This window comes from Streptomyces herbicida (genome assembly GCF_032656585.1).
In the GTDB taxonomy this organism is placed as follows: domain Bacteria; phylum Actinomycetota; class Actinomycetes; order Streptomycetales; family Streptomycetaceae; genus Streptomyces; species Streptomyces herbicida.
Map to the genome: position 1 here is coordinate 1 of NZ_JAUYWJ010000003.1, position 57332 is coordinate 57332.

Consider the following 57332-nt stretch of genomic DNA (forward strand, 5'->3'; position numbering starts at 1 on the left):
CCGAAGGACGCCGTCTCGGACGTGAACCGGTCACCGGTGAGCTGCATACCGTCACCCGAGTCCCCCGCGAACCGGATGATCACCCGATCGAGACGTCGGACGTCCTTCACGCCACGCGGTTTCCGCTGCTCTCCTACGACGGCTCCGTCGGCCTGTTCCGCTGTCCTGCTGACCTGGCTGGTCACTGAACTGGACCTCCTTCGAGGCGGCTGTCCGGGCTTGGTCGTCCCATGGACCTTCCCAGGATCAACCCTACGTCGGTTAGGGTCGCCTTCCCTCGGCCGTTCGCATGATGGACGGCACATTGAGACGACTCGTCGCCCTGACTTGTCATGATTTCTCGCCCCCCGGCGCTTTCTATGGAGACGCTCCCGTGCGTTGCTCGGTTCTCGTTCCGGGATTGCGCTGACACGGTGTCAGGTCTTCATGAGTTCAGATAGGTGAGAACGGCCAGAACACGCCGGTGGTCCCCGTCGCTGGGCGACAGCCCGAGCTTCAGGAAGATGTTGCTGACGTGCTTCTCCACGGCTCCGTCGCTGACCACCAGCTGCTTGGCGATCGCCGAGTTCGTCCGTCCCTCGGCCATCAGCCCCAGGACCTCCCGCTCCCGGGGGGTGAGCCCGGCGAGCACGTCCTGCTTGCGGCTGCGCCCGAGCAGCTGCGCGACCACCTCGGGGTCCAGTGCCGTACCGCCCTGGGCCACCCGTACGACCGCGTCCACGAACTCCCGCACCTCGGCGACCCGGTCCTTGAGCAGATAGCCGACGCCGCGGCTGGAACCGGCCAGCAGTTCGGTGGCGTAACGCTCCTCCACGTACTGTGACAGCACCAGCACACCGAGACCGGGATGCGCCTTGCGCAGCCGCACCGCGGCCCGTACCCCCTCGTCGGTGTGCGTCGGCGGCATCCGTACGTCCGCGACGACGACATCCGGCAGCGCGCCCTGCGCGTCCAGGTCGGCGATGGTCTTGATCAGCGCCTCGGCGTCCCCGACGCCGGCGACGACCTCGTGCCCGCGGTCGGTCAGCAACCGGGTCAGGCCCTCCCTGAGCAGCACCGAGTCCTCGGCGATGACCACCCGCACCCTGTCCTCCACGATCTTCCGGCCCCCGCAACCCGTCTTCGTTCCGTGCCCGCCTGACGAAAGTCCAGCATTCCAGCATTCGGACCTCGTCGCGCCCGGGCTACGGGATTAGGCGCGGGGCATGTCGGGTTCCGCTCCCCGGACGGCTTGTTGTGGTGTGCTGCGGGCGTGCCGCGGCAACCGGGGGCGGCAACGGGGGAGCCGACGCCTCCGGGGGCTCGGGGCCGGCGGTGAGGTCCGCCGGCCGAATGCGTCAGCGGCGCCAGGGCAGCTCCGCCGTGATCCGGGTGGGTCCGCCTGCCGGGGAATCCACGACCAGGATCCCGTCCACGGCGTCCAACCGCTCGGCCAGCCCCGCCAGCCCCGAGCCCCCTGAGACGTCGGCTCCCCCCACCCCGTCGTCCGCGACCTGCAGCATCAGCCGGTCGTCCGACCGCCACACGTCTACCGTGGCCTGACGGGCCCGGGAGTGCTTGCTGATGTTCTGCAGCAGCTCGGAGACGGTGAAGTAGGCGATCCCCTCGATGGCCGGAGCCGGCCGCTCCTCGAGGTCCACGTCGACCTGCACCGGCACCGTGCACCGTGAGGCGACCGCGGACAGCGCCGCGTCCAGACCCCGGTCCGTCAGCACCGCCGGATGGATCCCGCGGGCCAGGTCGCGCAGCTCCTGGAGCGCCGTCTTCACCTCGCCGTGCGCCTCCTCGACCATGTGCGCCGCCGCCTTCGGGTCCTCCGTCAGCTTCTCCTTCGCCAGCCCCAGATCCATGGCCAGCGCCACCAGCCGCGCCTGTGCCCCGTCGTGCAGGTCCCGCTCGATGCGCCGCAGGTCGGCGGCCGCCGTGTCGACCACGACCCCCCGGTCGGACTCCAGCTCCACCACCCGCGTCGCCAGCTGCGACGGTCCGAGCAGCCCCTGCACCATCAGCCGGTCCACCAGCGTCAGCGCCCGCACGATCCACGGCGTGGCCAGCGTGAAGAGCAGGCCCACCAGCGCGGTGACGGTGATCTCGAAGGGGTTGTCGAGGTAGATGCTGTGGGTCTCGTCGCCGTACAGCTGAAGGCCGCCCTGCCCGCCGTACATCGGGAACAGCCAGAACCACAGCGGGTACGTCAGCAGTGCCCAGCCGTACGCCCAGAAGTTCACCGCGACGACGAACGAGAACACCGCCCACGGGAAGTACAGCAGCGCGTACAGCAGGTTCCGCCACGACGTGCCGCTCTTCAGGACCGCGCCCATCCAGGCCATCGCGCCTGGCTTGCGCATGCGCAGCGGCTCAGGGCCGGCCACCTGGAGGCGGAGCAGCCCGCGGGCCCGCGCCCGCTCCAGCGCCCCGAAGCCGCGGCAGCCCGCCAGCGCCGCCGCCAGCACCGGAATCCCGAGGAACGTCACCAGCAGGCCCGCCCCGAGCGACACCATCGTCACGGCGAACACGAAGAGCAGGGTGCTGATCGGGAAGCCGAGCAGTACGTAGCCGAACTCACGCCAGCTGCGTGCCTCGAACGGAGCCCGCAGGGCGGCGGGCAGCCGCCGCTCCCTCTCGTCCGCGTCCCGGAATCCGGGCCCGCTGTGGTGCCCGTACCCCTGTCCGTACTCCGTGGCCATCGGCGTCGTCCGTTCTCCTCGTCCGGCGGCTGTGTTGCCGTACCCCCACCCTGGTCCGCCGCAGGTCCGCGGACCATGGAGGCCGTCGGCGTCTTGTCCGGGGGGTTTTCCCTACCCCTGGCGGGGGGCCTGGCTCCGGTCCCGCCAGGGCAGCTCGGCGGTGACCGTGGTCGGGCCGCCGGGCGGTGAATCGACGACGAAGAGGCCGTCGACGGCACCCAGCCGGTCCGCGAGACCGCGCATACCGCTGCCGCCGTCCAGGCGCGCGCCCCCGCGCCCGTCGTCCCACACCTGGATCAGCAGCCGGTCCTTCGCCCGCCACACGTCGACCGAGGCGGACCGCGCCCCGCTGTGCTTGCTGATGTTCTGCAGCAGCTCCGAGACCGTGAAGTAGGCGATGCCCTCGATCGCGGCGGCCGGTCTCGACTCCAGGTCGGCGGTCACCTTCACGGGCACGGTGCAGCGGGAGGCGACCGAGGACAGGGCCGCGTCCAGGCCACGGTCGGTCAGTACGGCGGGATGGATACCGCGGGCCAGATCGCGCAGCTCCTGGAGCGCCAGCTTCACCTCGCCGTGCGCCTCCGCGACCATCGCCGCGGCCGAATCGGGGTCCTCCAGGAGCTTCTCCTTGGCCAGGCCCAGTCCCATGGCCAGGTTGACCAGGCGCGCCTGCGCCCCGTCGTGCAGATCGCGCTCGATGCGCCGCAGATCGGCGGCCGCGGTGTCGACCACGACCCCGCGATCGGACTCCAGTTCGGCGATACGGCGTTCCAGCTCGTCGGAGGGCGAGAGCAGCCCGCGCACCATCACCCGGTCCACGTTCGACAGCCCCCGCACGATGTACGGCAGCACCGGCCACAGCACGAACAGCCCGGTCACCACCGTGACGAAGGTGAGGATGCCCCACGGCAGCCGGATGAGGTCGTACAACAGCGTGCGCCAGCCCACCGGGTCCTTCAACGCCATCCACAGCCCCTGCAGCCCGCCGCCCTTGCCGCGCGGCAGCCGACTCGGCTCCTCCACCCGCACCCCGAGCAGCCTGCGGGCCCGCGCCCGCTCCAGCTTCCCCAGCTGCCGCGCGCCCAGCAGCGCGGCCGCGAGCAACGGGAAGCCGACCACGGTGACCGTCAGGATGCCGCTCACGAACAGCGCGCTGACCGCGTAGGTGAAGCCGAACAGCGCCATCGGCAGGTTCACCAGGAGATGCGCGATCTCCTTCCAGGTGTGCGGGTCATAGGCGAAACGGACCGGTGGCAGATGTTCGTCGCCGTCGGCCCGCGCGATGCCGGCGGAGGAGGAGGGAGCGGTCATACCGGTTAGCGTGCCGTGCGCGGCACGATGGCGCCATGAAGTTCGCCGCCGGGGTCTCCTGGGGAAAACCCCACCCTTCTGTCTCACGCCGTGACAGGCTGCTTACGGTCTCTTTATCAGGGCCTAGACTCCCGTGCGTACAGATCGTCGAATCAAGAGTTAACTGAAGTCACCAGGTCAGGGAGCGAGGGACGGACGTTGCGGGAGACGTTGGGGGGCTCGACCACCGTCGCGGCGGGGTACTTCCAGTCCTATTCGGTCGTGGGACTGCTTGCTCTTGTGGGCGTGCTCTTCGTCGGAGTCGCCTTCGGTGCGGGACGGCTGCTGCGGCCGGTCGTCCCCACACCAGAAAAACTGCTGACATACGAGTGTGGCGTGGACCCTGTAGGTGAGGGCTGGGCACACACCCAGGTCCGCTACTACGTCTACGCCTTCCTGTACGTGATCTTCGCGGTCGACTCGATCTTCCTGTTCCCGTGGGCGACGGTCTTCGCCGCCCCCGGCTACGGCGCGACCACGCTCGTGGAGATGTTCATCTTCCTCGGCTTCCTCGCCGTGGGCCTGCTGTACGCATACAAGAAGGGAGTCCTGGCATGGACGTGACGAACGTGACGCCGGAAGCGACTCCTTCGACCACGCCTTCGACCAGTCCTTCGACCACTCCTTCGCTCTCCGAGCCGGTGCTGCTTCCGGAGCCGAAGCGGCTGGGCGCGCTCGCCCGCCTGGCTCCCGAGCCCATGAAAGTGGTCCTGAACTGGGGCCGCCGCTACTCGCTCTGGGTCTTCAACTTCGGCCTCGCCTGCTGCGCGATCGAGTTCATCGCCGCGTCGATGGCCCGGCACGACTTCATCCGCCTGGGCGTGATCCCCTTCGCGCCGGGTCCGCGCCAGGCCGACCTGATGGTCGTCTCCGGCACGGTCACGGACAAGATGGCTCCCGCGGTGAAGCGCCTGTACGAGCAGATGCCCGAACCGAAATACGTGATCTCCTTCGGCGCCTGCTCCAACTGCGGCGGCCCCTACTGGGACTCCTACTCCGTCACCAAGGGCGTCGACCAGATCATCCCGGTGGACGTCTACGTCCCCGGCTGCCCGCCGCGCCCCGAGGCGCTGCTCCAGGGGATTCTCAAGCTCCAGGAGAAGATCGCCAGGGAGTCCCTGGAGGAGCGGTACGGCGCCGCCGGTGTCCCGCGGCCTTCGGCGGCCGCGCTGCAGAGCCCCCTGGTGAAGGCGCCCGTTGCCGAGGGGGACGCGAGATGACCACGGTCGGCTGGCTGCCCGCCCCCGTCGAAGACCTCTTCGGCGCGGAGGCCACAGCCGAGGAGTCTTACGAGGTCCTGACGGTGGACGTCCCGCCGTCCTCCTGGCTCACCGCCCTGGAGACGGCCCGTACGACCCTGTCCTGCACCTACTTCGACTGGCTGAGTGCGGTCGACGAACCGGGCACGGGATTCCGCGTCTCGGCACACGTCGTCGCCCTGTTCCCGGTCCGCCGTCTGCTGCTGCGCACGACGGTCCCGCACGAGGCCCCGGTCCTCGCCTCCGCCGTCGGCATCTACGCGGGCGCGCGCTGGCACGAACGTGAGACGCACGAGATGTTCGGCGTTGGCTTCGAGGGCCATCCCGGCCTGGACCACCTCCTCCTCCCGGAGACCTTCGAGGGCCACCCCCTCCGCAAGGACTTCGTCCTCGCTTCACGCGTCGCCAAGGCCTGGCCCGGCGCGAAGGAACCGGGCGAGTCCGACCACGGCGGCCCCAAGCGCCGCCAGATGCTCCCGCCGGGCGTCCCCGACCCCAACGAGTGGGGCCCCCTGAAGGGCCAGCTCCCCCCCGCCCCGGCCCGCCCCGCCCGCGCCACCGCGGGCGAACGCCCCGCCCGCGCGGCGGGAGAGCGGCCGGTTCGCCGTGCCCGCACGGCGGCACAGGGCTCGGCCAGCCAGACTCCGACACCGGAGTCCGCGGCCGGCGAGACTGCTGCGACGGCCCCCGCTCCGGCCGCCGAGGGCGCCGCTCCGGCCGCTCCCGCACGCCGGGCACGCAGCGTGAGCGGGGGCTCCGCTTCCCAGAGGGGAGAGGAGACGACTTCGGCGCAGCAGCCTTCGCCGACCGGGCCGACCGGGCCGACCGGGCCGACCGGGCAGTCGGAGCCGACCGATCAGCCGGAGCCGACGGGAGCGCCGGAGTCTGCGTCTGCCGCGGGACCACGCCGGGCGCGGAGCGCCTCGGGAGGCTCGTCCTCGCAGCGCGCGGCGTCGGCAGAACCATCGGCACCGGGTGCCCCCACCCGGCCGTCCTCGCCTCCCACCGCCGCCCGCAGCTCGGACGCCCCCTGGCATCACGCCCGCCCGGCCTTCGACGAACCGGAGACCACGCCCGCGGGCACGTCGGCGAAGCCCACCGAGGCGCCCCCTTCCGAGGCGCCCCCTTCCGAGGAGTCGGCCTCCGAGGCGTCGGCGGCTGAGCCGCCCGCACCCGAGGGCCGGCCCACCGACGCACCCGCGCAAGAAGAGTCGCCCACTCCGGCCCCCGAGCCGGAAGAGCCGACCCCCAGGGAGCAGGCCCCCGCGGCCGATCCCGACCCCGAAGACCAGAACCGTGACGACCGCACCGGAGGCCCGCAGTGAACGACGCGCTCGACGTCACCCTGCGACTTCTGGCCGTCTTCGTCGTCTTCCTCACCTTCCCGCTGATCGTCGGCCAGACCGAGCACAAGGTGATGGCCCACATGCAGGGCCGTCTCGGCCCGATGTACGCCGGCGGCTTCCACGGCTGGGCCCAGCTCATCGCCGACGGCGTGAAGTTCGCGCAGAAGGAGGACGTCGTCCCGGCCGGCGCGGACCGCCGTATCTTCCAGCTCGCCCCGGCCGTGGCCCTCCTGCCGTATCTGCTCGTCCTGCTCGCCATCCCGATCGGCCCCGGCGAGGGCGCGGTCGGCCAGGTCCTCGACGCGGGCGTCTTCTTCGTGCTCGCGGTGATGGGCGTCGGCGTCCTCGGCTCGCTCATGGCCGGCTGGGCCAGCGCCAACAAGTTCTCCCTCCTCGGCGGCCTGCGCACCGCCGCCCAGCTCCTCGCCTACGAACTCCCGATGCTCCTCGCCGCCGCCTCGGTGGCGATGGCGGCCGGCACGGTCTCCCTCCCCGGCATCGTCAGCGCCTTCCACTGGTGGTGGCTGCCCTGGCAGATCACCGGCGCGCTCGTGTTCTTCGTGGCCGGCCTCGCGGAGCTGCAGCGGCCGCCCTTCGACATGCCCGTCGCCGACTCGGAGATCATCTTCGGCGCGTACACCGAGTACACCGGTCTCCGCTTCGCCCTGTTCCTGCTCGCCGAGTACGCGGGAATCATCGTCCTGTGCGGCCTGACCACCGTCCTCTTCCTGGGCGGCTGGCACGGCCCCTGGGGAGCCGAGGGCCTCGGCTGGCTCTGGACCCTCCTGAAGACCGCGATCCTCGCCTTCGTCGTCATCTGGCTCCGCGTCACCTACCCGCGCCTGCGCGAGGACCAGCTCCAGAAGCTCTCCTGGACCCTCCTCGTCCCTCTCTCCCTCGCCCAGATCGCCCTCACCGGCATCGTCAAGGTGGTGATCTCCTGATGTCCCCCATCCCCGGCTCCGGCCTTGCCAAGGGACTGGCCGTCACCCTGCGCACGATGACCAGGAAGACGGTCACCGAGCAGTACCCGGACGTCCAGCCCGACCTGCCGCCGCGCACCCGCGGTGTCATCGGCCTGTTCGAGGAGAACTGCACGGTCTGCATGCTGTGCGCCCGCGAGTGCCCCGACTGGTGCATCTACATCGACTCCCACAAGGAGACGGTCCCGGCGGCGGCCCCCGGCGGCCGCGAGCGCAGCCGCAACGTCCTCGACCGCTTCGCCATCGACTTCTCGCTGTGCATGTACTGCGGTATCTGCATCGAGGTCTGTCCTTTCGACGCCCTGTTCTGGTCCCCCGAGTTCGAGTACGCCGAGACCGACATCCGCGAACTCACCCACGAGCGCGACAAGCTCCGAGAGTGGATGTGGACCGTCCCGGCCCCGCCCGCCCTCGACCCGGGCGCGGAGGAGCCGAAGGAACTCTCCGCCGCCCGCAAGAGCGCGGAGAAGCTCGCGGCCGCGCAGGCCGAGCCTCAGGAGGGGGACGCGTGAGCCTCGCCGCCGCAACCCACGGCTTCCTCTCCCCGAACGGCGTCGAGATCGCCTTCCTCCTCGTCGGTCTCGTCACCTTCGGCGCCGCCCTGGTCACCGTCACCACCCGGCAGCTGGTGCACGCCGCCCTGTGGCTCGTCGTCACCCTCGGCGGCCTGGCCGTCGAGTACCTCCTGCTCACCGCCGAGTTCATCGCCTGGGTGCAGGTCCTCATCTACGTCGGTTCCGTCGTCGTGCTCCTCCTGTTCGGTCTGATGCTCACCAGGGCCCCCATCGGCCGCTCCCCGGACGCCGACTCCGGCAACCGCTGGGCCGCCCTCACCGTGGCCGTCGCCGCCGCGGCCGCCCTGGTCTGGGTGGTCGTCGACGCCTTCCGCACGACCTGGATCGACCTGAACGGCGCCGCCGCCGGCTCGACCAAGGTCACCGGCCAGAGCCTCTTCCAGAACTGGGTGCTCCCCTTCGAAGCGCTCTCCGTCCTCCTCCTCGCCGCCCTGGTCGGCGCGATCGTCCTGTCCCGCAAGGCGAAGGCGGAGGCGGCCACCCCGGCCGGCGGGCAGGTCCCCGGCAGCCGCAGCGGCCAGGCAGACAAGGAAGGTGTCCGCTGATGCACCTCGCCTATCCCGCCGTGCTCTCCGCCCTCCTCTTCTGCACCGGCCTGTACGGCGTCCTCGCCCGCCGCAACGCGATCCTGGTCCTGATGTCCGTCGAGCTGATGCTCAACGCCGTCAACCTCAACCTGGTCGCCTTCGACGTGTGGCTCAGCAAGGCGGCCCGGGAGACCCTGCACTCCGGCCAGGCCCTGACCCTGTTCACCATCGCCATCGCCGCCGCCGAGATCGGCATCGGCCTGGCGATCGTCCTCGCCGTCTACCGCAACCGCGGCACCTCGGACATCGACCGGCTCCGCGACACCGCGGAGGGCCACGAGGCCGACGGCCCCGACGCCCTCGCGGCCGAGAAGGCTGAGGCCACCGCGTGACCACGACCACCCTCGCCGTCCTCGTCCCCCTCCTGCCGTTCCTGGGCGCCGCCGCCGGCCTGCTGCTGGGCCGCACCGCCCCCGGATTCGTCCGCCCGCTCGCCGTCCTGCCGACCTTCGCCGCACTGGTGCTCGCCGTGCTGGTCGCCGTGCGCCAGGGCGGCGATGCGGCCATCACCGCCCACACCGAGCTCACGCCGACCGGCTCGATCCCGATCGAGCTGGCCCTGTACGTCGACGGCTTCGCCGCCCTCGTCGCCATCCTGGTCGGCGTCGTCGCCACCTGTGTGCAGGTCTACTCGACCGGCTACCTGCGGGACGACCCGCGCTACCCCTCCTACGCCGCCCTCGTCTCCCTGTTCACCTCCGCGATGTTCCTGGTCGTCTACTCCGGCGACCTGATCGTGCTGCTGGTCGGCTGGGAAGTCATGGGCATCTGCTCCTACTTCCTGGTCGGCCACTACTGGGAGACCCCGGAGGCCCGCGCCGCCTCCATCAAGGCCTTCCTCGTCACCAAGCTCGGTGACGTCCCCTTCCTGATCGGCCTGTTCGCGCTGGCCACCGACGCCGGTTCGTTCCAGATCACCAAGGTGCTCGGGACCGTCGCGAGCGGCGGGCTCGACCATCCGACCCTGATCGCCCTGCTGCTCCTGGCGGGCGTGGCGGGCAAGTCGGCGCAGTTCCCGCTGCACACCTGGCTTCCCGACGCGATGGCCGGTCCGACCCCTGTCTCCGCGCTCATCCACGCCGCGACGATGGTCGCCGCCGGTGTCTACTTCGTCGCCCGTCTCCTCCCGGTCTTCCAGGCCTCCGCGGCCGCGATGGTCGTACTCGCCGTCATGGCCGCCGTCACCATGGCCGGTTCGGGCCTGGCCGCACTGGCCCAGGACGACATCAAACGGGTCCTCGCCTACTCGACCATCGGCCAGCTCGGCTACATGACCGGCGCTCTGGCCGTCGGCGACCGCGGTGCCGCCGTCTTCCACCTCCTGTCGCACGGCGCCTTCAAGGCGCTGCTCTTCCTCGCGGCCGGCGTGATCATCCACGCCGCCGGCACCAACTCGCTGGCCGCCATGCACCGCATGAGCCACCTGCGCGACCGCGTCCCGGACGCCTTCTGGACGATGACCGTGGCGCTCCTCGCGCTCGCCGCGATCCCGCCGTTCAGCGGCTTCTTCTCCAAGGAGTCCGTCCTCGGCGCCGCCGAGCACGTCGCCACCGGCCACACCGAGCACGCTCCCGGCAGCGCCGGCTGGATCGTCCTCGTCGCCGGTCTGATCACGGCCCTGCTCACCGCCGCCTACGCGACCCGCCTGTGGCTGCTCGCCTTCCGCGGGCGGGGGGCCGAGGCCCCGGACCACGGCAAGCAGCCCCTGACGATGACCGTCGTGCTGTGGGTGCTCGCGGTCCCGTCGATCGCCATGGGCGGGCTCGCCTACCGGGTGCTGCCCGACTGGTTCGACGGGCGCGAACTGAACCCGACCCTGGTCACCACCATCCTCGGCACCGGCCTCGCCCTGGTCGGCGTCCTCGTCACCTACGGCGCCTGGCAGCGCACCTCGGCACTTGCCGCCAGAGTCCCGCTGGGCGCCGTCGCCGCCCATCCCGAGGGCGACGCCGGGCTCGTCGAGGCGGAGGCCATCGCCACCCACAAGCCCGCCTACGGCGACGTGGCCTACGCACCCGACCCGGCGGATCCCGGACGGCTGCTGCTCGGCCCGCTGTACCGGCACGCGGCCGTCGGCTTCCACCTGGACGCCGTGTACGCGGCGCTGTTCGTCCGCCCGGTCCGGGCCGGAGCGAGTCTCGTCCAGTTCCTCGACCGCGAGGTCGTCGAGACCTACGTACGCGGCGCGGCCGCGCTACCCCGCCTGCTCGGGGCCGCCGTACGGCGCGCCCAGACCGGCAATGTGCAGACCTATGTGAGCGCGCTGCTCGCCGGCACCGTCGTCCTGGCGGTCGCCGTCCTCCTCGTCGCCACGGGAGCGTGAGCAGGCGTGATCGATATCAACGAGTCCGTGATGCAGTTCCTTCTGGCATTCGTCGTCGTCGGCCCGCTCCTCGGCGCCGTCGCCGCTCTCCTGCCCGCGCCGCCCGGACTGAAGGGGAAGTCGCCCGAGCAGGCCGTGCTCCGGCACGGAGTGACCGTCACCGGCGCGATCCTCGTCGCCGCGATCGTCCTCGCGCTCGGCTTCGACCACGACCAGCCGTCGAAGATGCAGGCCACGACCGACATCAGCTGGATCCCCGCACTCGACGTGCGGATCCACCTCGGCATCGACGGCATCTCCCTCCCCCTTCTCGTCCTGACCGCGCTGCTGACCTTCCTCTGCGCGCTGTACTCCTACTTCAAGATGCCTGCGGGGCCGACCCCGAAGGCCTTCGTCGCACTGCTGCTCGTCCTCGAGTCCGGCACGCTCGCGACCTTCGCCGTCCTCGATCTGCTGCTGTTCTTCCTCGCGTTCGAGATGGTGCTCATCCCGATGTACTTCCTCATCGCCCGCTGGGGCGGTGCGGGCCGGACCCAGGCCGCCTGGAAGTTCATCCTGTTCACGCTGCTCGGGTCCGTCGTCATGCTGCTCGGCCTGCTCCTGATCGGAATCAAGGCGGGCACATTCGACATGGTGGCACTCGCCACTGACAACGGCCGGTCGCTGACCACATCCGTGCAGGTCATCGCCGTTTTGACGATCGGGATCGGGCTCGCGGTCAAGACGCCGATGTGGCCGCTGCACAGCTGGCTGCCGGACGCCCACACCTCCGCCCCGACCGTGGGTTCGGTCCTGCTGGCCGGTGTGCTGCTGAAGATGGGTACGTACGGGTTCGTCCGGATCCTGCTGCCGATCGCGCCGGACGGCTTCCACACCTTCGCGCCCTACCTCGCCGCCTTTGCCGTCGTCGGGATCATCTACGGATCCCTCGCCTGCCTCGCCCTGGCCAAGCAGGGCGCGAAGGGCGATCTGAAGCGGCTCATCGCCTACTCCTCCGTCGGTCACATGGGTTTCGTGCTGCTCGGCATCGCGACCATGACCCCGACCGGCGTGAACGGCGCGCTGTTCGCCAACATCGCCCACGGCCTCATCACCGGCCTCCTCTTCTTCCTGGTCGGCGCGCTGAAGGACCGCACGGGCACGACCGACCTCGACGCCCTTGCCGAGGAGACGGGCGCCGCGCTGTACGGCAAGGCCCCGCGCATGGGCGGCCTGCTGGCCTTCGCCGCGGTCGCCTCGCTCGGTCTGCCGGGCCTGGCCGGATTCTGGGGCGAGATGCTGGCCATGTTCGGCGCGTTCAACCCCTCGGCCGACCTCAGCCGGCCCGCGTTCCTCACGTTCATGTCCATCGCCGGGTTCGGCACGCTGCTGACCGCCGCGTACATGCTGATCGTGGTCCGCCGCGTCTGCATGGGCGCCGTACCGCAGGACATGCCGAAGCTCGCCGACGTACACACGTACGAGTTCGCGGCCTGGACCCCGCTCGTCGCCCTCACCGTCGTCGCCGGACTGTGGCCGAAGGTCCTTCTCGGCCTGACCAATCCGGCTGTGCAGCAGCTCCTCGCAGGAGGCACCCGATGAGCGCCCTGGCCCAGCCGCTGGCAGCGTCGGCTGTCCAGTCCGTCGACTGGCTCGCCATCGCCCCGCCCACCGCCGCGGCGGTCGTCGGACTCGCCGTCCTCGTCGCCGACCTGTTCGTGCCCGACGCGAAGAAGGCCGTCCTCGGCTGGGTCTCCGTCGCGGGACTCGCCGTCTCGGCGCTTCTGCTGCTGCCCCTTCTGGACGGCGACCGCAGCACGTTCTGCCTCACCGGCGACCCGAGCGCGTGCAGCTACACGGCCGACCGGTTCACCCTCGTCATCCAGTTCCTCGTCCTCGGCGGCGCCCTCCTCGCGGCCCTGCTGTCGGTCACCGCGCTGAAGGACGCCGGCAGGAACGTCCCCGAAGGCGAGTTCTGGTTCCTCCTGCTGTCCTCTGCGGCGGGCGCCGCCCTGCTGCCCGCCTCCCGCGACCTCGCCACGCTCATCGTGGCCCTGGAGGTCGCCTCCCTGCCCGCGTTCGCCCTCGTCGGCATCCGGCACGGCGACCGCAAGTCCTCCGAAGCGGCCCTGAAGTTCTTCCTGTCCTCGGTCACCGCCACCGCGGTCAGCCTGATGGGCATCAGCTTCGTGTACGCCTCCACGGGCACCCTCTACCTGACCCAGATCGCCGACCGCATCCAGCACGTCGACGGGCAACTCCACACACTCGCCCAGACCGGGGTCGTGCTCACCCTCGTCGGCTTCGCCTTCAAGACGGCCGCCGTCCCCTTCCACTTCTGGGTGCCCGACACCTATGTGGGAGCGCCGCTCCCCGTCGCGGCCTATCTGTCGGTCGTCGGCAAGGCGGTCGGCTTCTCCGGCCTGATCCTCGTCACCGTCGTCGCCCTCCCCTCGTACGGCGACGTGTGGGGACCGGCGGTCGCCCTGCTCGCCGCCCTCACCATGACCGTCGGCAACGTCGGCGCCCTGCGCCAGCAGGCCACGCGCGCCTACAGCGCCGTACGGCTGCTCGCCTGGTCCTCCGTCGGCCAGGCCGGCTACCTCCTGGTGCCGATCGCCGCCGCCGCGTACGTCAAGGACGGCCAGAAGGCGATCGGCTCCACTGTCGCCTACGCCCTCATGTACGGCGCGGTGAACCTCGGCGCCTTCGCGGTGGCCGCCCTGGTGGGCCGTACGAAGCCCCTCAACCGCATCTCGGACTACCGGGGCCTGTACGCGTCGAACCCCCTCGCCGCGCTGACCCTGGCCTTCTTCCTGCTGTGCCTCGCCGGACTGCCGCCGGGCATCATCGGCCTGTTCGCGAAGGTCACCGTCTTCTCGGCGGCCGTCGACGCGGGCCTGGGCTGGCTGGCCGTCGTCATGGCCGTCAACGTGGTGATCGCCCTCTTCTACTACCTCCAGTGGACGGCCCTGCTGTTCCGCGCCCCCGAGGGTGAGCCCGCGAAGCACCGAGTCCCCGCCCCGCTCACGGCCGCGATCACCGTCACCGCCGTCCTCGGCATCGCCCTGTCCGGAGCTCCCCAACTGGTGCTGCGCTTCGCGGCCACCGGCCTGTTCTGAGCCCTCCTCACGCGCGCGTGGGCAAGCCTTGCCCCCCACGCGCGCGTGCGGGCCGCGGCCGCCGTCACCCAAACGGCCCATGCGCGGCAACGCACGCACAAGGGAACTAGTGGCCGCCGCCTCGCGTTGACCAGTGCGGGAGGGTCCACTGGACGTGACACCACGGCACCAGTGGCTTCGGACACCAGCAAGCAGCTCAGCAAACAAAGGGTTCCCCTGCTGCACCACTTGGAGGGCGTACCGTGCACCGCCGGCACAACGGGCTCAGGACGGCAGTACTCCTCGGGGGACTGTCCGCGCTCATCATCGTCATCGGCAGCTTCTTCGGCCGCACTGGCCTGATCGTCGCCGTCCTGATCGCGCTCGGCACCAACGCGTACGCGTACTGGAACAGCGACAAACTGGCGCTGCGTGCGATGCGCGCCCGCCCGGTGAGCGAGTTCGAGGCCCCCGCCCTGTATCGCATGGTCCGAGAGCTCTCCAACCAGGCCCGGCAGCCGATGCCCCGCCTGTACATCTCCCCGACGGAGGCGCCGAACGCCTTCGCGACGGGCCGCAACCCGCGCAATGCCGCCGTGTGCTGCACCGAGGGCATCCTGCGCCTCCTGGACGTGCGCGAGCTGCGCGGCGTGATCGGCCACGAGCTCAGCCATGTCTACAACCGCGACATCCTCATCTCGTCGGTCGCGGGCGCCCTCGCCTCGGTGATCATGTTTTTGGTCAACTTCGCCTGGCTCATTCCGATCGGCCGCTCGGACGACGACGACGGCCCCGGCCTGCTCGGCCTGCTGCTGATCATGATCCTGGGCCCGCTCGCGGCCTCCCTCATCCAGCTGGCCATCAGCCGTTCCAGGGAGTACGAGGCGGATGCCTCGGGCGCCCAGCTCACCGGTGACCCGCTCGCCCTCGCCAGCGCCCTGCGCAAGCTGGACGCCGGCACCAAGCAGCTTCCGCTGCCCCCGGAGCCCCGGATCGAGACCGCGAGCCACATGATGATCGCGAACCCCTTCCGTCCTGGTCAGGGACTGACCAAGATGTTCTCCACGCACCCGCCGATGGCGGACCGGATCGCACGGCTAGAGAAGATGGCAGGTCGCAACCAGTGAAGACCATCCTGAACGTCATTTGGCTCGTCCTGAGCGGGTTCTGGCTGTTCCTGGGGTATCTGCTCGCGGGCGTGCTGCTGTGCATCACGATCATCGGCATCCCGTTCGGCATCGCGGCCTTCCGCATCGGCGTCTACGCCCTGTGGCCCTTCGGGTACACGACGGTCGAGCGCCGTGACGCCGGAGCCGGCTCCTGCATCGGCAACGTCCTGTGGCTGATCCTCGCCGGCTGGTGGCTGGCCATCGCCCACATCGTCACCGGTATCGCCCTGTGCATCACGATCATCGGGATCCCGTTCGGCATCGCCAACTTCAAGCTGATCCCCATATCGCTGCTGCCGCTGGGACGCGAGATCGTGCCCACGGACCAGCCGTTCGCGACGCGCTGACCACGCGCGGGGGACCCGGGGCCCTGAGGGGCGCGTCGGGAAGCCGCGTTCGCGCCCTTCCTCCGGAAAGCCGACTTCGCGCGCTTCCTGTCGGGCCCGGGCCGCCCTATCGGGTTCGGGCCGCCACCCACCGCCGTACGCCGAAGGCCCCTGCCCCCACCGCCAGTACGGCCGCCCCGACCACCACCGAGGCGGCCGGCAGCGCGAACGCCAGCGTCACGCACCCCAGCAGGCCCACCGCGGGTACCGTGCGCGACAGTGGAGCCGAGCTCAGCGTCCAGGCAGAGGCGTTGGCCACCGCGTAGTAGGCCAGCACACCGAACGACGAGAAGCCGATGGCGCCCCGCACGTCCACCGTCGCGGCCAGCACGGCGACGACCGCGCCCACGGCCAACTCGGCCCGGTACGGCACCTGGAAGCGCGGATGCACGGCGGCCAGGGCCCCGGGCAGATGACGGTCGCGGGCCATGGCCAGCGTCGTCCGGGACACGCCCAGGATCAGCGCGAGCAGCGACCCCAGCGCGGCCACCGCGGCCCCCACCCGCACCACGGGGACCAGCCCCGCGGCCCCGGCCGCCCGCACCGCGTCGGCCAGCGGCGCGCTCGCGTGCCCGAGACCGTCGGCGCCCAGCACGGAGAGGACGGCGACGGCCACGCACGCGTACACCGCGAGCGTGATGCCCAGGGCCAGCGGGATCGCGCGGGGAATGGTGTGAGCCGGGTCCCGTACCTCCTCGCCGAGGGTCGCGATCCGCGCATACCCGGCGAACGCGAAGAACAGCAGCCCCGCCGCCTGAAGGACCCCGCCCACGCCCTTCGACACCCCGACGTCCAGCCGTCCGGCGTCGGACTCTCCGGAGGCGAGGCACACCACCACGACAGCGGCGAGGACAGCCAGCACCACCGCCACGATCACCCGGGTCAGCCAGGCCGACTTCTGGATGCCGCCGTAGTTCACCGCGGTCAGCGCCACCACCGCCGAGACGGCCACCGCATGCGCCTGCCCCGGCCAGACGTATGCGCCGACGGTGAGCGCCATGGCGGCGCAGGACGCCGTCTTCCCGACGACGAAGGCCCAGCCCGCGAGGTACCCCCAGAAGTCCCCGAGCCGCTCCCGCCCGTACACGTAGGTGCCGCCCGACGCCGGATACCGGGCGGCCAGCCGCGCCGAGGACATGGCGTTGCAGTACGCCACCACGGCCGCGAGACCCAGCCCCACGAGCAGCCCCGATCCGGCCGCGCGTGCCGCGGGCCCCAGGGCGGAGAAGACGCCCGCCCCGATCATCGAGCCGAGCCCGACGACCACGGCGTCACGCACCCCCAGGGTGCGCCGGAGAGGGGATTCGGAGCCTGTCATGCGCCGCACCCTACTGATCGCTGCAACCGCCCGGTCTACCGGCGGCGTCCTCGCCATCGACAAGGCACGAACACGCGCGCGACGGACACCCCGGACCACCGCATGGCACGGACTGCGCAGCACGCCGGCCCGGACGCAGATCACAGGGCCGGGACAGTGCGGACACAGCGCGAGAGGGCAGGTTCACGGTATGGGCATCATCGGTTGGATCATCCTGGGACTGTTGGCCGGAGCTATCGCGAAATTCCTGCTGCCGGGCCGTGATCCCGGCGGCTTCATCGGCACGACGCTCATCGGCGTCGCGGGCGCGTTCATCGGGGGCTGGATTTCGGCCCGCTGGCTGGACCACCCGATCACCAAGAACTTCTACGACGGTGCCACCTGGGCCGCCGCGATCGGCGGCTCACTGGTCCTGCTGATCGTCTACCGCATCCTGTTCGGCAACTCGCGCGACTGAGCGCGTCCCGTGACCGCAGCCAGCAGGCGAGAAGGGTGGGCACCGCTTGGTGCCCACCCTTCCTCGTTCTCGCCGCCGGGGACTACCGGTAGTTCACGAACTGCAGTGCGAAGTCGAAGTCCTGGCCCTTCAGGAGCGCGATCACGGTCTGCAGATCGTCGCGGCTCTTGGAGCTGACGCGCAGCTCGTCACCCTGGACCTGGGCCTTCACACCCTTGGGGCCCTCGTCGCGGATGATCTTCGCCACCTTCTTCGCGTTCTCCTGGGAGATGCCCTCCTGGATCGACGCGAAGATCTTGTACTCCTTGCCGGAGAGCTGGGGCTCGCCCGCGTCCAGCGCCTTCAGCGAGATGCCGCGCTTGATCAGCTTGGACTGGAAGACGTCGAGGATCGCCTTGACCCGCTCCTCGGAGTTCGCCTGCATCAGGATCTTCTCGCCGGACCAGGCGATCGAGGCGTCCACACCCTTGAAGTCGTAGCGCTGCGAGACCTCCTTGGCGGCCTGGTTGAGGGCGTTGTCGACCTCCTGCCGCTCGACCTTCGAGACGATGTCGAAACTGGAGTCGGCCATGTCCTGTGGCTCCTTGTATCCGGGTGCGTATCGGGTGCGTGTCGGCGTGCGTGGGGGTGGCCGCCGAGCCCGGCACAGGGCCGGTCCGCATCCGCACCAGCCTAGCCACCCCGCGCCCCGAGAGTGCCGCTCAATCGAGTGGCGAAGCACCCCTCTGCATCGGGTATTGTTTACGTCGTTGCCAGGGAGCACCGCCGAAAAGCGATGCGACGCGGCAGCAAACCCCGGCGGTGTGCCCGAGCGGCCAAAGGGAGCAGACTGTAAATCTGCCGGTTCTACCTTCCCAGGTTCGAATCCTGGCGCCGCCACACTGGGGATGACCCCCTCCGATCTGCGGAAACGCGGAGTGGAGGGGGTCTCTTCGTGTTCGGGGGCGATTTTTCGAGTGGAATCGAAACTGGGTGACTTGTATCACACTGGTCAGCGCGGATCCCGGGGCTGATCGGGGTTTCCGGACCAGGCGCGGACCAAGGCGCGGAGCCACGATGCATCCAGCGCAGCTGGAGTGTGCTGGATGTGCGGGCTCTGCCGACGTTCACTCAGACGGCCGGGACCGAGGTAGGGCGGCCCACGACGAGACGGGGGCTTGGTCGGACCCCTGGTATCTGACTTAATGGCTTGGATATCCCGATGAGCCCCTGGAAGTCGGCATTGCGGCTTCTGCAGGTGGATGGCTTCGGCTGGGCGCAGGCCCGGGTAGTAGAGACAGCCGAAGAACGCCTCCAAGCGTTGTCCGCGCTCGCTCTGGGCCTGTACCGCGGCGAGCAGGCGGCGGACTTGGCGGGGATTGGCGACGGCCTCCGGGTCGAGCTCTTCCGCCGTGCGGGGCGCGGTCCACTGCACCGACTGCGGTGGGTTCACAGAGGTCGTGAAGTACGTGGCTTCCGCAGCCATCCCCAGTACGTCGCTCAGGCAAGCCCGCTTGCGCAGTGCGGTCCGTGCGGCGGCCCGGCTTCCCGTCCAGCTTCTTACCCAAAGCATCCAGGGTCTTGCGGAGGACCTGCGCGTCTTCCCAGGTCGACGCTCGGGACTGAGTTCCGTTCGAGCCAGGTGAGAGCCTTTCGCCAGTCCGGTGGCGGCTCTTGCTCCCCTTCCGACTCGTTGTAAGCCCAGCTGTACAGAGCAAGACGGAGTACGCGACTCCGAGGCGGGCAGCCCCGTCTCTTCGTCGAAGGGCTCGCCGCGGCGAGCCGCCTGCATTAACTCGGACCTGCGGCTTTCGGCGGCGAGTCCTTAGGTCGTGAAGGACTCAGACATCTCATGGGAGTTGACCTGCCAACGCATCTCGAACGGCTTTCGGCGTCCGTCGCGCCGGCGGATGGCCCAGAAGTGGAGGTAGCTGAAGACCATCAGTAGGTGGTCTCCTCCTCGCAGTTCTGCCACCAGACCTCGAAGTCGGTGCGACGAAACCCGAGCTGCCCGTTGGGGAGCTTCAGGCACCTGGGGGCCCTGCCGCGGCCGCGCATGACGTCGCTGAGCTTCAGGTGCGGTTCGTGTCGCAAGGTGATCAGGCCCCCGTGGCTGTCTCGGACTTGGTGATCGTGTCGGTGGCGGGTGCGGTGAGGGTGAGGTAGAGCGGTCCGAGGCGGCTTGGTGGGCGGCCGGGGGAGGGCCGGCTGATGTCCAGTACCTCCAGAACGACGGCGAGATGGTCGGCGGTGGCTTGGACTTCGGCTTCGGTGCCGTGCAGGCGGATGCGCATGGGGCGGCTCCTGGTGGTAGCAGCGGGGGCATCCTGCCGGCGACCTGCTGCATCTCTGCTTGAGCTCGCAGGCGTGTATGTGCCTGCCAGCCCCTCCCGTTAACCGCGGCTGACCCTGTACCTGGCACGGCTGCGGCACGCGGCAACCGTGGGTCCAGCAGGTGTCCTTGAGCCAGCCTCGGCCCCACCTCGGGCAGCGGCGGTGAGCTCCGACATACCCCGGACGTCGGATACGGCTTCCAGGTTGCTTCAGCCCGCCAATTTTTTTCGATGTGGCGTACAACCATACGACTTCTTTACAAGTCCTCCACGTGTAAGCCATAGAACTCTGGGGAGATCTTGAACAACCACACCCGCATCAGACTCGTCGCCGCCGTCGCCGCTGTCAGCATCGGCGCGCTCGGCCTCACCGCCTGCAAGACCGGCGACACCGTCACGAACAAGCCCAAGGCCAAGACGTCGGCGAGCAAGACCGGCGGCAAGAAGCCGACCGCCAAGAAGACCGCCGCGCCCAACGTCGCCAAGGTCGGCGACACCATCGCGCTGAAGGGCATGGAAGACGGCAGCAAGCTCGACGTCACTGTCGTCAAGGTCGCCGACCCGGCGAAGTCCAGTGACGAGTTCACCACGCCCGAGTCCGGCAAGCGGTTCGTCGGCGTGCAATTCAAGCTGGTCAACACGGGCACCGCGGCCTACAGCGACAGCCCCGGCAACGGCGCACAGATCACCGACGCCGACGGCCAGCAGTTCGAGTCCACCTTCGCCGACATCACCGCGGGCCCCGCCATGTCCAGCGACGTGAAGCTGAAGCCCGGTGCCAAGGCCTTGGGTTGGATCGTGTTCGAAGTTCCCAAGGGATCCAAGGCGGCCACCGTGCAGTTCACCCTGGACTCCGGGATGGCTGACCAAACCGGTGAATGGAAGCTGTCCTAGCCTCCGCTGGTGGGCCCGGCTGTTCCCGTGAACGGTCGGGCCTCGCCAACGCGGTCCGCTGCGCTTCGCGGCGAGACCTGGTTACGCCCCCGTCCGGCGTCGCTGATGTCAGCCGTGGATGTCAGCGACCTTCTGATCGAAGACGTGGATGACACCCATGTCCATCGTCGGGGAACGGCTTGTGCTGTCGGGTCGCGGAGCGGTCGTGTTGGCGGCTGACCGGGCGTTCAACCGGTTGAAGACCTTCCACGATGTCGTTGGTTCCGGAGCCGCGCCCGACTCACCCGAACTCGCGAACACCATAGGGGAATTCGGCGTATCTTCCCGCGCCGGTTGCGTCACGCCATGCGAGACGAACCCGGCGAGACGAACTCGGCGAGCCGCGCCTGGCGAGCCGCGCTTGGAGACGGACGTGTCCAACTGACCGTTTTGGGCCCACGGCCTCTTCGTCCCGAAGCAACATTGGCTGCTGCGCGGCACGGCTTCCGGTCCGACGGCTTCGAAAGCCTTCGCGGAAAGCCCGTTGGATCTGGGGGCGCCTGCGGTGGAAGCGGAGTTCGGGGAGAACCTGGGTGGGGACAACGGGCCGGTGCTGGTGATTCCGTAGGTCCGCCGGTGCCGGCTTGAGCTGCGGTCGTCGGCAACCCCCCGCGTGCCCTCGCCCTCTTCCAGGTCGACGGATCGATGTGGTCGAACCGGCCCAACCGTTGCTTGTCGAAGGGGAATCGTTGTTCCGCAACGCAGTCCGAGCCCTGAGCGTCGCCGGTCTTGCCGTAGTGCCCTTGCTGGGAGCGGTCGCGGGAGCAGAGGCCGATGGAGCATTGGCCGAGGGAGCGGTGGCCGATGGAGGAGGCCCGGCTCTGTCCGGAAGCCCGTCGGCAGCCGTCCGCCTGGAGTACCACGTACCCGGGGGCAGGCTCCTGGCCGCGGGCGAGTCGCTCTGGTTCAGCATCGAAGGCATGGCCCCGGGCTGGGACAGGGTCAAGGTCGCCTCCCCGGCCCTGCAAAAGCCGATCTTCCTGGCCCCCGTGAAGAAGGGAGCGAGGGAGTCGATGGAACTGGACGAGGTGGCAGAACCCCGCATCCGGCCGGGTCTGCGCGCAGGCACCTACCCGGTCACGGCGACCAGCCACGGCCGAACGGTCGCCACCGCGAGCCTCCAGGTCGCGGCGCAGGACGGGGCGGAGGTCTACCGGTTCGTCATCGGTCCCACGGACGCGTTCCCGGGCAGCGACACATCCGCCCCGGTACGGCCGGGCAGTGATGTCCGGGTGGTCCTCACCGATCTGCGGCCCGCATCGGAAGACTCCCTGACCGTCAGGTCACCCATCTTCAGCGGCCCTGTGACCATCGAGACGGACAGCGCCGACGATCCCGGATGCAAGTGCGACGACGGCGGCACGGTCTATGCGGGCCACGCACGTGTGCGTGAAAGCGTCCCCGAGGGCCGCTACACGCTCACAGTGGTCAGCCACCACGGCCGGCAGACCACCAAGCAGCACGTCACGGTGGCCGGTACACCCGTCGACCTCGGCCCTTCCTGGATGGTCACCGGCGCTGTCGCGGCCGGCGGGACGGCTCTCGCCGCGGGCCGGGTGATCGCGGTGCGCCGCCGCTCACGTACGACCGCGTCGTCCGGATAGCGGCGGACCCGGCGCCGCCAGCCCGCTCCCGAGGCCAGGGCAAGCATCGGTCGGCGCACGCCTCGTCGGTGCCTTCCGTCTTCCTTCGCTCCTTGGCTCCTTCGCTTCCTCGGCCGCTTCCGGTCCGGAGACCGTTTTCCATGACGTCAGAAAGACTCAGAACCTCGTCCAAGGGCCCGGACCATGCAGTGGACCGGGCCCCTCATGGAGCAGCCGGCCGCCGCGGTGGTCGGTGCGGATGCCGGCTGCTCCGGGATTACGGCGTACTCGCCCTGGGAGCTCGGCCCTTGAGGGGCTTGCCGTCCAGCAGCGCCCCGGTGTCCCGCTGGCTCGGGATCGCCGCGAGCGCTCGTACCGCCATACCCGCGCGGTGCTCCTCGGCCTCCGTGCTCAGCGCACGGGCCGCCTCGTTGAAGCGGACGACGGACGGCGGGTCGGAGGGGCCCAGCAGGTGCAGCTTGAGCTCGGTGCGGGCCTCGGCGTAGGTGTCCTTCTCGGGGTGGCGCACGGTCTCCAGCAGGGCCGGTATGCCGGCGGCGTCCGGGGTGAGGACGGCGCCTGCCCGGACCGTGGGGAAGGTGTCGCGGAAGTCCTGCTCGGGAAGGCCGCTGGTGTTGGCGACGGCGTAGGGCTTCTCGCTCTCCAGATAGTCGGAGATGACGCTGGAGACATCGCTGACCAGCAGGTCGGCCACGTTGAAGCAGGCGTAGACGGTCGGCCGCGCCTCGGTGATGATCCGGTGCTCCCACGCGGGGAACGAGGCCCAGTGCGCGGCCTCCCAGGCGGTGGTCGCGGCTGCCACGGCCGTGGCCCGGCCGGGCTCGGGGGCGGACTGGAGCAGCATCCGCTCCGCGTCGTCCGCGCTGTCCCGGAACTCGGACGTGGTCAGGCGGTCGAGTTCGGCGGTCCGGTGGGCCAGTTCCGCCGCCGCGGCGGGCGCGGCTGTCTCAGCGGGGTGTTCCGCGGCACGGACGGCGTTCGCGGCGCGGATCATCTCCTGGATCCGGGTGTTCGCGGCCGCCGCACGGGGTTCGACCGAGCCGGTCAGCGGGTGCGGCTTGTACAGGAGCCGTACCCCCGGATCGGCCAGGAGGGCGCGGACGATGTTCTCGCCGGCCTCGATCACCGAGGTGTTGCCCGGGTTGCCGTCCCAGCCCTCCCACGTGGGGGCGTAGAGAACCGTGGTGTACGCACCCGTGGGCGCACCGGCGTACGGCTCGATCGCGTCCAGCTGCGGGCGTCCGATCTCCACGACGTCCCTGTCGTCGACACCCACGTTCGCCAGGGCGTACCGCTCGCGCGCCGCGGGACCGGCCACCCACACTTCGTCGTAGGCCTTCGCGTACGGATTGCAGCTGGACAGCTTGTCGCTCTCGCCGTGGTTGACGAACGCGTGCTTGATGGTGGGGATCCGCAGTACCTGCGAGGTCTTCCCCGAGTTCGACGGGTGGATCAGCATCTTCAGCGTCGAGTGCTCCAGCCGCATCAGGTCGGCGACCTTCGGCAGACACACGATCGGGATGTCGGTGGAGGCGATCTTCCGCACCATGAAGCGCTCACGCAGCACGATCAGCGGGCGGCCCTCCAGCCGGGCCAGCGGCGCAAGCCACATGTTCGCCTGGTAGGCCGAGCTCGTGCCGCCGGAGAAGTACATGCCCACCGTCGGCCGGTACTCCGCGAGCCAGGCCTCGAGCCACTCCAGCGCCTGCTCGCTCGTCACCGGCCGGCGTCCCGGTCGCAGCCGCAGCAGCAGCACGCCGACGGCCACCGCCGCGCAGGCGGCGGACAGGGCGATTCCCGCGGCGGCCCACCGGGTCGAGCCGCCCGCCGCGGCGGTCAGCAGGCCGGCCGTCGCGGGCAGGCTGAACATGAGGAACCGCTGCCCGGAGCGCTGCATCAGCAGCGCCGGGGGAGCGGGGCTCAGCCGCAGCGGAGAGGCGTCGATGTTCCGGGTCACCACGGGCAGGGTGCGGGTGCGGCGTACGAGGATCGCAAGCGCCTGGCATGCGAAATGCAGGGCGTAGAAGACCAGCAGACCGCAGACGAGAGACAGGTACTTCTTCTCGTAGTCCTGATCCTCGATGACGATCAGGCCGGCTATCAGCAGAAGGTCCCGGACGACCTGGCGCACGAACACCGTCGCGTGCAGCTTCCCGAGGGCGGCGGCCATGCTCCGCTGCCACCGGTGCAGCGCGAAGTCCGCCGCCAGCCCGACGGCGGTGGAGCCCGCGAGCAGGGGGACGCTGGGGAGGAAGGCGCCCGTTGCCTGTACGGCGAACGACAGGGCGAGCACCGTGGGCAGGAGGAGGCGTGCCGCTGCGGTGCGCAACCGAGCGGGCAGGGGCGATGCTGACACTTCGCGGGCTCCAGGCGACTCAACATCCTCGAGCACGGACTCGCTGACTGGCGCGATCAGATCGCCGCGGGCCGGAAGCCGATGCGTATGGATGTTCTTTCTTCAAGAAGGTGGTGGGACTTTACCTGTTGGGTGGCCGGAATTTACCTGCGAGGTGGCTGGAGGTCACCTGTGCTGCCGCATTCTCGGCTTTTGGGAGGATGAGCTGCGTCACACTGGCCCCAGTCCTCCCGTCCGGGCCGACAGCCCGGGGCGCAGGGCCTCAGTTTCCGGCCACCGACTTCACCGCCACCGACACCGGGGTCGACCCGCCGATCAGCTCCAGGATCAGACCGGCCGTCGCCGAGGTGTCGATCAGCTCCGCCAGTACGGCGGCCACGTCGTCGCGCGGGACCGTGCCGGGGCCGGTGTGCGCCTCCAGACGTACGAGGCCCGTGCCGGCGTCGTTCGTCAGAGAACCGGGACGCAGGATCGTCCAGTCGAGGGCGTCCAGACGGCTGACGTGTGCGTCGGCCTCGCCCTTGGCCCGCAGATACGCGTCGAAGACGTCATCGCCCTGGTGCTGGGGATCCGCGCCCATCGAGGAGACGACCACGAAACGGCGCACGCGCGCGCGGACGGCCGCGTCCGCGAACAGCGTCGCCGCGCCCTTGTCCACGGTTTCCTTCCGGGCCACACCGCTGCCCGGGCCGGCGCCGGCCGCGAAGACCGCCGCGTCCGCGCCCTGCAGGTGCGCCGCGACCTCCTCCACCGAGACCGACTCCAGGTCCAGCAGGACCGGTTCGGCACCCGCCTCCCGGAGGTCGTTGCCCTGCTCTGCCTTGCGGATGATCCCCGCGACCTCGTCCCCGCGCGCGGAGAGCAGCCGCTCCAGCCGCAGCGCGATCTGACCATGACCACCAGCGATGACAATGCGCATGTTTCCGACCGTACGCCCGCAGAGCCCCGTTCGCCGGATGCGACCGACTGCGGTGCGGCGGGCCGGGACCGGCTCCGTGACCCTGGCCTTACGAGGCCTGCCCCCGCCCCTGCCGCGGCAGCCCCGGTTCCGCCGCGCCCGCCGAGTTGCAGTACTCCCGTACCGCGCTGGTGCGGGCCACCACGCGGCCCCGGTGCACCACGATCCGGCTGTACGCCAGGGACAGGGCCCCCGCCAGATGGTGGCCCCGTACGGCGAGGAGATCAGCGGGGAAACCTGCCTCCACGCGGACCTCTGGGAGGCCGAGGGCCGCGCGGGCCGCGGTGCTCACCGCGTCGTAGGCGTCCTCGGGGCGCAGCCCGTAGCGGGAGGACAGGAGGTAGGCCGCCTCCAGGGGGTCGCCGCGGCCGACGGGGTTGGAGATGTCCCGCAGGGCGCCGCTGCCTGCGGCGACCCGGACCCCGGCCGCCCGCAGGAGCCGTACCGGAGCCGTACCCCGCCGGTCGACGCCCGCGCAGCCGCCCTGGGGCAGGCAGACCACCGTGACCCCGGCGGCCGCGAGCTGGTCCGCGACGCGGGCGGACGCCTCGGCGGGCAGCCGGGCCAGCCCGGCGCAGGGGCCGAGGGTCACACCGGGGCGCAGACCGCCCGCCATCGCCGCGATGCGGGCCAGACGCGCGGGGTCGGCGGCGTCCGTGTGCAGGTCGACCGGGCAGCCGTGCTCGGAGGCCAGCTCCAGGACCGTCTCGACATAGCCCGCGGGGTCCGGGTCCAGATCCGGGCAGCCGCCCACCACGGCGGCGCCCATCTTCACCGCGTCCCGCAGCATCGCGTGCCCCTCGGCCCCGGCCACCCCGGTCAGCAGTCGCGGCATCGCCACCGTCGTCAGCTGCGCGAGTCCGCGCAGCGAACGCCGAGCCTGCAGTACGGCGGCCAGGGCGCCCAGCCCCTCCACATTGCCCACGCGCACATGGGCCCGCAACGCCGTTGCCCCGTGGCCCAGTTGCAGCAGCGCGGCCTCCGTGCACCGGCGCTGGACGTCCTCCGGGTCGTACGAGACCGGTCCGCAGGTGTCGGCCGACAGCGCGGTGTCGGCGTGGGCGTGCGGTTCCGCCGGGGCGGGCAGGAGCAGATAGCCGGTGAGGTCCACGCGGGTGCCCGCGGCGCGGACCGGCCCAGGCGCCAGGCTGCCGGCCGTCCCGACCGCCTCGATACGCCCGCCGCCCAGCCGCACGTCCACGGTCCGGCCGTCGGTGAGTCGCGCCCCGCACAGCAGCAGGGCGGCCCCGTCGGACCGTCCCGGGGAACCCGACGAGTTCGACGACGAATGCGGCGGCTGCGGCTGGCTGTCGGGCATCGCGCTCCAAGGGCTCGGGGGTCCAGGGGGCCACGGGGGCCGGAGGCTCGGGGACCGTGCTCGGGGGACGCAAGATCACGCAGAGTGAGTCGAGCCTAGGGTGACGAGTCGCACAGGTCCGGGAGGAGCGCAATAGTCGTACCGGCGTGGTCCGTCACGCGAAAGCGGCACGCGCGCGGGCAGCGGGACGACGCTCATGGGACGTGCTCGGGACGCGCACGGGAGGTGCCCGCGAGGCTGCCGGGGAACTGGTGCAAGAGGGCCGGGAGGGGTGCTCGAAACGGATTTGGGTGAACGGCTGCCGAGCGTGTAATGTCTTCATCGCTCGCCCCAATAGCTCAGTCGGCAGAGCGTCTCCATGGTAAGGAGAAGGTCTACGGTTCGATTCCGTATTGGGGCTCTGGTGTGAGAGGTTCCCGTCGCGAGGCGGGATCTGATCGCATCAAAGCGGTGTAGCTCAGTCGGTAGAGCAAGCGGCTCATAATCGCTGTGTCACCGGTTCAAGTCCGGTCACCGCTACTGACAGTAGCCGATTGCGGGGTCGGTCCTTCGATCGGCTACTCTTTCTTGCGTTGAATTAACCCATCCGTTCGTCAAGGAGCACTCACGTGGCTGCCACCGACGTCCGCCCGAAGATCACGCTGGCCTGCGTGGAGTGCAAGGAGCGGAACTACATCACCAAGAAGAACCGGCGTAACAACCCGGACCGTCTTGAGATGAAGAAGCACTGCCCGCGTTGCAACGCGCACACCGCGCACCGCGAGACGCGATAAATCAGGCTCGTACACGAGGCCGCCCCCGCAGTCCGGGGGGCGGCCTCGTGTCGTTTCGGCCCCGGTTACCGGTCGGTTCGGGTCGGTCGCGGCAGCCGAGCAGGTCAACCACAGCAGACATCAGGAGGTGCCGGGCCATGGCGCTCGACCAGTCCTTCGTGGGGCGGACCTACCCGCCCACCGAGCCCTACGAGGTGGGCCGGGAGAAGATCCGCGAGTTCGCCGAGGCGGTCGGGGACACCAACCCCGCGTACACGGATGCGGACGCCGCCAAGGCGCTCGGCCACCCCGATGTGATCGCTCCGCCGACCTTCGTGTTCTCCATCACCTTCAAGGCGGCGGGCCAGGTCGTCGAGGACCCGCAGCTCGGCCTCGACTACGACCGAGTGGTGCACGGAGACCAGAAGTTCGTCTACAGCCGCCCGGTGCGGGCCGGTGACCGGCTCTCGGTCACCTCGACCATCGAGGCGATCAAGTCCCTTGCCGGGAACGACATCCTGGACGTCCGTGGCGAGGTCCACGACGAGGCCGGCGAGCACGTGGTGACCGCCTGGACCAAGCTGGTGGCGCGTGCGGCGGATGCCGAGGGCGGGGAGGGCTGAGACCGATGACGGCGAAGATCGCTTACGACGAGGTCGAGGTCGGCACCGAGCTGCCGGCGCAGAGCTTTCCCGTGACCCGCGCCACGCTGGTGCGGTACGCGGGGGCCTCCGGGGACTTCAACCCCATCCACTGGAACGAGAAGTTCGCCAAGGAGGTGGGTCTGCCGGACGTCATCGCGCACGGCATGTTCACCATGGCCGAGGCGATCCGCGTGGTGACGGACTGGGCCGGCGACCCGGGCTCGGTCGTCGAGTACGGCGTCCGTTTCACCAAGCCGGTCGTCGTCCCCAACGACGACCGGGGCGCCGTGATCGAGGTCACCGCCAAGGTCGCGGCCAAGCTCGACGACAACACGGTCCGGGTGGACCTGACGGCAATGAGCGACGGCAAGAAGGTACTGGGCATGTCCCGGGCCGTCGTACGCCTGGCCTGAGCGCAGCGCGTACGAAACAAGGGGCGCCCTCACTGGTGGGGCGCCCCTTACGCATGTACGGCCATTGCGAGGGCCCTCGGCGTCCCGCGGGTACGCCGTGACTCCCACGTGCGCTTCCCTGCCGTGCTGCGCGCCATGCGCTCCCTCCCACCCCCGCCCGCACGGCCCAAAAACCCAACGCCCCACGCCCTCTTGACTTAGTTAGTGATTGAGTACTAACTTTCTCGCATGGCCAGGATGAGTGCGGAAGAGAGGCGCGAGAGCGTCGTACGCGCGGCGATCGCGGAGTTCTCGCAGAGGGGCTACTACGGCACCTCCACCGAGGCGATCGCCAAGCGCGTGGGTGTCTCGCAGCCGTACCTCTTCCGGCTCTTCCCGGGCAAGAAGGCGATCTTCGCCGCCGCCTCGCTGCGCTGCATGGAAGACGTGTGCAGCGTCTTCGAGGAGGCGACGAAGGGGCTGGACGGCGAGGAGGCCCTGCATGCCATGGCCAACGCATACGTACAGCTGATCCAGGAGCATCCGGAACGGCTCCAGATGCAAATGCAGACGTACATCGCGGTGGCGGCCGCCGAGGCCGAGGGTGACCACGAGTTCGGTGAGGCCGTACGGGCCGGCTGGATGAAGCTCTGGGAGACCGTGCATCTGCCCCTGGGGGCGGACGTGGGGGAGACCACGAACTTCCTGGCCTACGGGATGCTCATCAACACCCTGACGGCCATGGGGTTTCCACCGCAGCACCAGGTCTGGCAGGGGATGTATCCGTCCGCCCGGATCACGGGTCGGCTCGAGAAGCAGTAGAGGCCCAGGAAGAGGCGTTCCGCCGCCTTTTCATGGCCACGAAAGTTAGTAATCAATAACTAATCATTGACCGTGGATCACGCTCTGGGGGAGCGATGTCACAGCAGACCGAGAAGCAGATGGAACAGCAGACCGAACCGACCACCGCACGTCGCGGACAGGTCGTCTGGGCCCTCGTCATCACCAGCGTCGCCGGATTCATGGCGTCCCTCGACAACCTCGTCGTCACCACCGCCCTGCCCTCCATCCGCAAGGACCTCGGCGGAGCGCTGGACGACCTGGAATGGACCGTGAGCGCCTACACGCTCACCTTCGCCGTGCTGCTGATGTTCGGCGCCGCGCTCGGCGACCGCTTCGGCCGCCGCCGGCTCTTCCTCGCCGGGCTCACCGTCTTCACCGGCGCCTCCGCCGCCGCGGCCATGGCACCCGGCATCGACTCCCTCATCATGGCCCGCGCGGTCCAGGGCGTCGGCGCCGCCGTGATGATGCCGCTGACCATGACCCTGCTGACCGCGGCCGTGCCCGCCGCGAAGCGCGGAATGGCGTACGGCATCTGGGGCGCCGTCAACGGCCTCGCGGTCGCCTCCGGACCCCTCATCGGCGGCAGCCTCACCGAACACGTCTCCTGGCACTGGATCTTCTGGCTGAACGTTCCCCTCGGCCTGGCCCTGCTGCCGCTCGCCCGCCTCCGTCTTTCCGAGTCGTACGGCGCCGGCGCCCGGCTCGACATCCCCGGCACCCTGCTCGCCAGCGGCGGTCTCTTCGGTCTCGTCTACGGCCTGGTGCGCGGACCCGCCGACGGCTGGACCAGCTCCCTCGTGCTGACCGGGCTGATCGCGGGCGTCGCGCTGCTGGCGGCCTTCGTGGTCCACGGCTCCCGCGCCAAGAACCCCATGCTTCCGATGCGGCTCTTCCGCTCCCGCGCCTTCGCCGGCATCAACGCCGCGAGCCTGCTGATGTTCCTCGGCATGTTCGGCTCGATCTTCCTGCTCAGCCAGTACATGCAGGGCGTGCTCGGCTACTCGCCCACCCAGGCCGGCCTGCGGATGCTGCCCTGGACCGGCATGCCGATGCTCGTCGCCCCCATCGCCGGCATCCTCTCCGACCGCATCGGCGGCCGCCCGGTCGTCGCCACCGGACTGTTCCTGCAGGCCGTCGGGCTCGGCTACCTGGCCTACGTGGACACGGCCGGCGCCTCCTACGCCGCCCAGCTGCCCGCCCTGATCATCAGCGGCATCGGCATGGCCCTCTACTTCGCCCCGGCCGCCAACCTGGTGATGTCCAGCGTCCGCCCGCAGGAGCAGGGCATCGCCTCCGGCGCCAACAACGCGCTGCGCGAGGTCGGCGGAGCCCTCGGCATCGCGATCATGTCCTCGATCTTCTCGGCGCAGGGCGGCTACGAGTCCGCGCAGTCCTTCGTGGACGGCCTGCGGCCCGCTCTGGTCACGGGCTCCGGGGTGGTCGCCCTCGCCGCGGTCGCCGCCCTGGTGATCCCGGCCCGGCGCCGCGCCGCCCGGCTCGTGGCGACGAACGAGCAGGCGCCGGTCCTGGAGGCCGTCGGCAGCTGACACCTCCGGCGGTCCGATGACGGACACGCGCGCGGTAGGGCCCCGTTCTCCACGAACGGGGCCCTACGCGCGCGTGGAGGCATGCGGGCGTGCCACCCGGCAGGGGCTGTCACCGGTGTCTCGTAGTCTTGAGCGCGTGCAGGAACTCCACGACGCCCCCCTCGCCCCGCTGACCACCTTCCGGCTGGGCGGTCCAGCGACCCGGCTGGTCACCGCGACCACCGACGCCGAGGTGATCGACGCCGTCCGCGCGGCCGACGACAGCGGGACGCCGCTGCTGATCATCGGCGGCGGATCGAACCTCGTCATCGGCGACAAGGGCTTCGACGGCACCGCCCTGCGCATCGCCACGGTCGGGTTCGAGCTGCGCGGGACCACCCTGGAGCTCGCCGCGGGCGAGGTGTGGACCGACGCCGTCGCCCGCACCGTCGAGGCCGGGGTCGCCGGCATCGAGTGCCTCGCCGGGATCCCGGGATCCGCGGGCGCGACGCCGATCCAGAACGTCGGTGCGTACGGCCAGGAGGTCTCCTCGACCATCACCGAGGTGATCGCGTACGACCGGCGGCACGGAAAGACGGTCACCCTCACGAACGAGGAGTGCGCCTTCTCGTACCGCCACAGCCGCTTCAAGGCGGACCCCGCGCGCTATGTCGTGCTGCGTGTCCGATTCGAGCTGGAGGACGCGGACGGGCTGTCCGCCCCCATCAAGTACGCGGAGGCGGCCGGCGCCCTCGGGGTCGTGCCGGGGGACCGGGTGCCGCTCGCCGAGGCCCGCAAGACCGTCCTCGGGCTGCGTGCCGGCAAGGGCATGGTCCTGGACGCCGAGGACCACGACACCTGGTCGGCCGGGTCCTTCTTCACCAACCCGATCCTCACCCACGAGCAGTTCGCCGCGTTCCGCGCGCGCGTGCGCGAGCGGCTGGGCGACGGCGTCGAGCCGCCCGCCTACCCCGCGGGCGACGGCCGCACCAAGACCTCGGCGGCCTGGCTGATCGACAAGGCCGGCTTCACCAAGGGATACGGCAGCGGGCCCGCGCGTATCTCCACCAAGCACACCCTCGCCCTCACCAACCGGGGCGAGGCCACCACCGAGGACCTGCTCTGCCTGGCCCGCGAGGTCGTGGCCGGCGTCCGCGCGGCCTTCGGGATCACGCTGGTCAACGAGCCGGTGACGGTGGGCGTCAGCCTCTAGTTTGCTGTCCGGGGAGGACCTGGGGGCCGTGGCGCTGCAGGTCAGTGGCGCGGCCGCGGGCGCGGAAACTCCGTTGCCGACGGCCGCGCCCGACCGCGACCCTGGGGGCATGAGGCCTCCCGCATGCAGCTGAGACTGCACCAGTTCCGGCCCAGGACGGGCCCGCACGAACACCGGATCGTCCAGCCCCGGCAGCCCCTGCGCCACACCTCCCTGCGCGCCCCGGACCCCATAGGCCGGCTGTACGGCGACCACGACGGACTCAACCGCCTCGCGGGCCTGTTCTCCTTCGCCGCCTACTCACGCCACACGATCGTCCACGTGCCGCTGCGGGACGCGGTCCCACCGGACGAAGGCATCGGGGAACTGGTCGACCTCGTCCTGGTCCACCACTCGTACGGACTGCGCCCCAGCAAGTGGCCCGCGCTGCGCCGCACGCTCGGAACCGGCGCCCCGCTCACCGTCCGCACCGACGAGGCACGCACGGCACGGGACGCCGCGTCCTGGCGCAGCCGTCAGATGCGGGCCGGCTTTCGGGACGAGCTGCGGCACACCAGCCACGCACGCACGTTCTTCCTGTTCGGCAGCCGGGACGTCTTCGCCGAGACGGCCACGTCCCTCGCCCGTGCGGCGGGCTGGGGGCCGCGCCAGAAGCGGGTCGCCGAAGGGCACTCAACACTGATGGCGGGACTGCCGCTGGTCGAGCCACCCGGCGGCGGCGGGCACCCCGACGAGGTCCTGGTCTGCTTCAAGGCGTATCCGCCCTACGCCCACTTCAAGAGACCGGGGCGCTGAGCCAGTCGTCCACGCCCGCCAGGAGCTTCGCCTTCATGTCCGCCGGGGCCGCCGAACCCCGCACCGACTGCCGGGCCAGTTCCGCCAGCTCCGCGTCCGTGAAGCCGTGGTGCCGGCGGGCCAGGTCGTACTGCGCGGCCAGGCGGGAGCCGAAGAGCAGCGGGTCGTCGGCACCCAGGGCCATCGGGACGCCCGCCTCGAAGAGCGTCCGCAGCGGGACGTCCTCCGGCTTCTCGTAGACACCCAGCGCCACGTTCGACGCGGGGCACACCTCGCACGTCACGCCCCGGTCCGCCAGCCGCTTCAGCAGCCGCGGGTCCTCCGCCGCGCGCACACCGTGCCCGATCCGCGCGGCGTGCAGGTCGTCCAGACAGTCGCGCACCGACGCCGGGCCGGTCAGCTCGCCGCCGTGCGGCGCCGCGAGCAGGCCGCCCTCGCGTGCGATGTGGAACGCCCGGTCGAAGTCCCGCGCCATGCCCCGCCGCTCGTCGTTCGACAGACCGAAGCCCACCACGCCCCGGTCGGCGTACCGCACCGCGAGCCGGGCCAGCGTGCGCGCGTCCAGGGGGTGCTTCATACGGTTGGCGGCCACCAGCACGCGCATGCCCAGGCCGGTGTCGCGGGACGTGGTCTCCACCGCGTCCAGGATGATCTCCAGCGCCGGGATCAGGCCGCCCAGACGGGGTGCGTACGAGGTCGGGTCCACCTGGATCTCCAGCCAGCCCGAGCCGTCCTTGAGGTCCTCCTCGGCGGCCTCGCGGACCAGGCGCCGGATGTCCTCCGGCTCTCTGAGGCAGGAGCGTGCCGCGTCGTACAGCCGCTGGAAGCGGAACCAGCCCCGCTCGTCCGTGGCCCGCAGCTTCGGCGGTTCCCCGCTGGTCAGTGCTTCCGTCAGCGCCTCGGGCAGACGCACACCGTGCTTGTCGGCCAGTTCCAGGACGGTCCCCGGCCGCATCGAGCCGGTGAAGTGCAGATGCAGATGGGCTTTGGGCAGCTCAGAGACATCACGTACACGCTCCATCCCAGGATCCTGCCGTATGTCCGTGTCGTGTCGGTAGCTCTTTCCTCGAACGTGGTCTTGCTCGCACGCGGAGACGAAGAAGCGGGCCGCCTCCCCCAGGGAAACGGCCCGCCACGCGCGCGTGCGGACGTCAGTCCCGTGCCTCCGCCAGCAGCTTCTGGATCCGGCTCACGCCCTCGACGAGATCCTCGTCACCGAGCGCGTACGACAGCCGCAGATAGCCGGGAGTGCCGAAGGCCTCACCCGGGACGACCGCGACCTCGGCCTCCTCCAGGATCAGCGCGGCCAGCTCGACCGTGTTCTGCGGGCGCTTGCCGCGGATCTCCTTGCCGAGCAGGCCCTTGACCGACGGGTACGCGTAGAAGGCGCCCTCGGGCTCCGGGCAGACCACGCCGTCGATCTCGTTGAGCATCCGCACGATCGTCTTGCGGCGGCGGTCGAAGGCCTCGCGCATCTTCGCGACGGCCTCGAGGTCGCCGGAGACGGCGGCCAGGGCGGCGACCTGGGCGACGTTCGACACGTTCGAGGTGGCGTGCGACTGGAGGTTCGTCGCGGCCTTGACCACGTCCTTCGGGCCGATGATCCAGCCCACGCGCCAGCCCGTCATCGCGTACGTCTTCGCCACACCGTTGACCACGATGCACTTGTCGCGCAGCTCGGGCAGGAGGGCGGGCAGCGAGGTGAACTTCGCGTCGCCGTAGACGAGGTGCTCGTAGATCTCGTCCGTCAGGACCCACAGGCCGTGCTCGGCGGCCCAGCGGCCGATCGCCTCGGCCTCCTCCTGGCTGTAGACGGCGCCGGTCGGGTTGGAGGGGGAGACGAAGAGCACGACCTTCGTCTTGTCCGTGCGGGCCGCCTCCAGCTGCTCCACGCTCACGCGGTAGCCGGTCGTCTCGTCCGCGACGACATCGACCGGGACGCCGCCGGCCAGGCGGATCGACTCCGGGTACGTCGTCCAGTACGGCGCCGGGACGATGACCTCGTCGCCCGGGTCGAGGATCGCGGCGAAGGCCTCGTAGATGGCCTGCTTGCCGCCGTTGGTGACCAGGATCTGTGCCGGGTCGACCTCGTAGCCCGAGTCCCGCAGCGTCTTCGCGGCGATCGCGGCCTTCAGCTCGGGCAGACCGCCGGCCGGCGTGTAGCGGTGGTACTTCGGGTTCTTGCAGGCCTCGATGGCGGCCTCGACGATGTAGTCCGGGGTCGGGAAGTCGGGCTCACCCGCGCCGAAGCCGATCACCGGACGCCCGGCGGCCTTGAGGGCCTTGGCCTTGGCGTCCACGGCGAGGGTGGCGGACTCGGAGATCGCGCCGACTCGGGCGGAGACCCGGCGCTCGGTGGGAGGGGTTGCAGCGCTCATGGGGTCCATCGTTTCAGACGGGAAACGACCCCGGCACGCCGGTTTCACAGACTGAACGGCATCGGGCCGGTCACTGAACAAGCGTCCGGATCCGGGCCGCCGCCAGGACGATCTTCCGTCCGGTGAGGCGGAGCGGACACATTCTGTTCGACGCCGGGCCCAGGACCACGTACACTCCTACCTCGTTGGCCTTCAGCGGCCGCAGTTCAGCCGGTGCACACCGAGCACCCGGTCGGATGCGGTAAGTTGGGGGAAACGCCAAAGGGTCGTAGCTCAATTGGTAGAGCACTGGTCTCCAAAACCAGCGGTTGGGGGTTCAAGTCCCTCCGGCCCTGCTACACACACCGCCAGGATGTGTGCGCATGTACGTACAGCATTGCACCGCCGTGCGGCTCAGAACCGGGCGCGGCACGGCCACGACCCGGGATCAGGTGAGGACGAATGACGGACGCCGTGGGCTCCATCGACACGCCTGATGCCCAGGACGAGGTATCGGAGTCCAAGAAGAAGGCCCGCAAGGGCGGTAAGCGCGCCAAGAAGGGCCCGCTGAAGCGCCTTGCGATCTTCTACCGCCAGGTCGTCGCGGAACTCCGCAAGGTCGTCTGGCCGACTCGCAACCAGCTGACGTCGTACACCACTGTGGTGATCTTCTTCGTCGCCATCATGATCGCGCTGGTGACCGTGATTGACTATGGGCTCAACCACGCGGCCAAGTACGTTTTCGGCTGAGCCAAGAGCGAAGGGCGCCGTGGTACCGGCGCCCGTTTTCGCATGTTCCACCTCTATGTATCCAGGAAGAAGCAGCCATCGTGTCTGACCCGAACCTGAACGACGACGCCACTGAGCCTCGCGGGGCTGCTGCCGAGGCGGTGGACGACGAGCTCGACATCGTCGAGGGCGCGGACGAGCAGGACGAGTTCGAGGCTGCCGAGGCCGAGTCGGGGGAGCCGGCCGAGGAGGCCGCTCTGCACGTCGAGGACGAGGACGGCGAGGACATCGCGGCCGACGAGGTCGCCCTGGTCGAGGAGGTCTCCGAGGAGGAGCCCGCCGAGCCCGTCGACCCGATCCAGGCCCTGCGCGAGGAACTGCGCCTGCTGCCCGGCGAGTGGTACGTCATCCACACGTACGCCGGCTACGAGAACCGCGTGAAGACCAACCTGGAGCAGCGCGCCGTCTCGCTGAACGTCGAGGACTACATCTTCCAGGCCGAGGTGCCGCAGGAAGAGGTCGTCCAGATCAAGAACGGCGACCGCAAGACGATCAAGCAGAACAAGCTCCCGGGCTACGTCCTCGTCCGCATGGACCTGACGAACGAGTCCTGGGGCGTCGTGCGCAACACCCCCGGCGTCACCGGCTTCGTGGGCAACGCCTACGACCCGTACCCGCTGACCCTGGACGAGATCGTCAAGATGCTCGCCCCGGAGGCCGAGGAGAAGGCCGCCCGCGAGGCCGCCGAGGCCGAGGGCAAGCCCGCGCCGCAGCGCAAGGTCGAGGTCCAGGTGCTGGACTTCGAGGTCGGCGACTCGGTCACCGTCACCGACGGCCCGTTCGCCACGCTGCAGGCGACCATCAACGAGATCAACCCCGACTCGAAGAAGGTCAAGGGCCTGGTGGAGATCTTCGGCCGCGAGACGCCGGTCGAGCTCTCCTTCGACCAGATCCAGAAGAACTAGCCGGACTCAGCAGTCGAACCCGACTCAGCAGCCGAAGACGCCCCTACGAGCGGTTTCCCGCGGTAGGGGCGTCGTGTGTATCGGGCTCCGGCGTATGACGCGGGCGCGGACTGTCCGCGCACCCGGGTCAGTTCATTCGCCGCCTCCGGAGCCACAGGCGGTGTGCGGCCGCGGCGCAACCCAGTGCCACGAGGGCACCGCCCGCGACGATCGTGGACACCGGTGACTTGATGGAACCTCCCTCGCCCGCAGCCACGGGGCCCGGGACCACGGCCGCGGGAGCCGCGAAATTGCTCACGCCGGCGGTGCCGCGCGGGACCGCGACGATGTTGGTCCCGAGGTTGCCGAAGCCGCCCAGGAAAGGCCCGGGGAAGAACCCGAAGTGGTCTCGTCCCTCGTCGCGGTGGCTGTTGTTCTCGTTGTCGTGCGAGACGTTGTGCGAACCCTGCTCGTTGGAGTTGTGCACGGGGTTCTGGATGACCACCTGCTGCACGGGACTGGAGGTCCCGGTGCTGGAGATGTTGCCCGCCCCGGTGGGGGAGACGCCCGTGGGCGTCCCTCCGGTCGTACCGCCCTGAGAAAGCACGCCGGCCGGGTCGGCCTGCGGCATCGTCTCGTAGGTCGGGTCGAGGCCGGGCTGCTGTCCGGAGGTGTCCTGGGGGGTCGAGCCGAGGGACGACGGGTCCTGGGCGGCGGCCTCGTTCAGGGACGGGTCCTGCGGGATGTCGACGGGCCCGGCGTCCTGGGCGATGTCGTTGGGCGCGGCCTGCTGGGCCGTGGTCTGGCCGACGTCCTGCTGGGACTGCTCGGACGGGACCTGGACGGTGTCCTGGGCGACGTCCTGCTGGGGTTCGTAGGACCGGCTCTGGGGCGCCGCCCTCTGTGCATCCACCTGCTCGGCCGGTGCCGCGAAGGCGACCGGGGCGGTGGTGCCGGCTATGAGGCCGACCAGGGCGGCAGCGGAAACGGTATGGGCGGTGCGGCGCATGGGGGTCGACTCCTTCGAGTGGTGAGACACGCCGTTCATGCCTCTTGAGCCATCAGAGCCCGACCAGCCGTCCGGCGCGCGCGGCCGGGGGCCATTAGCGGGGCGGGGGCGGGCTGAACGGGTGACATCCGGAGCCGGTCCGGGCCCGGCGGGGAACCCTGGATGCCGCTGTCCGGCGCGGCGCCCCCGGGGGCGGGTCGATCCGCGCGAGCCGGCCACGGGACCACGATCGAGTGACCGGCCGAAGGCCCCGCGCAGGCCGCCTGACCTGGACGATTTCTTGTCCCGGGGAGACAGCGGCTATCGTTGGGCGGTATGCCATCTGCGGGATCATGCACTTCCCGGTGCATCCGAATGACGCAGGTGGTAATCAACCTCTCAGTAAGGACCCGGAGAGAGCATGCCTCCCAAGAAGAAGAAGGTCACGGGGCTCATCAAGCTCCAGATCCAGGCCGGCGCGGCCAACCCGGCTCCGCCGGTCGGCCCCGCGCTGGGCCAGCACGGTGTCAACATCATGGAGTTCTGCAAGGCCTACAACGCCGCGACCGAGTCGCAGCGTGGCTGGGTCATCCCGGTGGAGATCACGGTCTACGAGGACCGTTCCTTCACCTTCGTGACCAAGACGCCGCCGGCCGCGAAGATGATCCTCAAGGCCGCGGGCATCGAGAAGGGCTCCGGCGAGCCGCACAAGACCAAGGTCGCCAAGATCACCGAGGCGCAGGTCCGCGAGATCGCCCAGACCAAGCTGCCCGACCTCAATGCCAACGACCTGGACGCCGCCGCGAAGATCATCGCCGGTACCGCGCGTTCCATGGGCGTCACGGTCGAGGGCTGAGCCCCACCTTCGTAGAACCATGCAGCTGCTGGATACGCAGCCGCACGTGGTAGGGCCTGCTCGGCCCGTACACCACGACTCCTTTCAGAACACACAGGAGCAGTTGTGAGCAAGCGCAGCAAGGCTCTCCGCGCTGCGGACGCCAAGGTCGACCGGGAGAAGCTGTACGCCCCGCTCGAGGCCGTCCGTCTCGCCAAGGAGACCTCCACGACCAAGTTCGACGGCACCGTCGAGGTCGCCTTCCGTCTGGGTGTCGACCCGCGCAAGGCCGACCAGATGGTCCGTGGCACCGTGAACCTTCCGCACGGCACCGGTAAGACCGCCCGGGTCCTGGTCTTCGCGACCGGTGACCGTGCCGAGGCCGCGCGTGCCGCGGGCGCCGACATCGTCGGCGCCGACGAGCTGATCGACGAGGTGGCGAAGGGCCGTCTGGACTTCGACGCCGTCGTCGCCACCCCGGACCTCATGGGCAAGGTCGGCCGCCTCGGCCGTGTCCTCGGCCCGCGTGGTCTGATGCCGAACCCGAAGACCGGCACCGTCACCCCCGACACCGCCAAGGCCGTCACCGAGATCAAGGGCGGCAAGATCGAGTTCCGCGTCGACAAGCACTCGAACCTGCACTTCATCATCGGCAAGACGTCGTTCGAAGACGCCCAGCTGGTGGAGAACTACGGCGCGGCCCTGGAGGAGATCCTCCGTCTGAAGCCGTCCGCCGCCAAGGGTCGCTACATCAAGAAGGCCGCCATCAGCACCACGATGGGCCCCGGCATTCCGGTCGACTCGAACCGCACCCGCAACCTCCTCGTCGAGGAGGACCCGGCCGCCGTCTGAGCCTGAGCTCACCCGGTAGCCGCGTCAGGTACGCGTCATCGAAGGGCGGGCCCGGAACCTATGAGGTTCCGGGCCCGTCCTTTCTTTGTACGACTTTTCGTACGACCGCCAGTGCGCCGGGTCGGCGCGCGGGCACAGGACTCGCATAGGGGTGGGACGACATGAAGAGCACGACCGTGCGCCGCGTGACCCTTTCGATCGCGGCGGTGACCGCGCTGACGGGGGTGGCCGCCTGCGGTTCCTCGGACTCCTCCAAGGGCTCCGGCAGGGACGACAAGGCGGGCGGGAAGAGCACGACACATGTCAGCCCCATCGCGGCCCTGCGTTCCGCGGAGAAGTCCACGGACAAGGCCGAGTCCGCCAAGGTCCGCTCGTCGACGACCATCGGCTCCGTGATGTCCATGACCGCGGACGGCGCCCTCGGCTGGGGCGACGGCCTCCAGGGCACGCTCACCATCACCTACACCGGGGGCTCCACGGCCCAGACGATGCGCCAGCTCGGCTCGACGTCGATGGAGGCCCGCTATCTGCCCGACGCCTACTACGCCCACATGAGCGACAAGTTCGCCCAGCAGGCGGGCGGCAAGCACTGGATCCGGTACGCGTACGACGACCTCGCCAAGCTCGGCGGCGGCTCCGGCGCGTATCTGAAGGACCAGATGCAGAACACCACGCCGAACCAGTCCGTGAAGCTGCTGCTGGCCTCCGGGGACGTCAAGAAGGTCGGCGAGGAGAAGGTCTCCGGCGTGAACGCCACGCACTACTCGGGCACCGTGAGCGTCGCCGACCTGGCCGGCAAGAGCAGCAACCTCAGCGCGAGCCAGCTGTCGGACCTGAAGAAGCAGCTCACCCAGGCCGGGGTCAGCACGGAGACCGTGGACATCTGGGTCAACGACCAGAACCTGCTGGTCAAGAAGGTCGAGCAGGCCGACATGGCGGCCGGACGGATGAACCAGACCGCGTACTACAGCGACTACGGCGTGAAGGTCTCGGCCGTGAAGCCCCCGGCGAGCGACACCAAGGACTTCACCGACCTGGTGAAGAGCTCGGGCACCGTGGCGGGCGGCTCCGGCACCAGCTCCTGAATTCCCGCACCGCACGGAACCCCCAGGGATACGCTCCCGGTCTCGCCGCCTGCCGACAACGCACCGGCTGAGCGTTTCCTGGGGGATTTCCATGAAGGGGCGAGCCGCGCGCTGCCGCCGTGAAGCGGTTGCTCTGCGAGCGCATGGGCAAGCAGGCCGCGAGCGCATGGGCAAGCAGGCCGTGCACGGCACGCACTGGGCCGGCTTCCCCCTGACCGCCGAGTTCCGCTCCGGCTCCGGCCTGAGGACGCACACCCGCCCCCTGCACGCCCGGGCCGGGCGAACCCGGCCCGGGAGGCCGCCTTCCTGCCCGCCGCCGACGACGACCGACGGGTGGGCGGCGAGAAGGTCGATGGCCCGGGGCAGCGCCCGTGGAGCGGACGGACGACTCTCAAGGCCTACCAGGACGTGGGCGTCGACGGTCTGGGCAAGCCGGTGAAGAAGGGCCGCGGCTGAGCCCCGTACGGCCCGATTTGCTTGACTGCGACCAGGTCCCGTACTCTCCTACAGAAGCCAAAGACCGCTGGTCGTCGTCGCACGTTCGCAAGAAGGTGCGGTGACCGAAGGATCCGCTGAAAAGTGGGCGACCCGCGCAGGTGACAGTGGAAGAACTCCCGGAGCAAACGCGTACAGCGTGTGCGGCCGGTCGAGTCCGCCCCGAGCGCCTGCGCCGGGGCGTTTCGTTTATCTCAGCCCCTTCCGAGCGGTCCATCACCCGGAAGGAGGCCGACGCTCTATGGCAAGGCCCGACAAGGCTGCCGCGGTAGCCGAGCTCGCGGAGCAGTTCCGCAGCTCGAACGCCGCCGTGCTGACCGAGTACCGGGGTCTCACCGTGGCGCAGCTCAAGAACCTGCGCCGTTCGCTCGGTGAGAACGCCCAGTACGCCGTGGTGAAGAACACGCTGACCAAGATTGCGGCCAACGAGGCCGGGATCACGACGCTCGACGACCTGTTCAACGGTCCGACGGCGGTCGCCTTCGTCACCGGTGACCCGGTGGAGTCGGCGAAGGGTCTTCGTGACTTCGCCAAGGACAACCCGAACCTCGTCATCAAGGGCGGTGTCCTTGACGGCAAGGCGCTGTCCGCCGACGAGATCAAGAAGCTTGCGGACCTCGAGTCCCGCGAGGTTCTGCTCGCCAAGCTGGCGGGCGCCTTCAAGGGCAAGCAGACTCAGGCTGCTCAGGTCTTCCAGGCGCTCCCGTCGAAGCTCGTCCGCACCGTGGACGCTCTTCGCGCCAAGCAGGACGAGCAGGGCGGTGCCGAGTAACTCGGCTCGCGCATTGACCGCCGCCTGAGGCGACGGTCGCAGCGGGCCGAACGTACGCCCGCCATACATGTACATCCGGCACCAGCCGAATTAGTGGAAGGATCGCCCACCATGGCGAAGCTCAGCCAGGAAGACCTGCTCGCGCAGTTCGAGGAGATGACCCTCATCGAGCTCTCCGAGTTCGTGAAGGCCTTCGAGGAGAAGTTCGACGTCACCGCCGCCGCCGCGGTCGCCGTTGCCGCTCCGGGTGCCCCGGGTGCCCCGGTCGAGGCCGTCGAGGAGAAGGACGAGTTCGACGTCGTCCTCACCGGCGCCGGCGAGAAGAAGATCCAGGTCATCAAGGTCGTGCGTGAGCTGACCTCCCTGGGCCTGAAGGAGGCCAAGGACCTCGTCGACGGCACCCCGAAGCCGGTCCTCGAGAAGGTCAACAAGGAGGCCGCGGAGAAGGCTGCCGAGTCCCTCAAGGCCGCCGGCGCCTCCGTCGAGGTCAAGTGACCTCACGGTCCGCATGCCACGCGCCGGTGGGCGCGCCTGGGCAGGACCTTGCGCGCTGACGACAGCCTCCTAGGGCTGTAACGCGAACGCACCGAAGAGCGATCATCCATCCGGGTGGTCGCTCTTCGGCGTTCCGAGGGTCGGGCGGCGGCTGCCTTGCACCAGGTGGTGCGGGGAGTATGGTGATCTTCGTCGTGCCCTCGAGCGCCCCTGGTGTCCGGCTGTAAGTGACGAGCGCAGCATCCGGTTTGGGCGGGGAGGGCCTTGACGAACCGCACGCAGCGCGCAATTCTCAGGACGCGTCGTCACAAGGATCCGAATCCGAGGCATGGATCGACGACGAAGAGGGCAGTATCAACGTGCGTTGAGGGCAGGCATGCCGAGGGCGTTGACAACAACGAGGGTCTCGAAAAACCCGCACTGGACATCAGTGTGCCAAGTGGCTACACTGACCCTTTGCGCTGCCTGTTAGCTGTCCCCTGCCCGTCACCAGGGGCATGCCCTCACTTGAGCACAGCCGACCGAACGTTCCCTGACCTGGGATTTCTGTCTCTGTGTGCGGGAGAGGGGCCGGTACGCGCGCAGTGAGTCCGAGCCCTCGGAAGGACCCCCTCTTGGCCGCCTCGCGCAATGCCTCGACCGCGAATATGAACAACGGCGCCAGCACCGCCCCGCTGCGCATTTCCTTTGCAAAGATCAAGGAGCCTCTCGAGGTTCCGAACCTGCTCGCGCTGCAGACCGAGAGCTTCGACTGGCTGCTCGGCAACACCGCTTGGCAGAGTCGGGTCGAGGAGGCTCTGGAGAACGGTCAGGACGTCCCCACCAAGTCCGGACTGGAGGAGATCTTCGAGGAGATCTCCCCGATCGAGGACTTCTCCGGGTCGATGTCCCTGACGTTCCGGGACCACCGCTTCGAGCCGCCGAAGAACTCGATCGACGAGTGCAAGGAGCGCGACTTCACGTACGCCGCGCCGCTCTTCGTCACGGCCGAGTTCACCAACAACGAGACCGGTGAGATCAAGTCCCAGACGGTCTTCATGGGCGACTTCCCGCTCATGACGAACAAGGGCACGTTCGTGATCAACGGCACCGAGCGTGTCGTGGTGTCGCAGCTGGTCCGTTCGCCCGGTGTCTACTTCGACTCCTCCATCGACAAGACGTCCGACAAGGACATCTTCTCCGCCAAGATCATCCCGTCCCGGGGTGCCTGGCTGGAGATGGAGATCGACAAGCGCGACATGGTCGGTGTCCGTATCGACCGCAAGCGCAAGCAGTCCGTGACCGTCCTCCTGAAGGCGCTCGGCTGGACGACCGAGCAGATCCTCGAGGAGTTCGGCGAGTACGAGTCCATGCGCGCCACCCTGGAGAAGGACCACACCCAGGGCCAGGACGACGCGCTGCTCGACATCTACCGCAAGCTGCGTCCGGGCGAGCCCCCCACGCGTGAGGCCGCGCAGACGCTGCTGGAGAACCTGTACTTCAACCCGAAGCGCTACGACCTCGCCAAGGTCGGCCGCTACAAGGTCAACAAGAAGCTGGGTGCGGACGCTCCGCTGGACGCGGGCATCCTGACCGTCGAGGACGTCATCTCGACGATCAAGTACCTGGTGAAGCTGCACGCGGGCGAGACCGAGACCGCCGGGGACAACGGCGACACGATCGTCGTCGAGACCGACGACATCGACCACTTCGGCAACCGTCGTCTGCGCAGCGTCGGCGAGCTCATCCAGAACCAGGTCCGCACCGGTCTGGCTCGTATGGAGCGCGTCGTGCGCGAGCGCATGACCACGCAGGACGTCGAGGCGATCACGCCGCAGACCCTGATCAACATCCGGCCGGTCGTCGCCTCCATCAAGGAGTTCTTCGGCACCAGCCAGCTGTCCCAGTTCATGGACCAGAACAACCCGCTGTCCGGGCTGACGCACAAGCGTCGTCTGTCCGCGCTCGGCCCGGGTGGTCTCTCCCGTGAGCGGGCCGGCTTCGAGGTCCGTGACGTGCACCCGTCCCACTACGGACGTATGTGCCCGATCGAGACCCCTGAAGGCCCCAACATCGGTCTGATCGGTTCGCTCGCCTCGTACGGCCGGGTCAACGCGTTCGGTTTCGTCGAGACCCCGTACCGCAAGGTCGTCGAGGGTCAGGTCACCGACGAGGTGGACTACCTGACCGCCGACGAAGAGGACCGATTCGTCATCGCGCAGGCCAACGCCACCCTCACGGACGACCTGCGGTTCGCCGAGAACCGCGTCCTGGTCCGCCGTCGTGGCGGCGAGGTCGACTACGTCGCCGGTGACGACGTGGACTACATGGACGTCTCGCCGCGCCAGATGGTGTCGGTAGCGACCGCCATGATCCCCTTCCTCGAGCACGACGACGCCAACCGTGCCCTCATGGGCGCGAACATGATGCGCCAGGCCGTTCCGCTGATCCAGGCGGAGGCCCCGCTCGTCGGCACCGGCATGGAGTACCGCTCCGCCGTCGACGCCGGCGACGTCGTCAAGGCCGAGAAGGCCGGTGTGGTCCAGGAGGTCTCCGCGGACTACGTCACCACCGCCAACGACGACGGCACGTACATCACCTACCGCCTGGCCAAGTTCGCCCGCTCCAACCAGGGCACCTCGGTCAACCAGAAGGTCATCGTCAACGAGGGCGACCGGGTCGTCGAGGGCCAGGTCCTCTCCGACGGTCCGGCCACCCAGCACGGCGAGATGGCCCTCGGCAAGAACCTGCTCGTCGCGTTCATGCCGTGGGAGGGTCACAACTACGAGGACGCGATCATCCTGTCGCAGCGCCTCGTGCAGGACGACGTCCTCTCCTCGATCCACATCGAGGAGCACGAGGTCGACGCCCGTGACACCAAGCTCGGCCCCGAGGAGATCACCCGGGACATCCCGAACGTCTCCGAGGAGGTCCTAGCGGACCTCGACGAGCGCGGCATCATCCGTATCGGTGCCGAGGTCATCGCCGGTGACATCCTCGTCGGCAAGGTGACCCCGAAGGGTGAGACCGAGCTGACCCCCGAGGAGCGCCTGCTGCGCGCGATCTTCGGCGAGAAGGCCCGTGAGGTCCGTGACACCTCGCTGAAGGTGCCGCACGGCGAGACCGGCAAGGTCATCGGCGTGCGCGTCTTCGACCGCGAGGAGGGCGACGAGCTTCCCCCGGGTGTGAACCAGCTTGTGCGCGTGTACGTGGCGCAGAAGCGCAAGATCACCGACGGTGACAAGCTCGCCGGCCGTCACGGCAACAAGGGTGTCATCTCCAAGATCCTGCCGATCGAGGACATGCCGTTCCTGGAGGACGGCACCCCGGTCGACATCATCCTCAACCCGCTGGGTGTCCCGTCCCGAATGAACCCGGGACAGGTCCTGGAGATCCACCTCGGCTGGCTCGCCAGCCGCGGCTGGGACGTCTCCGGCCTCGCGGACGAGTGGGCGCAGCGCCTGCAGGCCATCGGTGCCGACCAGGTCGCCCCGGGCACCAACGTCGCCACCCCGGTCTTCGACGGTGCGCGCGAGGACGAGCTCGCGGGTCTGCTCCAGCACACCATCCCGAACCGCGACGGCGAGCGCATGGTGCTCCCGTCCGGCAAGGCGCAGCTGTTCGACGGTCGTTCGGGTGAGCCGTTCCCGGACCCGATCTCGGTCGGCTACATGTACATCCTGAAGCTGCACCACCTGGTCGACGACAAGCTGCACGCCCGCTCGACCGGTCCGTACTCGATGATCACCCAGCAGCCGCTGGGTGGTAAGGCGCAGTTCGGTGGCCAGCGCTTCGGTGAGATGGAGGTGTGGGCCCTCGAGGCCTACGGCGCCGCGTACGCGCTCCAGGAGCTGCTGACCATCAAGTCCGACGACGTCACCGGCCGCGTGAAGGTCTACGAGGCCATCGTCAAGGGCGAGAACATCCCGGAGCCCGGCATCCCCGAGTCCTTCAAGGTGCTCATCAAGGAGATGCAGTCGCTCTGCCTGAACGTGGAGGTGCTGTCCAGCGACGGTATGTCCATCGAGATGCGTGACACCGACGAGGACGTCTTCCGCGCTGCGGAGGAGCTCGGCATCGACCTGTCCCGGCGCGAGCCGAGCAGCGTCGAAGAGGTCTGACGGGAGTCCGGCGGTGCCCTCACCCACAGGGCCCCGCCGACCCCCAGGCCCCCGTTTCAGACCAAAGACTTACGACCCTGAGAGGGATTGACGCATAGTGCTCGACGTCAACTTCTTCGACGAGCTCCGGATCGGCCTGGCCACCGCGGACGACATCCGTCAGTGGAGCCACGGCGAGGTCAAGAAGCCCGAGACCATCAACTACCGCACCCTCAAGCCCGAAAAGGACGGACTCTTCTGCGAGAAGATCTTCGGTCCGACCCGGGACTGGGAGTGCTACTGCGGCAAGTACAAGCGCGTCCGCTTCAAGGGCATCATCTGCGAGCGCTGTGGCGTCGAGGTCACCCGCGCCAAGGTGCGCCGTGAGCGGATGGGCCACATCGAGCTGGCCGCCCCCGTCACGCACATCTGGTACTTCAAGGGCGTCCCGAGCCGGCTGGGCTACCTGCTCGACCTGGCTCCCAAGGACCTCGAGAAGGTCATCTACTTCGCGGCGTACATGATCACGTACGTCGACGAGGAGCGCCGTACGCGCGACCTGCCCTCCCTGGAGGCGCACGTCTCCGTGGAGCGCCAGCAGGTCGAGAACCGGCGCGACGCCGACCTCGAGGCCCGCGCCAAGAAGCTCGAGGCCGACCTGGCCGAGCTCGAGGCCGAGGGTGCCAAGGCCGACGTGCGCCGCAAGGTGCGCGAGGGTGCCGAGCGCGAGATGAAGCAGCTGCGCGACCGCGCGCAGCGCGAGATCGACCGGCTCGACGAGGTGTGGACCCGGTTCAAGAACCTCAAGGTCCAGGACCTCGAGGGCGACGAGCTGCTCTACCGCGAGCTGCGTGACCGCTTCGGCACGTACTTCGACGGTTCGATGGGCGCCCAGGCCCTGCAGAAGCGCCTGGAGTCCTTCGACCTCGAGGAGGAGGCCGAGAAGCTCCGCGAGATCATCCGTACCGGCAAGGGCCAGAAGAAGACCCGCGCCCTCAAGCGCCTGAAGGTCGTCTCCGCGTTCCTGCAGACGTCCAACAGCCCCAAGGGCATGGTCCTCGACTGCGTGCCGGTCATCCCGCCGGACCTGCGTCCGATGGTGCAGCTGGACGGTGGCCGCTTCGCGACCTCCGACCTGAACGACCTGTACCGCCGTGTGATCAACCGCAACAACCGTCTGAAGAGGCTCCTGGACCTCGGTGCCCCGGAGATCATCGTCAACAACGAGAAGCGCATGCTTCAGGAGGCTGTTGACGCCCTCTTCGACAACGGTCGTCGCGGCCGCCCGGTGACGGGCCCCGGCAACCGCCCGCTGAAGTCCCTCAGCGACATGCTGAAGGGCAAGCAGGGTCGATTCCGTCAGAACCTGCTCGGTAAGCGAGTCGACTACTCGGCGCGTTCCGTCATCGTCGTCGGCCCGCAGCTGAAGCTGCACCAGTGCGGTCTGCCCAAGGCCATGGCGCTGGAGCTCTTCAAGCCGTTCGTGATGAAGCGCCTGGTCGACCTGAACCACGCGCAGAACATCAAGAGCGCCAAGCGCATGGTGGAGCGCGGCCGCACGGTCGTGTACGACGTCCTCGAAGAGGTCATCGCCGAGCACCCGGTGCTGCTGAACCGTGCTCCCACCCTGCACCGCCTCGGCATCCAGGCCTTCGAGCCGCAGCTGGTCGAGGGCAAGGCCATCCAGATCCACCCGCTCGTCTGCACCGCGTTCAACGCGGACTTCGACGGTGACCAGATGGCCGTGCACCTGCCGCTGTCCGCGGAGGCGCAGGCCGAGGCCCGCATCCTGATGCTGTCCTCGAACAACATCCTCAAGCCGGCCGACGGCCGTCCGGTGACGATGCCGACCCAGGACATGGTCCTCGGTCTGTTCTTCCTCACCACCGACGGCGAGATGCGGAACGTGAAGGGCGAGGACCGCTCCTTCTCCTCCGTGGCCGAGGCGATCATGGCGTTCGACGCCGGCGAGCTCTCGCTGCAGTCGCGCGTGGACATCCGCTTCCCGGTGGGCACCATCCCGCCGCGCGGCTGGACCCCGCCGGCCCAGGAGGAGGGCGAGCCGGAGTGGCAGCAGGGTGACAGCTTCCGGCTGAAGACCACGCTGGGCCGTGCGCTCTTCAACGAGCTGCTGCCCGAGGACTACCCGTTCGTCGACTACGAGGTCGGCAAGAAGCAGCTCTCCGAGATCGTCAACGACCTCGCCGAGCGCTACCCGAAGGTCATCGTGGCGGCGACGCTCGACAACCTGAAGGCGGCCGGCTTCTACTGGGCCACCCGTTCCGGTGTCACCGTCGCCATCTCCGACGTCGTCGTTCCCGAGGCGAAGAAGGAGATCGTCCGCGGCTACGAGGCGCAGGACGAGAAGGTCCAGAAGCAGTACGAGCGCGGTCTGATCACCAAGGACGAGCGCACGCAGGAGCTCATCGCGATCTGGACCAAGGCGACCAACGAGGTCGCCGAGGCGATGAACGAGAACTTCCCGAAGACCAACCCGATCTTCATGATGGTGAACTCGGGTGCCCGAGGCAACATGATGCAGATGCGTCAGATTGCCGGTATGCGTGGTCTGGTGTCGAACGCCAAGAACGAGACGATCCCGCGTCCGATCAAGGCGTCCTTCCGTGAGGGTCTGTCCGTGCTGGAGTACTTCATCTCCACGCACGGTGCCCGTAAGGGTCTCGCGGACACCGCTCTGCGTACCGCCGACTCGGGTTACCTCACCCGTCGTCTGGTCGACGTCTCCCAGGACGTCATCATCCGCGAGGAGGACTGCGGCACCGACCGTGGCCTCAAGCTCCACATCGCGGAGGTCGAAGCGGACGGCGTGCTGCGCAAGGCGGAGAACGTCGAGACGTCCGTGTACGCGCGCTGCCTCGCCGAGGACATCGTGGTCGACGGTCAGGTCCTGGCCCCGGCCGGCACCGACCTCGGTGACGTCCTCATCGAGGAACTGGTGGCCCGTGGTGTCTCGGAGGTCAAGACCCGCTCGGTCCTGACCTGTGAGTCCGCCGTCGGCACCTGCGCCATGTGCTACGGCCGTTCGCTGGCCACCGGCAAGCTGGTCGACATCGGTGAGGCGGTCGGCATCATCGCCGCCCAGTCCATCGGTGAGCCCGGTACCCAGCTGACGATGCGTACCTTCCACACCGGTGGTGTGGCCGGTGACGACATCACCCAGGGTCTGCCGCGTGTCGTCGAGCTCTTCGAGGCCCGTACCCCGAAGGGTGTCGCCCCGATCTCCGAGGCCTCCGGCCGCGTGCGGATCGAGGAGACCGAGAAGACCAAGAAGATCGTCATCACGCCGGACGACGGCAGCGACGAGACGGCGTACCCGATCTCGAAGCGCGCCCGACTCCTGGTCAGCGAGGGCGAGCACGTCGAGGTGGGCCAGAAGCTCACCGTGGGTGCCACCAACCCGCACGACGTGCTGCGCATCCTGGGCCAGCGTGCCGTCCAGGTCCACCTGGTCGGCGAGGTCCAGAAGGTGTACAACTCGCAGGGTGTGTCGATCCACGACAAGCACATCGAGATCATCATCCGGCAGATGCTCCGCCGAGTGACGATCATCGAGTCCGGCGACGCCGAGCTGCTGCCCGGCGAGCTGGTCGAGCGCTCGAAGTTCGAGACCGAGAACCGTCGTGTGGTCCAGGAGGGCGGTCACCCGGCCTCCGGTCGTCCGCAGCTCATGGGTATCACCAAGGCCTCGCTGGCGACCGAGTCCTGGCTGTCGGCGGCGTCCTTCCAGGAGACGACCAGGGTCCTCACGGACGCGGCGATCAACGCCAAGTCCGACTCCCTGATCGGCCTCAAGGAGAACGTCATCATCGGTAAGCTCATCCCGGCCGGTACGGGTCTGTCCCGCTACCGCAACATCCGGGTCGAGCCGACCGAGGAGGCCAAGGCCGCGATGTACTCGGCCGTCGGCTACGACGACATCGACTACTCGCCGTTCGGCACCGGCTCCGGCCAGGCCGTTCCGCTGGAGGACTACGACTACGGTCCGTACAACCAGTAGGACGCGAGCGTCCGCTTGAAGGGCGGTCACCCCACGGGGTGGCCGCCCTTCGGCGTTTCTTCGGGAGCCGCGCTACAGCCCGGTGCGCAGATACGGCTCCAGACGGGCCAGCCGGGTGGCATTGTCGGGGTGGGTGGACAGCAGACGGGCCAGCGGGCCCGGCCGCTCCAGACGCTGCCCGGCCGCCGCGGCGCGTGCGACCTCCGCCTGCTCCTCGGCCTCCAGACGGTGCAGCACCTCGGTCATCTGCGGGGCGAAGCCGAGGGCGGCCGCCTGCTGGTCGGCCCGGAGCTCGCCCTGGCGCCCCGCAAAGGCGAGCAGATACGGCGCGAGGACCAGCGGAATCGTCACGAACCACGCGCCGATCACCGCGAAGACGAAGAACATCCCCATGAACAGCACCAGGAACCCGGTCGCCACCACGGAGAACCGGCTGGCCACCATCACGGTGACACTGGCCAGGAACTTGGTGACGGCCCAGGCGATCCGGCCGGGCAGCGAGTACCAGTAGCCGAGCAGCCCCGCCCAGGAGTGACCGCCGGTGTGATGGCCGAGCTCATGGGCGAGTACGGCGGCGAGGTTGCTGCTCGGGATCTCGTTCAGCGCGTACGTCGTGACGCTGACGACGTGCCCCGCGACCGCTGACGCGTTCAGCTCGTCGCTGCTCTCGACCATCAGCTCGTACGTGTGCGCCTCTATGCCCGCGCGGGCGGTGACCTCGTGCCACACGGGCTCCAGCCGGGACAGCTCCAGGGCCGTCGGCACGCGCAGCTTCAACACCTTGCGGGCGAAGAGGAGTTCGGCGGGCCGGTGGAACACGAGCCCGCCGCTGGCCAGCCACACGAGGACCGCGAGCCACCCGCCCACGGTCCCGCCGAACGCCGTCCCGATGGCGGCGACCACGACACCGCTCACCAGTGCTCCCGGCAGATGCACGACGAGCCGCCCCACGGCGGTGGCGTCGGCACCGCGCTGATGGGCGGCGACATGGACGCGGGAGCCGAGGTGGCGGTAGTCGAGATCGTCCGGGGCGGCGGCCTGCGGCGCCTGCTCCGCGAGGGGCTGGCTGGTGGGCTGGGGCACCTGGGAGGGGGCCGGGTGGGGCGGAGCGGTGGGCTGGAACTGCGAGGGCGGGGGTGTCATCGGGTACTGCTGGGCGGGGCCCGTCGGGTACTGCGGGGCGGGAGCGGTCGGGTATTGGGGTGGCTGAGCAGTTGGGTACTGCGGCGGGGTGGCGGCCGTCGGGTACTGCGGGGCGGGAGCGCCGGGGTACTGCGGAGCGCCGGCGGCTGTCGGATGGTCCGGGGTGGAGCCGGGATAGTGCGGCGGCGGTGCTGCGGGGTACTGCGGGGCGGAGCCCGTCGGGTACTGCGGGGCGGAGCCCGGATACGCGGGCGGTGCCGTCGGGTACGTCGGGGCGGGGTACTGGGGTTCCGGAGGCGGGTAGGAACCGGGATCGGGTGTTTCGGACATGGGGACGTTTCCTTCGAGTGCCGTGTTTCGTGTGAGCGGGCGTCAGCCGACCAGCAGGGCGGTGGGGAGCAGGACCGTGCCGGCGCAGAAGGCGATCAGGCCGGTGCGGATCCACTGGTGCTTGCGGGCGGCGATGCGGCTGGTCTCGGTGAGGGCCGCGGTGAGTCCGGCGACGGGGTCGCGTTCGGTGTCGGCGAGAGCATCGGCCAGGCGGCCCGCGCGTACGGCCTGTTGGACGTCGCCGAAGTAGCAGAGGGGCTGGCCCGGGGACCACACCCCGGTGCGATACCGGGGCAGTACGGCGAGCAGCAACGCCAGCAGCGACAGGGCGAGGGCGAGAGCGCCGGCCCACCACAGCAGGGTCCCGGCGGCCGACAGCACCCCCGGCTCCCACTTCCGCCCGGCCACCAGCCCGCTGAACGCTCCGGCGGTCAGCCCCAACGCCGCGACCAGCACGGCCGCCTTGCTGTCGGCCCGCGCGATCTCCCCGCGCATCTCGACGAGGAGCCGCTCGGCCGTGCCGAGACCGGGGGAGCCGACGGGTGCCGGGCGGGATGTGGTGCCGGGTGTCGTCACGACGCCTCCGGTTCCGGACCGGGCCGGGGCGGGGTGTACGGCGCGGGCATCGGCGGGGTGGCGGGCGCCGGGCCCTCCTGGACCGGGTGCCCGGGGGAGGGGCCGTCGGCGGGTGCGTACGGCGCGGCCGGGTCGCCGGGTTTGCCCGGCGAGGGCGGGTGATTCGCCGGTGCCGGAGCGGCCGGAGGGATCGACGCCGGAGGTACGGCGGCAGGCGGTGCCCCAGTCCCGTAGGCCTGCGGCCCAGTCCCGTATGCCTGCGGCCCGGCCCCGTACGCCGGTGCCCCCGCCCCGTACACCTGAGGCCCTGCCCCGTACACCTGAGGCCCTGCCCCATACGCCTGAGGCCCTGCCCCATACGCCTGCGGCCCGGTCCCGTACCCGGGTGCCGGCGGCTGCTCCTGCGGCATCTGCCCCGGATACGCCGGCGCCTGCGGACCCGCGGGCAGGGCTCCCGCCGCACCCGGACTCGCCCCGCGCATACGGATGATCGCGTCGATCTCGTGACGGACCTGCTTGAGGGACTCCGCCTTCTGGTAGTCCTCCAGTTCGTCACTGCCGAGCTGCTCCAACTGAGCCTTGATGAAGGTCAGTTGATCCTGGTGGATGTTGTCGATGACGAGCCGTGTGTCCTCGGGGTGGGCGGCCAGGTGGAGGGCCCACGCGCCGACCCCGCCGTACTGGAGGTGGTACTGGTAGAAGTTGATCTTCTCGGCGACCAGCTGCTGATGCTGCCGCTGCTGCAGCGCCTCCAGCTCGTACTGCTGCTGCGCCTGCCGCAGCCGGAACTCGTGCTCCGGGTCGAGCATCTCGGACTCGTAGCGCAGCGTCCGCTTCCGCTGCCGATGGGCGATCGCCTCGTCATCGAGCCGCAGCCGCACCACACAGGTGACCTCGAGTCCGAGGCCCGCCGCGAAGGCCCCGGACTCGACGGCCTGTTGGACCTCCACCTCCGCCGACGGGCTCTCCTCGATCGGGAAGCGACGGCTGACCGGGCGGGCCAGCTGCTGCAGTTCACGGGTCAGCCGGGTCGGCACATCGCGCTCACCGCTGCGTACATACGCCTCCGGATCCCGCACCCGCCACGTCAGGTCCGCCGTCGCGCCGAAGGCGAACGCGTCGTCGTCACTCGGTAACTCCAGCTCCAGCCGGACCGGGTGGCTGCCCAGGTCCACCTCGTACACCGAGGTGTAGCGACGGGTCGCCGCGTCCGTACGGCTGGGCCGGCGCGGCGGGAGGTACACGTCGTACGCGCCACTCGCGGTGGCGAAGACCAGCGCGTGGTCGATCGCGCCGACCACCCGCCGGGCGGTGTAGTCGAACCGCGAGATCGGCCGCACCGTGAGTACCGGGTCGATCAATGTGCTGTGCCGGTCGGCCTGTTGCTGCCACTCCGGCTGACGGCGGAAGTCCGCCATGGGTCAACTCCTCGGGTATTGCAGGGTCGGTCAGGAAAGAGTCGAAGTGGCGGGCCAGAGCACGTCCAGCAGCCGGTCGGCGACGGGCGGCCGCGGGCCCCCGTCCTCCGCGCGCATGGTGCGCAGTTCGTGGTCGAGCCGGTCACGGTCGGCCGCCTCGACGACCAGCGCGGGCAGCAGCAGCTCCAGGGCCTGGGCCGCGTCCGCCCGGCGCTGGGCGACATGCACCCAGGTGTGCAGCGCGCCCAGCGCCTGCCGGGTGTGGGCCCGGTCGCCCAGGGCGGTGCGCCACAGGGTCGCGAGGTCGCGGGCCGAGTCGGGCTCGTACATGCCGGTGTCGGCGTACCACTCGACGAGTGCGCCCTCCTCGGCGTTGTCGCAGGCGCGTACGAAGGCGTTCAGGGCGAGGGCGCGCACCGCCGGAGTGTCGTGGTAGAGCAGCCGTACGAACTCGGAGAGCACCTCGCCGGGGCGCCGTCCCGAGGAGAGGAGGAGGGCCGCCGACTCGATCAGGCTCTCCGCCTCGGCGTCGCTGCTGACGTCCGCCCGCGCCCGGCCGGCCAGCGCGGCCAGGGCGGGGCCCGCCAGCTCCGGGCGGAGCGGCGCGAGCAGGCCGAAGGCACGGATCGCCGTCCAGCGGCGGGCCCAGTGCGGGTCCGTGCACCACTGGGTGAGCAGCCGCAGTACGGCGGGCGCGTCGAGGAGCTGGGCCAGGGTGAGCGTGTTGGCGGCCGTCACCCGGGGGCCGAAGGCCTTCGAGTCGGCCCAGCCGTCGATGAGCAGTGCGATCGCCGAGGGCAGATCGGCGGCGGCCAGCAGCGCGGCGGCCGCGGCGGCCCGGGTGCGCACCACCGGCCGGCCGTCCCGGGCCAGCTCTCGCAGCCATGCCACCAGCGCGGGCCGGGCGGAGGGGTGCCCCGTCCAGACCTCGGTGAGCAGCACACGTGCGGTGCGCTCCTCCCGGAACGCCGCCGTGAACTGCGGTACGGGACCCCAGTCGGTCTGCTCGTCCCGCAACTCCCCCTCCGCGTGCGCCCGCTCCAGCCGGTCCGCGGCCGACGGCCCGAACACGGGGATCTCCGGGAGCAGTTCGGGATGCTGCAGCTTCTGGAAGTGCACGAAGAGGCGGTCCGCGAGCTCGGCGGCGAGTACGTACGGCGCCTGGTCGAAGACCGCGAGCGAGATCAGGAACGCCTTCTCGCGCAGATCCGTGTCCGGCGCGCCGAGCCAGCTTCGGCACTGCTTCTCCACCGCGGTCTGCCCGAAGTCCGCGAGCCGAGCGCCCGCCGCGTCACTGCCGTCGTACGCGGCCAGCTCCCGGGCGAACTCGGCGGCCTCGGCGGGGCGCCGCCCGCGCCCGAGGAACTCCCGCACCGGCGCGAGCGCCAGCAGCTGCGCCGTCTCGCCCCGTCGTCGTACGGCCAGATGCGCCCGTACGACGTCCTCGGCCGTCGGCGGCTCCCACGGCGTCGGGGTGACGCCCTGCAGGAACGGTGAGTTCTCGACCGTGATCACCAGATGGCCGTCGGTCTTCTTGAGCTGGTCCACGGCCGCGTAGAGGTGGGTGTCGCGCAGCGGCCGGTTGCGGGTCAGGGGCAGGTCGCGCAGCACATGGCCGCCCGGCCGGGTGAGCTGCGCGGGCAGGGTCGCGGGGGTCGTCTCGGCGGGCAGGGCGTGCACGGCGGGCACGCCGAGGCGGTGCAGCAGCATCAGGGCGGCGGCGTAGCGGCCGGCGGCGTGCGGGCCGGACAGGACGACGACCCGCTCCTGCCGCAGCCGGCGCAGGGCGGCCTCGAAGGCGGGGCCCTCGGCGAAGACCGCGTCCAGGGTGTCCAGCTCGGCCCGCGGGACCTCTCCGGAGGCGTACGAGGCGGCCGACGGCCCGTGGTGGTGGATCTCGGTCTTGCCGCCCATGAAGACGTCCCCGGCGACCTGCCCGCCGGACACCCCGTGCTGTGCCCCGCCGACCAGGCTGCCCCCGAAGGAGGCCGCCGAGCCGAGGATGAAGCCCGGGGTGTGGGCGAACAGCTCACGCTGGGCGGCGCGGGCCTCCTGGGCGCTCTCGGCCTCTTCCCCGGGTCTGTCGCCGTCGGGCTCCTGCGCGGCCTCCGGGTCCGGCGGCCGCTGCTCGGGTGGAATCGTCACGCCGCGTCACCCCCGGTCCCGCCGAGGTGCACGTCCCCGGTGACCCGGCCGCCGGAGACCCCGTGCTGGTCACCGAGGACGAGGCTGCCGCCGAAGCTGGGCGCGCCGCCGTTGAAATTGAAGACGACGCCCCCCGTCGCGGGAGTAGAGGGCGATGTCCGCCCCGGTGCCGGGCCGTCCCCCGAAGCACCCGGCACCGGGGCTCCCCCCGCCCCCGTTTCACTGTGGTTCCGGGGCCCGGCCGCGCCCTCGGGCACCGGGCCGTGCAGCCACGCCTTCAGCGGGCCGTTCTTGCTGTCCACGGTCACCTCGTGGAAGTCGGCCGCCGGGACCCCCGTGTGGTCGTGCCGCACGATGCCCGTGTAGACCCCGTCCGACACGCACAGCGCGAAGTCGTCCTGCCGCTCGCGCAGCGCGGCACGCAGCAGACCGGCGTCCAGGAGGCGGCAGGCGTGGTTGAGGTCGGAGCCGACCCAGCCGTGCTCGTCGATGGCGACGTACCCCGAGGCGACGACTCCGCGCAGCCGGATCTGCGCCGAGCTGGACGCCATGCGGTTGACCGCCCGCAGCTGGGCCGGGACCGAGGTGAGCAGGGCCCGCAGCAGGGCCGGCACGGAGGAATTGGCGTCGATCAGCTCCATCACGGAGTCCCCGCGGTCGGCCCGCAGGCGCAGCGTCTCGTCGATCCCGGCGCTCTCCAGGGCGCGGTCGGTGACGTCGTACAGCATCCGCCGTAAGTAGGCCTGCTCGACGTCGTCCCGGTCGCTGTAGCGCTCGATGTCGAGCAGCAGGATGGTCCGGCTCACGGGATCGTTCATGATCGCCTTTCGGGAAGGGGGCTGTCGCCCGGCGAGACGAGAAGAGTGACGCGTGGGGCGGCACCGGGTAGAGGGCGGATGACGCAC

General features: G+C 69.9%; 51 protein-coding genes and 4 tRNA genes. 36 read left to right on the forward strand and 19 right to left on the reverse strand.

Annotation, left to right across the window (positions count from 1 at the left end):
- From Q8A52_RS07010 to Q8A52_RS07025, 4 genes are all read right to left on the reverse strand, one after another.
- Positions 1–185, reverse strand: a 185-nt coding sequence (locus Q8A52_RS07010; protein WP_316749992.1) for a hypothetical protein, incomplete at its 3' end; no start/stop codon positions are given.
- Positions 186–424: 239 nt separating this feature from the next.
- Positions 425–1084 carry a response regulator transcription factor gene (locus Q8A52_RS07015; RefSeq protein WP_316750111.1) on the reverse strand — a complete coding sequence of 220 codons (660 nt, stop codon included), beginning with the start codon at positions 1082–1084 and terminating at the stop codon, positions 425–427.
- 253 nt (positions 1085–1337) lie between these two features.
- Positions 1338–2687, reverse strand: a complete 1350-nt coding sequence (locus Q8A52_RS07020) for a sensor histidine kinase (protein WP_316749993.1) — start codon at positions 2685–2687, stop codon at positions 1338–1340.
- A gap of 111 nt (positions 2688–2798) precedes the next feature.
- Positions 2799–3998: a sensor histidine kinase gene (locus tag Q8A52_RS07025; RefSeq protein ID WP_316749994.1), complete on the reverse strand. Its 1200-nt coding sequence runs from the start codon at positions 3996–3998 to the stop codon at positions 2799–2801.
- 198 nt (positions 3999–4196) lie between these two features.
- On the opposite strand from Q8A52_RS07025, the gene Q8A52_RS07030 reads away from it, so the two are divergent.
- From Q8A52_RS07030 to Q8A52_RS07085, 12 genes are all read left to right on the forward strand, one after another.
- Positions 4197–4601, forward strand: coding sequence for an NADH-quinone oxidoreductase subunit A (locus tag Q8A52_RS07030; protein WP_263211495.1), 405 nt, complete (start codon positions 4197–4199; stop codon positions 4599–4601).
- Positions 4592–5257 carry an NADH-quinone oxidoreductase subunit B gene (locus Q8A52_RS07035; RefSeq protein WP_316749996.1) on the forward strand — a complete coding sequence of 222 codons (666 nt, stop codon included), beginning with the start codon at positions 4592–4594 and terminating at the stop codon, positions 5255–5257. Before Q8A52_RS07030 ends, Q8A52_RS07035 begins: the two co-directional genes overlap by 10 nt.
- A complete protein-coding gene (locus Q8A52_RS07040; RefSeq protein ID WP_316749998.1) occupies positions 5254–6621 on the forward strand; it encodes an NADH-quinone oxidoreductase subunit C in 1368 nt (455 codons plus the stop codon). The genes Q8A52_RS07035 and Q8A52_RS07040 overlap by 4 nt, the downstream gene beginning before the upstream one ends.
- Positions 6618–7586: a complex I subunit 1/NuoH family protein gene (locus Q8A52_RS07045; protein WP_316750000.1), complete on the forward strand. Its 969-nt coding sequence runs from the start codon at positions 6618–6620 to the stop codon at positions 7584–7586. Before Q8A52_RS07040 ends, Q8A52_RS07045 begins: the two co-directional genes overlap by 4 nt.
- The gene (locus Q8A52_RS07050; RefSeq protein ID WP_316750001.1) at positions 7586–8137 is read left to right on the forward strand and encodes a NuoI/complex I 23 kDa subunit family protein; all 552 of its coding nucleotides are present in this window, start codon (positions 7586–7588) and stop codon (positions 8135–8137) included. The genes Q8A52_RS07045 and Q8A52_RS07050 overlap by 1 nt, the downstream gene beginning before the upstream one ends.
- Positions 8134–8745, forward strand: coding sequence for an NADH-quinone oxidoreductase subunit J family protein (locus tag Q8A52_RS07055; protein ID WP_316750002.1), 612 nt, complete (start codon positions 8134–8136; stop codon positions 8743–8745). The genes Q8A52_RS07050 and Q8A52_RS07055 overlap by 4 nt, the downstream gene beginning before the upstream one ends.
- The gene (gene nuoK, locus Q8A52_RS07060) at positions 8745–9119 is read left to right on the forward strand and encodes an NADH-quinone oxidoreductase subunit NuoK (protein ID WP_316750004.1); all 375 of its coding nucleotides are present in this window, start codon (positions 8745–8747) and stop codon (positions 9117–9119) included. Before Q8A52_RS07055 ends, nuoK begins: the two co-directional genes overlap by 1 nt.
- Positions 9116–11110 (forward strand): NADH-quinone oxidoreductase subunit 5 family protein, encoded by a 1995-nt coding sequence (locus tag Q8A52_RS07065; RefSeq protein WP_316750006.1) that lies wholly within the window; start codon positions 9116–9118, stop codon positions 11108–11110. The genes nuoK and Q8A52_RS07065 overlap by 4 nt, the downstream gene beginning before the upstream one ends.
- A gap of 6 nt (positions 11111–11116) precedes the next feature.
- Positions 11117–12691 carry a complex I subunit 4 family protein gene (locus Q8A52_RS07070; RefSeq protein ID WP_316750008.1) on the forward strand — a complete coding sequence of 525 codons (1575 nt, stop codon included), beginning with the start codon at positions 11117–11119 and terminating at the stop codon, positions 12689–12691.
- Positions 12688–14211, forward strand: coding sequence for an NADH-quinone oxidoreductase subunit N (locus Q8A52_RS07075; protein WP_316750010.1), 1524 nt, complete (start codon positions 12688–12690; stop codon positions 14209–14211). The genes Q8A52_RS07070 and Q8A52_RS07075 overlap by 4 nt, the downstream gene beginning before the upstream one ends.
- 242 nt (positions 14212–14453) lie before the next feature.
- Positions 14454–15317 (forward strand): zinc metalloprotease HtpX, encoded by an 864-nt coding sequence (gene htpX / locus Q8A52_RS07080; RefSeq protein ID WP_316750012.1) that lies wholly within the window; start codon positions 14454–14456, stop codon positions 15315–15317.
- Positions 15314–15706 carry a YccF domain-containing protein gene (locus Q8A52_RS07085; protein WP_316750014.1) on the forward strand — a complete coding sequence of 131 codons (393 nt, stop codon included), beginning with the start codon at positions 15314–15316 and terminating at the stop codon, positions 15704–15706. The genes htpX and Q8A52_RS07085 overlap by 4 nt, the downstream gene beginning before the upstream one ends.
- Positions 15707–15812: 106 nt before the next feature.
- Here the strand turns inward: Q8A52_RS07085 and Q8A52_RS07090 are convergent, their stop codons facing one another.
- Positions 15813–17063, reverse strand: coding sequence for an APC family permease (locus Q8A52_RS07090; RefSeq protein ID WP_316750016.1), 1251 nt, complete (start codon positions 17061–17063; stop codon positions 15813–15815).
- A gap of 190 nt (positions 17064–17253) precedes the next feature.
- Here Q8A52_RS07090 and Q8A52_RS07095 point away from each other — a divergent pair, with 190 nt between their 5' ends.
- Positions 17254–17520: a GlsB/YeaQ/YmgE family stress response membrane protein gene (locus Q8A52_RS07095; RefSeq protein WP_316750018.1), complete on the forward strand. Its 267-nt coding sequence runs from the start codon at positions 17254–17256 to the stop codon at positions 17518–17520.
- An 82-nt stretch (positions 17521–17602) separates the two neighbouring features.
- On the opposite strand, the gene Q8A52_RS07100 is transcribed toward Q8A52_RS07095, so the two are convergent.
- Positions 17603–18091 (reverse strand): YajQ family cyclic di-GMP-binding protein, encoded by a 489-nt coding sequence (locus Q8A52_RS07100; protein WP_316750020.1) that lies wholly within the window; start codon positions 18089–18091, stop codon positions 17603–17605.
- Positions 18092–18317: 226 nt separating this feature from the next.
- Between Q8A52_RS07100 and Q8A52_RS07105 the strand changes: the two genes are divergently transcribed.
- Positions 18318–18399: transfer RNA gene (locus tag Q8A52_RS07105), tRNA-Tyr, on the forward strand.
- Between the two features lie 1041 nt (positions 18400–19440).
- On the opposite strand, the gene Q8A52_RS07110 is transcribed toward Q8A52_RS07105, so the two are convergent.
- Together Q8A52_RS07110 and Q8A52_RS07115 are read right to left on the reverse strand one after the other, a co-directional pair.
- On the reverse strand, positions 19441–19593 hold the full coding sequence (locus Q8A52_RS07110) for a DNA-binding protein (protein WP_316750021.1): 153 nt from the start codon (positions 19591–19593) through the stop codon (positions 19441–19443).
- A 5-nt stretch (positions 19594–19598) separates the two neighbouring features.
- Positions 19599–19793 (reverse strand): hypothetical protein, encoded by a 195-nt coding sequence (locus Q8A52_RS07115; protein ID WP_316750023.1) that lies wholly within the window; start codon positions 19791–19793, stop codon positions 19599–19601.
- Between the two features lie 339 nt (positions 19794–20132).
- Between Q8A52_RS07115 and Q8A52_RS07120 the strand changes: the two genes are divergently transcribed.
- Both Q8A52_RS07120 and Q8A52_RS07125 read left to right on the forward strand, forming a co-directional pair.
- Positions 20133–20726 (forward strand): DUF4352 domain-containing protein, encoded by a 594-nt coding sequence (locus Q8A52_RS07120; protein ID WP_316750024.1) that lies wholly within the window; start codon positions 20133–20135, stop codon positions 20724–20726.
- An 836-nt stretch (positions 20727–21562) separates the two neighbouring features.
- Positions 21563–22369, forward strand: coding sequence for a hypothetical protein (locus Q8A52_RS07125; protein WP_316750025.1), 807 nt, complete (start codon positions 21563–21565; stop codon positions 22367–22369).
- A gap of 256 nt (positions 22370–22625) precedes the next feature.
- On the opposite strand, the gene Q8A52_RS07130 is transcribed toward Q8A52_RS07125, so the two are convergent.
- The 3 genes from Q8A52_RS07130 to Q8A52_RS07140 all read right to left on the reverse strand — a co-directional run bounded on the left by Q8A52_RS07130 (position 22626) and on the right by Q8A52_RS07140 (position 27001).
- Positions 22626–24725 carry a hypothetical protein gene (locus Q8A52_RS07130; protein ID WP_316750026.1) on the reverse strand — a complete coding sequence of 700 codons (2100 nt, stop codon included), beginning with the start codon at positions 24723–24725 and terminating at the stop codon, positions 22626–22628.
- Between the two features lie 262 nt (positions 24726–24987).
- Complete coding sequence (locus tag Q8A52_RS07135) at positions 24988–25644, reverse strand: NAD(P)H-binding protein (RefSeq protein WP_316750027.1); 657 nt, start codon at positions 25642–25644, stop codon at positions 24988–24990.
- An 88-nt stretch (positions 25645–25732) separates the two neighbouring features.
- Positions 25733–27001 (reverse strand): amidohydrolase family protein, encoded by a 1269-nt coding sequence (locus Q8A52_RS07140; RefSeq protein WP_316750029.1) that lies wholly within the window; start codon positions 26999–27001, stop codon positions 25733–25735.
- Positions 27002–27328: 327 nt separating this feature from the next.
- Between Q8A52_RS07140 and Q8A52_RS07145 the strand changes: the two genes are divergently transcribed.
- From Q8A52_RS07145 to Q8A52_RS07185, 9 genes are all read left to right on the forward strand, one after another.
- Positions 27329–27401, forward strand: a tRNA-Thr gene (locus tag Q8A52_RS07145).
- Positions 27402–27447: 46 nt separating this feature from the next.
- Positions 27448–27520: transfer RNA gene (locus Q8A52_RS07150), tRNA-Met, on the forward strand.
- Positions 27521–27609: 89 nt separating this feature from the next.
- Positions 27610–27774, forward strand: coding sequence for a 50S ribosomal protein L33 (gene rpmG, locus Q8A52_RS07155; RefSeq protein WP_003948671.1), 165 nt, complete (start codon positions 27610–27612; stop codon positions 27772–27774).
- Between the two features lie 137 nt (positions 27775–27911).
- Positions 27912–28376, forward strand: a complete 465-nt coding sequence (locus Q8A52_RS07160) for a MaoC family dehydratase N-terminal domain-containing protein (RefSeq protein WP_316750031.1) — start codon at positions 27912–27914, stop codon at positions 28374–28376.
- Between the two features lie 5 nt (positions 28377–28381).
- Complete coding sequence (locus Q8A52_RS07165; RefSeq protein ID WP_316750032.1) at positions 28382–28810, forward strand: MaoC family dehydratase; 429 nt, start codon at positions 28382–28384, stop codon at positions 28808–28810.
- Positions 28811–29038: 228 nt separating this feature from the next.
- Entirely contained in the window at positions 29039–29611 is a 573-nt protein-coding gene (locus Q8A52_RS07170) for a TetR/AcrR family transcriptional regulator (protein WP_316750034.1), read from the forward strand.
- A 119-nt stretch (positions 29612–29730) separates the two neighbouring features.
- The gene (locus Q8A52_RS07175) at positions 29731–31179 is read left to right on the forward strand and encodes a DHA2 family efflux MFS transporter permease subunit (protein WP_316750113.1); all 1449 of its coding nucleotides are present in this window, start codon (positions 29731–29733) and stop codon (positions 31177–31179) included.
- A 136-nt stretch (positions 31180–31315) separates the two neighbouring features.
- Positions 31316–32371: a UDP-N-acetylmuramate dehydrogenase gene (locus Q8A52_RS07180; RefSeq protein WP_408649178.1), complete on the forward strand. Its 1056-nt coding sequence runs from the start codon at positions 31316–31318 to the stop codon at positions 32369–32371.
- A 123-nt stretch (positions 32372–32494) separates the two neighbouring features.
- Entirely contained in the window at positions 32495–33166 is a 672-nt protein-coding gene (locus Q8A52_RS07185; RefSeq protein WP_316750038.1) for a hypothetical protein, read from the forward strand.
- On the opposite strand, the gene Q8A52_RS07190 is transcribed toward Q8A52_RS07185, so the two are convergent.
- Together Q8A52_RS07190 and Q8A52_RS07195 are read right to left on the reverse strand one after the other, a co-directional pair.
- Positions 33147–34187, reverse strand: a complete 1041-nt coding sequence (locus tag Q8A52_RS07190) for an adenosine deaminase (protein WP_316750041.1) — start codon at positions 34185–34187, stop codon at positions 33147–33149. The two genes, Q8A52_RS07185 and Q8A52_RS07190, sit on opposite strands and share 20 nt — an antisense overlap.
- A gap of 130 nt (positions 34188–34317) precedes the next feature.
- Positions 34318–35544 (reverse strand): pyridoxal phosphate-dependent aminotransferase, encoded by a 1227-nt coding sequence (locus Q8A52_RS07195; protein ID WP_316750042.1) that lies wholly within the window; start codon positions 35542–35544, stop codon positions 34318–34320.
- 262 nt (positions 35545–35806) lie between these two features.
- Between Q8A52_RS07195 and Q8A52_RS07200 the strand changes: the two genes are divergently transcribed.
- The 3 genes from Q8A52_RS07200 (at position 35807) to nusG (ending at position 37217) form a co-directional block, all read left to right on the forward strand.
- Positions 35807–35879 (forward strand) — tRNA-Trp (locus Q8A52_RS07200).
- 106 nt (positions 35880–35985) lie between these two features.
- On the forward strand, positions 35986–36273 hold the full coding sequence (secE, locus tag Q8A52_RS07205; protein ID WP_316750044.1) for a preprotein translocase subunit SecE: 288 nt from the start codon (positions 35986–35988) through the stop codon (positions 36271–36273).
- An 80-nt stretch (positions 36274–36353) separates the two neighbouring features.
- Positions 36354–37217, forward strand: coding sequence for a transcription termination/antitermination protein NusG (gene nusG / locus Q8A52_RS07210; protein ID WP_316750046.1), 864 nt, complete (start codon positions 36354–36356; stop codon positions 37215–37217).
- Between the two features lie 127 nt (positions 37218–37344).
- Here nusG and Q8A52_RS07215 read toward each other — a convergent pair whose 3' ends face one another.
- The gene (locus Q8A52_RS07215) at positions 37345–38205 is read right to left on the reverse strand and encodes a hypothetical protein (protein ID WP_316750048.1); all 861 of its coding nucleotides are present in this window, start codon (positions 38203–38205) and stop codon (positions 37345–37347) included.
- A 400-nt stretch (positions 38206–38605) separates the two neighbouring features.
- Here Q8A52_RS07215 and rplK point away from each other — a divergent pair, with 400 nt between their 5' ends.
- From rplK to Q8A52_RS07255, 8 genes are all read left to right on the forward strand, one after another.
- The gene (gene rplK, locus Q8A52_RS07220) at positions 38606–39040 is read left to right on the forward strand and encodes a 50S ribosomal protein L11 (protein WP_316750050.1); all 435 of its coding nucleotides are present in this window, start codon (positions 38606–38608) and stop codon (positions 39038–39040) included.
- Positions 39041–39145: 105 nt separating this feature from the next.
- Positions 39146–39871 carry a 50S ribosomal protein L1 gene (gene rplA, locus Q8A52_RS07225; protein ID WP_250402411.1) on the forward strand — a complete coding sequence of 242 codons (726 nt, stop codon included), beginning with the start codon at positions 39146–39148 and terminating at the stop codon, positions 39869–39871.
- A 161-nt stretch (positions 39872–40032) separates the two neighbouring features.
- Entirely contained in the window at positions 40033–40956 is a 924-nt protein-coding gene (locus Q8A52_RS07230) for a LolA-like protein (protein ID WP_316750054.1), read from the forward strand.
- 333 nt (positions 40957–41289) lie between these two features.
- Positions 41290–41412 carry a hypothetical protein gene (locus tag Q8A52_RS07235; protein ID WP_316750056.1) on the forward strand — a complete coding sequence of 41 codons (123 nt, stop codon included), beginning with the start codon at positions 41290–41292 and terminating at the stop codon, positions 41410–41412.
- A gap of 280 nt (positions 41413–41692) precedes the next feature.
- Entirely contained in the window at positions 41693–42223 is a 531-nt protein-coding gene (gene rplJ, locus Q8A52_RS07240) for a 50S ribosomal protein L10 (protein ID WP_316750058.1), read from the forward strand.
- Between the two features lie 111 nt (positions 42224–42334).
- Positions 42335–42718 carry a 50S ribosomal protein L7/L12 gene (gene rplL, locus Q8A52_RS07245; protein WP_316750060.1) on the forward strand — a complete coding sequence of 128 codons (384 nt, stop codon included), beginning with the start codon at positions 42335–42337 and terminating at the stop codon, positions 42716–42718.
- A gap of 614 nt (positions 42719–43332) precedes the next feature.
- Positions 43333–46818: a DNA-directed RNA polymerase subunit beta gene (rpoB, locus tag Q8A52_RS07250; protein ID WP_316750062.1), complete on the forward strand. Its 3486-nt coding sequence runs from the start codon at positions 43333–43335 to the stop codon at positions 46816–46818.
- A gap of 97 nt (positions 46819–46915) precedes the next feature.
- Positions 46916–50815: a DNA-directed RNA polymerase subunit beta' gene (locus Q8A52_RS07255; protein WP_316750064.1), complete on the forward strand. Its 3900-nt coding sequence runs from the start codon at positions 46916–46918 to the stop codon at positions 50813–50815.
- A 72-nt stretch (positions 50816–50887) separates the two neighbouring features.
- On the opposite strand, the gene Q8A52_RS07260 is transcribed toward Q8A52_RS07255, so the two are convergent.
- From Q8A52_RS07260 to Q8A52_RS07280, 5 genes are read right to left on the reverse strand one after another with little or no spacing between them, the layout of a single operon-like run.
- Complete coding sequence (locus Q8A52_RS07260; RefSeq protein WP_316750065.1) at positions 50888–52288, reverse strand: M48 family metalloprotease; 1401 nt, start codon at positions 52286–52288, stop codon at positions 50888–50890.
- Between the two features lie 42 nt (positions 52289–52330).
- Positions 52331–52864: a Pycsar system effector family protein gene (locus Q8A52_RS07265; RefSeq protein WP_408649179.1), complete on the reverse strand. Its 534-nt coding sequence runs from the start codon at positions 52862–52864 to the stop codon at positions 52331–52333.
- On the reverse strand, positions 52861–54282 hold the full coding sequence (locus tag Q8A52_RS07270) for a PE-PGRS family protein (RefSeq protein WP_316750067.1): 1422 nt from the start codon (positions 54280–54282) through the stop codon (positions 52861–52863). Before Q8A52_RS07270 ends, Q8A52_RS07265 begins: the two co-directional genes overlap by 4 nt.
- A gap of 30 nt (positions 54283–54312) precedes the next feature.
- A complete protein-coding gene (locus tag Q8A52_RS07275; RefSeq protein WP_316750069.1) occupies positions 54313–56427 on the reverse strand; it encodes a hypothetical protein in 2115 nt (704 codons plus the stop codon).
- A complete protein-coding gene (locus Q8A52_RS07280) occupies positions 56424–57245 on the reverse strand; it encodes a hypothetical protein (protein ID WP_316750073.1) in 822 nt (273 codons plus the stop codon). Before Q8A52_RS07280 ends, Q8A52_RS07275 begins: the two co-directional genes overlap by 4 nt.
- Positions 57246–57332 lie beyond the last annotated feature (87 nt).

Bases quoted from the DNA above. Each gene is read 5' to 3' on its own strand.
- Q8A52_RS07020 (WP_316749993.1), bottom strand. From the start codon at position 2,687: ATGGCCACGGAGTACGGACAGGGGTACGGGCACCACAGCGGGCCCGGA.
- Q8A52_RS07025 (WP_316749994.1), bottom strand. From the start codon at position 3,998: ATGACCGCTCCCTCCTCCTCCGCCGGCATCGCGCGGGCCGACGGCGAC.
- Q8A52_RS07035 (WP_316749996.1), top strand. From the start codon at position 4,592: ATGGACGTGACGAACGTGACGCCGGAAGCGACTCCTTCGACCACGCCT.
- Q8A52_RS07040 (WP_316749998.1), top strand. From the start codon at position 5,254: ATGACCACGGTCGGCTGGCTGCCCGCCCCCGTCGAAGACCTCTTCGGC.
- Q8A52_RS07050 (WP_316750001.1), top strand. From the start codon at position 7,586: ATGTCCCCCATCCCCGGCTCCGGCCTTGCCAAGGGACTGGCCGTCACC.
- nuoK (WP_316750004.1), top strand. From the start codon at position 8,745: ATGCACCTCGCCTATCCCGCCGTGCTCTCCGCCCTCCTCTTCTGCACC.
- Q8A52_RS07075 (WP_316750010.1), top strand. From the start codon at position 12,688: ATGAGCGCCCTGGCCCAGCCGCTGGCAGCGTCGGCTGTCCAGTCCGTC.
- Q8A52_RS07090 (WP_316750016.1), bottom strand. From the start codon at position 17,063: ATGACAGGCTCCGAATCCCCTCTCCGGCGCACCCTGGGGGTGCGTGAC.
- Q8A52_RS07095 (WP_316750018.1), top strand. From the start codon at position 17,254: ATGGGCATCATCGGTTGGATCATCCTGGGACTGTTGGCCGGAGCTATC.
- Q8A52_RS07100 (WP_316750020.1), bottom strand. From the start codon at position 18,091: ATGGCCGACTCCAGTTTCGACATCGTCTCGAAGGTCGAGCGGCAGGAG.
- Q8A52_RS07115 (WP_316750023.1), bottom strand. From the start codon at position 19,793: ATGCGCATCCGCCTGCACGGCACCGAAGCCGAAGTCCAAGCCACCGCC.
- Q8A52_RS07135 (WP_316750027.1), bottom strand. From the start codon at position 25,644: ATGCGCATTGTCATCGCTGGTGGTCATGGTCAGATCGCGCTGCGGCTG.
- Q8A52_RS07140 (WP_316750029.1), bottom strand. From the start codon at position 27,001: ATGCCCGACAGCCAGCCGCAGCCGCCGCATTCGTCGTCGAACTCGTCG.
- Q8A52_RS07160 (WP_316750031.1), top strand. From the start codon at position 27,912: ATGGCGCTCGACCAGTCCTTCGTGGGGCGGACCTACCCGCCCACCGAG.
- Q8A52_RS07165 (WP_316750032.1), top strand. From the start codon at position 28,382: ATGACGGCGAAGATCGCTTACGACGAGGTCGAGGTCGGCACCGAGCTG.
- Q8A52_RS07170 (WP_316750034.1), top strand. From the start codon at position 29,039: ATGGCCAGGATGAGTGCGGAAGAGAGGCGCGAGAGCGTCGTACGCGCG.
- Q8A52_RS07175 (WP_316750113.1), top strand. From the start codon at position 29,731: ATGGAACAGCAGACCGAACCGACCACCGCACGTCGCGGACAGGTCGTC.
- Q8A52_RS07185 (WP_316750038.1), top strand. From the start codon at position 32,495: ATGCAGCTGAGACTGCACCAGTTCCGGCCCAGGACGGGCCCGCACGAA.
- Q8A52_RS07190 (WP_316750041.1), bottom strand. From the start codon at position 34,187: ATGGAGCGTGTACGTGATGTCTCTGAGCTGCCCAAAGCCCATCTGCAT.
- Q8A52_RS07195 (WP_316750042.1), bottom strand. From the start codon at position 35,544: ATGAGCGCTGCAACCCCTCCCACCGAGCGCCGGGTCTCCGCCCGAGTC.
- secE (WP_316750044.1), top strand. From the start codon at position 35,986: ATGACGGACGCCGTGGGCTCCATCGACACGCCTGATGCCCAGGACGAG.
- Q8A52_RS07215 (WP_316750048.1), bottom strand. From the start codon at position 38,205: ATGCGCCGCACCGCCCATACCGTTTCCGCTGCCGCCCTGGTCGGCCTC.
- rplK (WP_316750050.1), top strand. From the start codon at position 38,606: ATGCCTCCCAAGAAGAAGAAGGTCACGGGGCTCATCAAGCTCCAGATC.
- Q8A52_RS07230 (WP_316750054.1), top strand. From the start codon at position 40,033: ATGAAGAGCACGACCGTGCGCCGCGTGACCCTTTCGATCGCGGCGGTG.
- rplJ (WP_316750058.1), top strand. From the start codon at position 41,693: ATGGCAAGGCCCGACAAGGCTGCCGCGGTAGCCGAGCTCGCGGAGCAG.
- rplL (WP_316750060.1), top strand. From the start codon at position 42,335: ATGGCGAAGCTCAGCCAGGAAGACCTGCTCGCGCAGTTCGAGGAGATG.
- Q8A52_RS07260 (WP_316750065.1), bottom strand. From the start codon at position 52,288: ATGTCCGAAACACCCGATCCCGGTTCCTACCCGCCTCCGGAACCCCAG.
- Q8A52_RS07270 (WP_316750067.1), bottom strand. From the start codon at position 54,282: ATGGCGGACTTCCGCCGTCAGCCGGAGTGGCAGCAACAGGCCGACCGG.
- Q8A52_RS07280 (WP_316750073.1), bottom strand. From the start codon at position 57,245: ATGAACGATCCCGTGAGCCGGACCATCCTGCTGCTCGACATCGAGCGC.